The organism is Acinetobacter sp. GXMZU3951 (assembly GCF_054457875.1).
The window spans coordinates 634,387-678,858 of the sequence record NZ_JBTLFO010000001.1; the positions used below are offsets into that span (position 1 = coordinate 634,387).

Sequence of the window (44,472 nt, forward strand, 5' to 3'; positions counted from 1 at the left end):
ACGATTAGCGATCCAATATGCATTGCGATAGTCACCCCCCTTATAAACCAAGAGCAAATGACAATGATAGCCTTTGTCCTGTCCCTGTTCTAATGCCCATGCGGATGCAATCAATTTTTTAAAAACTGTATCCTGATCACGAAGTCGAGTGCGCAGTACATCCATATCATCCTTAAATTCAAAGATACCAATCTGATCTTGGAATTTAAGCGGATAAGCTAAATCAACACGAACCACTAAAATCCGTGAATATTTATCGCTGATTTCTTGCATACGATCAACAAGCGTCTTGGTATTTTCTGACTCACTATAACGATGATGACGTAATTGACGTTTATGTCTACGATAATGCCACTTGAAATCACGCTGAATATCTTCAAAAGAGATTTTTATTAAGCGCTCATATAAGCATTCAGGATCATATAAATACTCATCTAAATCCAACAACAGCTCGATCATGGCCTCTATTGCAGGTACATAAGAATAATCAGGATTATAAATTTGATTTAACGGAACAAGCAGTTCTGTTAACTGATTATAAAAATTACACGGCTTACGTTTCCTGATAGAGACATTTTCAACAAAATTTTCAATTTCAATCAAGATCTTTGATTCATTTACAGTATGACACATGAGTATCCCTTTTGATGGTTTAAAACATAAAAGGAACTCTTCTGTAATTATTTACCATTAAGGAAATAGATTAAATATAAATAATATTAATAACCCTAAAGAAAAATACAATATTCACCCAACAAAATATCACACCAACTCAAATTAAAACTTATAAAACCCAAATAAAGTAATGCAATACTTATCCAACATTTTTTATAATTTAAATTAATAAAATTACATTATTACAATAACCAAGTTTTAAAATTTTAAGAATAAAAATAGACATCAGTCATTCTAAATTTTAGCCAAGCCTCTATTCTAAGAAATCGTATGGTAATCCATAAATCAATTGATTTTGAAATTGCAATATTTTGATGTTCTTTTGTAGAGAAAGACTTCTCACAATAAGTAAAGAGACTTCCTGTATGACTATTTCATACAGCTATTGCCTTTTATTTTACTATAAAATCAGAAATTTCGATATATTGCCCTATTTTACTGCTTTAGCACTTCATAAAATCATATAAAATTCTTTAAAAAATTGTGTAAAATTAACTTGTAAATATTTCATAAAATACTACGTAGAATTCTACACTGAGATCTGTATGCCAAGATTCAAAGATATAAGACACGAAATTGAGAATGAGTTAAAGAAATACCATAAAGAAGATCTAATGTGGATCTATGAAATTTTATTAGGAGTAAATTCAAGAACTAATACTAGACTCAAATTCAGTGATATTGAAAACCTAAAAAATTTTGATGAGATTAAAGAATTAATTATTAAAGAATTAATAGACTATAATAATGAAAACGAAATAAGACGTAATTTTGAACTATTTTATCAACATAAAAAAAATTTCATTAAAAATGAAATATTTTCAGATTTTAAAAAGGATTTAAGATTATGTTTATTTTTCATATCATATTTAGAAAGCAAAAAAGAATATAAAAATGAAAGCCATCTTGACAATTTATTGATATCAGACAAAAAACCAAGATTTTATTTTTATTCAAAAAACTACATCTACATTAGATTTGTATATTATATTTTATCCAAAGATATAAAGATGAATGAATTGTTAGAGGCCAAAAAAGATTATAATGCTTTAATCAGAAAAAAAATAAATACATCTCTTAAATTTAAAGATGAAAATTTCATAATCTGGGCTATGGAGTACTTAAGACCTTATAGTTACTTTTTAGAAATAGATTTTAGAGAAATATTAAATAGCTCTGATACAGAGCTATTTATTACTTCTTATCTAGACTTCCTTTACCTTTGTAAACCTTTAGAATATGAACTTTTGACAATTAAGATGAATAAAGCATGGAGTCAAAAAAAATTTAGAGATTCAAACAAAGTTAAAAAAGACTATCACTTACCTTTAACTAAAAAATCTAAAGAAGAACTTGCAAAACTATCAGCTTTTAAAAAACTATCTGAATCTGATATTCTGGAGCAACTCATCCACCAAATGTATCTTAAGGAAATGTGTAACGAGAAAGAGAATAGTAAATATTAAGTGTATATTTGATTTTGTAAAATTTTCAAAATATGTAGAGACTTTTATACTCAAAGAGAGTCTCCACATGCATTTCATCCTTATTAAAAACACCAATTTCTTACTTGTTCCCCATACCACTCCATAATTTTTATACGTTCATCCCAGTATTGCGCACGGTTATAGGCTGATCGAATTCTGTTTTGAGGGACATGGGCAAGCTGGCGTTCAATGGCATCTGGGTTAAATAAATTGGACTCATTCACGACAGTACTAAATAATGATCTAAAACCATGTGTAGTCATTCGTCCTGCATAACCTGAACGCTTAATCACAGCTAAGATCGACTCACTACGCATAGGTTCTTTATTATTTAAACGATGTGGAAATAGTAGTTCCTGATTGTGAGTAAGTCTTAAAGCTTTCAGTTCCTCAATCATCATATCCGTCAATGGCACACGATGTGGCAGTCGGTTCTTCATGCGGTCTTCAGGAATATCCCACTTACGCCCTTCCAAATCAAACTCATCCCAACGTGCTTGTAGTAACTCACTGACTCGAACACCAGTCAACATAATTAAAATGATGGCATGATGTGTCTGAGCATCACTTGGATAAGCTCTAACTTTTCTTAGAAATTCAGGCATATCTGAAGCAGGTAATGATGCTAAATTTTTCACACGCTTATTTTTTAGTGCATAGACCAAATCGCCTGCAGGATTATCGTAGCGATAGCCGTGTGCAATAGCGTACTTCATGACCATGCCACAGCGGGATAAAGTCCGTTTTGCCACTTCAAGAGAGCCTCTTGCCTCAATCTTTTTGATGATCTGCAAAATCTCAGGTGCTTGAATTTGGTTAATAGGCTTGTTAGCAAGAGCAATGTAAAGCTCATCCAAAGAAGCTCGAACATTGCTAATGTGTTTAGGTGACCATGTTTCTTTTTGATTATTAAACCAATCTTCTGCAACCTCTTGAAAATGTGGCTGCATCACTTCCGCCTCGACCGTATTTTTGAGTTTATACTTTAAATCAAGAGCTATCTCTCTTGCGCGTTTCAGGCTCAGCTCGGGATATATACCTAATGCTTTTGACTTCCTTTGCCCATTTTCTGTATATCGAATAGACCAGTATTTTTTCCCATTCGGATCGATTCGCAAAGATAGACCATTAATATCAGAAAGACGATACTGTTTTTCTTGAGGCTGTGCTTTTTTACACATTACATCAGTTAGTGACATAGCTTTGTCCCACTTAATAAACTTATTTAGTGGGTCAAATTGTCCCAATATTGACCCACACAAAGCAAAAATAGGGTCAAATCGCTTAGGACAGTATCGGACAATACAGCCAATAAAAAAGCCCTTAAACATTGAGTTTAAAGGCTTTTTTATATTCCGATGGACTACTTCAGAAAGAATTTTGGTGGAGGTGGCGGGAGTTGAACCCGCGTCCGCCAGCACTACGCTCGAGAATACTACATGCTTAGATATCGTCTACTGTTTTAACTCTTTGTGACCCGACGAACAGGGTACAAATCGCGATCCTTTTAATTTAGTACGAAACCCCAAGGCTTGATTTCATACGGACTTGTGTGCGTGCGCTTCAGTCGGACTCTCTAACCACAAGTATTCGGAGAGGCGGACAAGCTGCCCTTAGGCAGCTAGAGCGTATGATTCGTCGTTTGCGACTATTAAAATGCAAATTTTATTTACGAGAGAAAATGCGCTCTCGGCATGCATCTATGAGTTTCATCACCAGCGTCGAAGCCAGAAACACCCCCAAAGTACGCCACAATCATAGCATAAATATCGAAAATTACGAGGTAATTTCACAGTATTTACAGAACTGACTGCGTTCTATTACATTATTGCGGTAATCTTTCATATTTCAAGAGTTAAAAAATAAAAACATGAGCTATTTACTTGCACTTGATCAAGGAACCACCTCCAGTCGGGCTATAATTTTTGACGAACATGGAAAAATTTACGCAATAGCTCAACGTGAAACACAAATTCGCACCCCACACTCAGGTTGGGTCGAACAAGATGCTCAAGAAATTTGGAGCACACAGATTGCCGTCGTGCAACAAGCGATTGCTTCTGCTCATTTGCTTGCCAAAGACATTCAAGCCATTGGCGTGACCAATCAACGTGAAACCACCGTCGTCTGGGATAAACGCACCGGTATTCCTCTAGCCCCTGCCATTGTCTGGCAAGACCGCCGTGCCATAGACTGGTGTGAACAACTGGCCAAACGGAACCTGTTAGCCACTATTCATAAAAAAACAGGGCTAAGAATCGACCCTTATTTTAGTGCAGGAAAACTGGTCTGGTTATTGGAAAATGTCGATGGTCTAAGGACCCTTGCCGAGCAAGGTCATGTGGCTTTTGGCACCATTGATAGCTGGTTGGTCTGGAACTTGACCCGTGGTGCCGAACATGTCATTGAAGCCAGTAATGCATCCCGTACCATGCTCATGAATTTGGCCACACAACAGTGGGATGACGAATTATTAGAATTATTTAATATTCCTGTCTCTGTACTGCCAACCATTATTTCCTCTGACCGCTATATTGCCAATACCGCTCCAGGCTTATTGGGTGCAGAAATCCCGATTGCAGGCATATTAGGAGATCAGCAATCTGCCCTGTTTGGTCAGTCTTGTTTTGAGGTGGGTACGGCCAAAAATACTTATGGCACAGGCTGTTTCATGCTGTTTAATACAGGCGATCAAATTCAATACAGCCAAAACCAACTGCTCACCACACTGGCTTGGCAATGCCAAGAACACAATACCTTTGCCCTCGAAGGCAGTGTATTTATGGCGGGAGCGATTGTGCAATGGCTACGAGATGGGCTGGGCATTATTCATCATAGCTCTGAGGTGGAAAAACTGGCTTGCCAAGTACAAGATTCGGATGGTGTAGTGTTAGTGCCTGCCTTTACTGGACTTGGTGCGCCACATTGGGACAGCAATGCCCGCGCCTTACTATGCGGTATGTCGCGAGGTACCAGCAAAGCCCATATAGCCCGTGCAGCCTTGGAGTCAATTGCCTTTCAGGTCTCTGATGTTTTAAATGCCATGCAAGCAGATATCACTCAACCGCTCAAAGAGTTAAGGGTAGATGGAGGGGCCAGTCAGAATGATATGCTGATGCAGTTCCAAGCCGACATGCTGAATGTCCCTGTATTACGTCCCAAAATGCTGGAATCAACTGCATGGGGTGCAGCGGCCATGGCTGGATTGAAGATGGGCGTATTTTCCAATGTTTCTGAAATTGCTGAATCTTGGCAACTGGATCGTATTTTTGAACCGCAAATGTCTGAAGATCAGCGCCAGCAGCATCTACAACAGTGGAAAACTGCACTGAAACGGGCCAAATCTGAAATCTAAATTAAAAAAACACCGCCCTTATAGCGGTGTTTTTTTAAACTTAATGGCTGGGTCCAGTCACTTTAGTTTTCGGTTTTGGTGCAAGCCAAATCATTAAACTGGCCACCACAAACACCAAGGTCAAAATCAGGAAGACATGATCGACAGACATGGTCATGGCTTCCTTATCCACCAGATTTGAAATTACACCCAAGCTGGTTTCATGGCTCATGCCATTTTGCAATAAAGTCGCCTGTACTTCTGTCGGATGTAAGTTAGAGACCATCTCACTTCGCGCCACTTTGGCATGATCATCCCAAATGGTCACGGCTATGGATGCCCCGATGGCGCCTGCCATGGTTCTTAAAAAGTTCATTAAGCCCGCAGCCGAAGCCATCTCTTGAGTTAAGACTGAGCCTAAGGCAATGTTCGACAAGGGAATAAAGAAAAATGGTACAGCAAAACCTTGTAAGATTTGTGGCATCGCCAAGGTCATAAAATCAGCATCGGTAATCCAGAAAGCCCGCATCAGGGTTACAACACCCATCAACATTAAGCCAAAACTGGCCAAAGCTCGCTGATCATATTTGGTCGACAGCTTTGCCACAACAGGCGACATGGTCAGACTACCAAAGCCCATGGTCGCGGTGAGATAACCCGCCCATGTCGCGGTATACGCCAGATTGACCTGTACCCATTGCGGAATCAATACAATACTGCTAAAGAAGCCGCCAAAGGCAAATGCCAGTGACAAGACCGCAATGGTAAAGCCCCGATATCGAAAAATCGCAATGTTGACGATGGGGTGCTCTTCGGTCAGTTCCCAAATAATAAACGCAATCAGACCGACAATGGTAATGACCGCCAACAGGCATATAAAGCTGCTATTGAACCAGTCATTTTCATGCCCTAGGTCAAGCATGAGTTGCAAGGCACCAATCCAAATCACCAGCAAGCCTAGACCAACCGCATCAATCGGAAGTCGGAATTTATCGGTTTCAGCGGGTTTCAAAAGTCGAATCGCCGCCAAGGCACACACAATCCCCACCGGAATATTGATAAAGAAAATCCAGTGCCATGACCAGTTGTCACTAATCGCCCCACCTAAAATTGGTCCTAAAATGGGGCCAACCACAGTGGTCATTGCCCACATGCCCATCGCTTGCGATTGTTTTTCTGGTGGGAAAATCCGCATCAGGAGCGTTTGGCTGAGTGGCATGATTGGACCGCCAAACAGTCCCTGTCCAATCCGGCAGAACACCAGCATTTCCAAACTGGTGGAAAGACCACACAACACAGAAAAGGTGGTAAAGCCAATTAAACTGATAATAAAAAGCCTGACCGTACCAAAACGCCCAGCCAACCAGCCTGTTAAGGGGACACAAATCGCTTCGGCCACAGCATAGGAGGTAATCACCCATGTGCCCTGTGAGCTGGAAACAGCCAAACTGCCTGTAATATGCGGTACCGAGACATTGGCGATGGTCATATCCAGCACCACCATAAAATTTGCCAATGCCAGTACAAAGGCAGCCAGCATCAAGCGGCCACCTTGTAAATCACCAAAAGGACGATATGGGTTCATGATAAATTACTTCACAGAACGTAAATCAATTTTGGCTTCCATCGACAGGCCGACACGTAACGGATGTTTTGCCAACTCTTGCGGATCTAGAGCAATACGAACAGGCAAACGCTGCACCACTTTAATCCAGTTCCCTGTGGCATTCTGGGCAGGAATCAACGCAAACGCTGCACCTGTACCACCAGAGAAACCCTGTACTGTGCCGTGAAATTCCACCGCATCGCCATATAAATCGGACGACAAGGTCACTTTTTGCCCTGCTCGAACTTTCTCTAGCTGGCTTTCTTTAAAGTTGGCATCCACATACAGTTGTGACACCGGCACCACCATCATCATGACTGTGCCTGGTGCAACGCGTTGTCCTACCTGAATATTACGGCGCGTGACCACGCCATCTAAGGGGGCTTTAATCTGGGTGCGTTCCAAATCAAGCAAAGCTTGCTTTAATTTGGTTTCTGCAATTAACACATCTGGAGTCGAATTCTCATCGCTGTCTTGAATTAGGGCTTCATTCGCAGCAAGGGTACTTTGTGCTGCCTTTTGATTGGAGATGGCCTGAGCCAAAGCCGCTTTGTTTACCGCAAGCCCCGCTTTGGCATTGTTGACGGCAATCTGTGCGGTGCTTAATTCCTCTTTGGAAATTGCTCCTGAAGCACTGAGCTGCTGACGACGCTGCAATTCTTTTTCTGCTTTGCCTAAATCGACCTGTGCTTTTTGCACTTGCGCTTCGGCACTATGAATCCCATCATCACTCACAAAGACTTGCGAATTTAAGGCGCTACTGTTGGCACGGGTTTGTTTGTATTGACGCTTGGCTTTGGCTAATTCGGCTTGTGCAGCGGCCACCGCAATTGTTGCATCTCGATCATCAATTTGTACCAGCACATCGCCCTGCTTGACCTGTTGAGTATCTTTCACCAAAACCTTTTGCACCTGCCCATTGACCATTGAGGTGATCGATGCCGTTTCGGCACCAACATAAGCATTTTCGGTACTGACATAGTGATTCAACAGAAGTGCCCAAATCGCATATACCACCGCAATAATCACAAGGATCAGTCCAAACACCGTGAAGGCTTTTTTACGTTTTGCCTGCATATTGGCATGCGTCGATTGTGATGGAGTTGTTGAGGCTTCTGTCATCGTTTATTCCTTACACCAGACAGACTTGGTCACCACAAAATCCACAAATCACCACATTTTTTTCAGTATTTTTAAAATGCAGGAGTTGTGTCGATGAGAAAGTCATTTCTTTAATTCATATTTGGCTAGGAATATTAAATAAAAAAAATCACATTATGAGAATTATTTTTTAGACTGATCGGTTTATTAATTGATTCAACCCGCCATATCATGACGGGTTCTCAATCATCTTGTATTCATGACATGCAAAGAAATATTTTACTTTTCAATTACTTTAAAAAGCATAAGACGCGATGGCTGTCGCAATGGCTTTATCTTCATCGTTAACCAAAGTCATACGCATGGTGCAGCCTTTACGACCTAAACGTAAAGTTTCTGCACGAGCAATAAAGAATTTGCCGCGACCTGGCGACAAATAATCTACTCGCATATCTACGGTGGCCAAGCGTGTCACTTTTTTAATGGTCTCAGGCAAATGCTCAGGTTCAGCACGTTTGTACAATTCACCCATCGCAACAATCCCGCCGACGCTATCCAGTAGCGTTGCTGCAACACCGCCATGCAAAATTTGAAAGGCCATATTACCAATCATGTTTGGCTGCATTTCGATATAGCCTTCAATCTGCTGATCCACCACGCGCATGGTCATACTATTATGAGAGAAAAAAGGAGAATGGTTAAAGGTATGACACAACTGTTCCAATACCAGATCAAGATCAACTTTTGCGCCCAAGTGAATGCCCCCCGTCCATTTCTTTTCCATATCGCTCATAATTTACTCGAACACCTTAAATTTATAAAAAACGACCGCATTTTGCCCCAAAAGTTACGGGATAGGTCTACAATACTGCCTAGTTTAATACTGATCAGTGAGATTGTTATGACTTATACGTTCAATCGTCCAGCATTTCCTGCCACTCGTATGCGTCGTATTCGAAAAAATGACCAACTACGCGCCATGGTTCGAGAAACTCAACTCACTACCGATCATTTGATTTATCCCGTATTTGTACTGCCAGGACAAAATCAAACCCAAGATATTCCGAGCATGCCGAATGTCCAACGTCTCTCGGCAGACCTGTTATTAAAAAAAGCAGAAACCTTACTCGAACTGGGTGTGTCTAAACTGGCATTGTTCCCTGTAACTCCACAAGAAGACAAAAGCTTAACGGCTGAAGCCGCATGGCGTGAAGATGGTTTAGTTCAGAACACAGTGCGCTTATTCAAAAAAGAATTGCCAGAAATGGTGTTGATTACCGATGGTGCCCTTGATCCTTATACTACGCATGGTCAGGATGGCATTATTGATGACACAGGCTATGTGCTGAATGATGAAACGGTAGAATGTTTAATTAAACAGGCACTCAGTCATGCTGAAGCGGGTGCCGATGTGGTCGCACCGAGTGACATGATGGACGGGCGTATTGGCGCCATCCGCCAAGCACTTGAAGCCAACGGTCATATTTATACCAATATCATGGCGTATTCAGCCAAATATGCTTCAAGTTTCTATGGTCCATTCCGTGATGCGGTGGGTTCTGCCAGCAACTTGAAAGGTGGCAATAAATATAATTACCAAATGGATATTGGCAACCGTGCCGAAGCTTTACATGAAATTGCACTGGATATTCAAGAAGGTGCAGATATGGTCATTGTCAAACCAGGGATGCCCTATTTAGACATCGTCCGTGAAGTTAAAGATACCTTTGGTATTCCTACTTTTGTGTATCAGGTCAGTGGTGAATATGCCATGTTGGCAGGTGCGATTCAAAATGGCTGGTTATCCGATCAGGTGATTATCGAATCCCTCATGAGCTGCCGCCGTGCAGGTGCTGATGGCATCTGGACCTACTTTGCCGAAGAGGCTGCACGCAAACTCAAAGCCATGAACTAATTCACATCGAATCCTTATGAATATCGTCATCATTGGTGCAGGCATCAGCGGTTTATTGTCTGCTTTGGAACTGGTCGAACAAGGTTGCCAAGTCAGCATTTATAACCAGACTTATGCCGGTCAAGCCTCTTGGGCCGGTGGCGGTATTCTCTCTCCGATGTATCCTTGGCGTTATCCACAAGCCGTGAATACCTTGGCCCAGCATGGCAAAGCCCTGTATCAAACTTGGAATGAAAAATTACAGCCGATTACCGGCATTGATTTTCAAATCCATGAAACTGGCATGCTGATTTTCGATGAAGCCGATTTTGAAGTCGGTCTGAATTATAAAACCCAGTTTCAAGAACCGATGCAGCATTGCGAATATTTGCAGCGTGAGCATTTGGAACAGGTCAATCCGCATATCGCCGAGCAATTCCAGCACGCCATCTATTTTCCTGAAATTGCCAATATCAGAAATCCGCGCCTGTTGCAGTCGATTCGACGCTACTTAGAACTGCATCCCAAGGTGAAATTTTGCGATCAAACCCCGATTGAAAAATTTCATGTTCAACATGACCAAGTGCAATATGTAGAAACCGCAGCTGGACAAAAAATCTATGCCGATCAATTTGTGCTTGCCACGGGCGCGTGGTCAGGTTTATGGTCGGAGCAACTCGGTTTAGAACTTCCTGTTCGTCCGATCCAAGGTCAAATGGCATTGATTCAAGCCCCTGCACACTGGTTGCCGACCATGTGTATGAATCAGGTGATGTATCTCATTCCGCGCATAGATGGTCATATTGTCTGTGGTTCTAGCATGCAGGATTGTGGCTTTAATGCCGAAACGTCCGAGCAGATTCAGCAAAATATTTTAGCGGCTGCTTACGAAATGGTGCCAGAGCTAGCCCAGTTCCCTGTGGTACAACAATGGGCAGGTTTGCGCCCAAGTTCACCTGAAGGTATTCCTTATATTGGTCAGTTGCCACATCTAAAAAATGTCTGGCTCAATCTGGGTCATTTTAGAAATGGCTTATGCATGGGACCAGCATCGGCACAATTATTACGTCAGCTGATGTTAAAACAGCCGACCTTCATTGATGCGCAGGCTTATACTCCTGCTCAATGCTTCAGGGTTGTGCCGCAACCGTGTTAAGCCCTTAAAGCAAATTTTGCAGGGCTTCTTTTAGCGTCGGGAATTCAAACTCGAATCCCGCCTGCTGCAAAGCTTGAGGTTGTACAAACTGTCCATTTAAAATCAATTGCGATTGCTCCCCCAGCAAGTTTTTAAATACCCAAGCCGGTAAACTTAACATAGGATGCCGCTTTAACAGTAAGGCCGCGGTTTGCGCAAATTGGCACTGCCTAACTTTTTCGGGTGCCACCACATTAAATATTTTTTGTTCAGTATTTTGGGTAAGAATAAATTCCATAGCACGAAGCACATCTTGCATATGCACCCAGACCACAGGTTGCCGACCATGACCAATTTTCCCGACCAAATTCCACTTAATGGGCAATAACATTTGCGGCAAAATTCCACCACCACGCCCAAATACCACACCTAAACGCATAATTTTGGTGTTTTGCGTCGAATCCGCGAGAGCCGCCTGTTCCCATTGCTGACACAACTGGGACATAAAGATCGATTGCCCCTGTGCGCTTTCAGTACATACTTGCTGCCATTGTTCCGCAGCATCAATGCCGTAATAGCCCACGGCTGAACCCGAAAGAATGCATTTAGGGAAAATTTGCTGACTGTGTAAATAGCGATAGAGTTTCTGCGTGGTTTGAACACGGCTTTGTATCAGCTTCTGTTTGCGCTGCTCGGTCCAGCGCCCCTGAGCAATGCTTTCACCCGCCAAATTAATCACATAATCAATCGACGGGTTTTGTAGTTCCTCGAATTGCTGGATCCAGCTTAAATCAGGATGGCTACGCGTTTGCGGTTTACGCGAAACCCCGATCACTTGATAATCGCGTGCCAATAAATAAGGCACCAGATTTGAGCCTATGAATCCTGAAGCCCCGGTAATCAACACCACTGGTTTGTACATAAAACAATCTCATGGTCAGATGTTTAATCTATAGAATAGAATCCGCACAAATACAAGCCATACTCGGTTAACCAAACATTTTTGTTGCCATCCGTTGTGCCTGTGCTCCATAAAACCAATAGGTCAGCACATACAGGGGGATCGCAATCAATAAGAACATGATGATGACCACGGCCATAAACTGCGGTTGTTGCAGATAGAGCAACAAGTCTTGCCAAATGGTTGGATTGCTGCGTGAAAAGAAATAAATTCCGCCCAGTAGGCCTAACAAATTATAGCCCCAAAAAATCAGGCTAAAGCCGAGCGTAAAACGCTTACGTTCGCTTTGCGTCGGAGCACGTTTTTGTTGTTTCAGGAATTTAAATAACACCCAAATCATTGCCACCAAATAAGGTACAGCGGTTAGGATTCCCCCCATGCCTCGCGGCATCAGCGCTGCGACTACACCGCAAATACAGGTAAACACAACGCACAGGACAAAAAACCAAATAAAATATCGACGGAGGGGTATCATCAACTCAGCTCTAAAAGGGGCAAAAAACCATTATAAAAAAAAAATCAGTTTTTTTTAATTTTCTTGTCAACCAATTCAAACTTGTTCGCGTTAATAAGAGTACAAGGTTTGAAACCGTCAATTTGTACCGGCATCCACAATATTTTCGGCGACCTTCTACCAAAAGCAACAAGCTTGGCGTTATGGTTCAATTTTTAAAACAGCAGCTTAAAAATTGAAAGCATACACCGTTTCTTGACCGACGATTTCATCATCACTCGAATCGTCGGTCTTTATTTTTCAGAAGAATAAAAATGGAATCACGACCATGCAAGCAATGGTTTATTTTGAAATCCAATCCTCTCATCCTGCACGTGATATTCAATTTTACCACGCGATCTTTGGCTGGAGCTTCACAAAAGTGGAAGGCCTGCCGATTGAATATTATCAAATCGAAACGGCAAATTTGCATGGCGGCTTATTAAAACGACCCGTCGCTGTTCCACCGACCCATTGCGGCACCAATGCCTTTACCTGTTCCATTCAAGTTGAGGACTTTGATACAACTGCTGCAAAAATCTTGGAATTAGGTGGACAAGTCGCCATGCCTAAATTTGCCATTCCCAATAAATGCTGGCAAGGCTATTTCCTCGACCCCGATCACAATACTTTTGGCTTGGTTCAACTCGATCCAAATGCTGCTTAAAATTGTATTTTCTTGCGACTGAAGCTGTCGCTTTGAATGTCTACAGCACATGTAGTGCTGCAAAATATGCTAAGTTATACGAGGCATTTTTATACTTTGAAATCACATGACTGTTCGCTTTTTTCATACATCAGACTGGCATTTGGGGCAATTCTTTTACAACCATTCCCGTCAGTACGAGCATGAACAATTCCTTGCGTGGCTCATCGATCAAATCAAAATGCAGCAACCGCATGCCTTGCTCATTGCAGGTGATATTTTTGATGTCATTAATCCTGCATCGAGCGCACAAAAGCAGCTCTACCAGTTTTTAGCCGATGCTCATGCGGTGGCTCCGCACATGCAAACGCTTATGATTGCCGGTAATCATGATTCGGGCTATCGCATTGAACAAGTCGAACCGCTGCTGTCGAAATACAATGCCAAAGCCGTTGGAGTCATTCACAAAAATGCCGAAGGTCAACTAGACCTCAATCGCCTGCTCATTCCGATTGTTGATGAACAGCAACAAATTGTCGCTTGGTGCTTGAGTCTGCCCTTTTTACGTCCTGCTGAAATTACAGGTATTAATGAACAGAGCAGTGACAGTCAAGAAGCCATTGCACATTTACATCAGCAGCTGATTGCAGCAGCCAAAGCCCGTAAAACACCTGATCAAGCCCTGATTCTGATGTCACATGCCCACATGCAAGGTGCTGAAACCTCAGATTCAGAACGCCCGATTATCATAGGCAATGAAGAAGCCCTTTCAACCGCATTATTTGATGAAGTGATTGATTACGTGGCTCTAGGACATTTGCATAAACCGCAAAAAGTTGGACAAGAACATATTCGCTATAGTGGCTCTCCTATTCCCCTGTCCTTTAGTGAAGTCAATTACAAGCATCAGGTATTAGAGATCACGATCGATCCTAAGCTTGAGGCTTCAGCCCGCCTACAACTGAAGGTATTGCCAATCCCGCGCAGTATTGCCTTACATCGTATTCGCGGTGAGATGAATGACGTCTTACAGCAACTTAAAAGTTTAGCCGCTGGTGAAATTGAAAATATTGACCAACGAGAATATGTCGATATTGAGTACCATAGCCTAACCCCTCCACCACCCAATTTACGTCAGCAGTTTGAGCAGGCTTTACCTGAGGGACGTTATCGTCTTGTGCGGATTTCCCGCCAATATTTAGCCTCAGAACAAGATGCTTCAAATGCACAGACCATACAGCTTGAGCCACCTACGCCAACACAACTGTTCCAAAAAGTCTGGGAAAAGCAAGGTTATAGCGCAGATGATGCTGTGTTCAGTGACTTTATGAGTTTGGTACAAGATGCGGAAAAAGCATTAGAAGAAGAACAAAACAGTTAAAGGTTTGCCATGAAAATTTTATCTATTCGCATTAAAAATCTAGCCTCTCTGGCTGGCGAACACCTGATCGATTTTGATGCGGAACCTTTAGCCAGTGCTGGCTTAATTGCCATTGTGGGTAAAACCGGCGCAGGAAAATCGACCATTCTAGATGCCATGTGCTTGGCTCTGTTTAACAAAATTCCGCGCCTAAAAGAAAGCGATGGTAAATTACTCGACAGCGATGGTTCTGAGTTACTGACCAATTCCCCCCTCACCGTATTACGTCGTGGTTCGGGACATGGTTTTGCCGAGCTATGTTTTATTGCCCAAGACCAGAAGCGTTATTTGGCACGTTGGGAAGTGAAACGCGCACGTGAAAGTGCCACAGGCAAACTGCAAAATGTACAACGCTATTTAAAATGTTTAAGCGATGATGTGGTAATCGCAGACAAAACCAAAGCGGTAGACAGCGCTATTCAACAAATTACCCAGCTGAGTTTTGAACAATTTACCCGTGCAGTCTTGTTGGCACAGTCTGAAGTGACGGCTTTTTTAAAAGCACGGGATAATGAGCGTGGCGAGTTATTGGAATACCTGACCAATTCCAGTATTTTTGGCAAGATTGGACAATTGGCTTATGAAAAAACCAAAACCATCGCGGCACAGCGCAAAGAACTGGAAAATGTGTTAGGGCATCTTGAACTGCTCTCTGAAGAAGAACTTGCAGAACTTCGTCGCCAATTCACCGTAGCACAACAAACGGTTCAACACCTCGAACAAGAAAAGCGTCAACACACTCAACAGCAGCAATGGTTTGAGCAACTGCATAAATTCGAGCACGAGATTGCACTTAAACAACAACAGCATCTGGCACAACAACAAGCCCATGCGGCTTTAGCACCAGACCGCCAACGTCTGACCCAACTTGAAACCTTCTCTGGCATACGTCCTGTGGTATTTCAGCAACAGCAAATACTCCATACGCTGCAACAGCTCACCCCCAAAATTCAACAGCAACAGCAGTACTTTACAGCTCTATCTAGTCAGTTCAACCAAGAGAAAAATCACTTTCAGCAAGCTGACACCGCACTTACTCAGTTCCAAACTTTTGAAGTAGAGCATCAACAAGAACTGGCTGAAGTACGTAAATACGTGCAAGAACGAGACTATATCGCTGATGAATATAAGAAAACCAAAGGTCGTCTACAGGAATTAGACGCTCAGCAACAGCCGTTACTCAAACAGCAACAGCAGTTAGAACAACAACTGCAACAATTGGATGCCCAGCAACAGGCCTATGCTGCACAATTGCACAACAGCCATCACTTTGCGCCCTTAGATAAGAGCTTAAACGCACATCTTCAGCAATTACATCAGTTTATTCAGCATTATCAAAAAGTCGAAAATACCCTAGGCAATCTGCAACAAGCTCAGCAACAGCGTGATCAAGACACCGTGCGGCTGCAAGAATTAATGGCGCAGTTTGGGACAACTGCTCAAATTGAAACGCAACAAGCGCAGTGTCAGAAAAATAAAGAGCAGCAACTACTTCGACTTAATCAACTCGATTTAGTTCAACAAAAACTACAGCAATGGTTTGATTTAAATCGTGAAATTATTGGTCTTAATGGCAAATTACACACCATTCAACAGCAGCAGCATCAAGCGGAACAGCAGGCTCAACAAGCAGAATTAAAATTCCAATCTGCTCAAAGTGAACGTGAAAAGTTGCAAACGTTCTTGCAACAACAACGCTTACTGCATGCCGATAATATTGAACATTTACGCGCTGAACTAAAATCAGGCGAAGCCTGCCTTGTTTGCGGCAGTACAGAGCATCCTTATCGCGAGGATGAAAATCTGGTGTCGAAAGCTTTGTATGAGTTGCAACAACAACAAGAACAGCAAGCCATGCAGCAGGAACAGCAATGCCTACAACTTTGGCAAACGGCTCAACAACAATTCATACAACTGAGCACTGAGCAGACGCAATTACAACAGTCCTTGCAGCAGGCGAATGTAAAAACTGAACTTCAGCGTAAAGAATTGCAGCAGCATGTATCACAATCGGAACTATGTTTAGATTTAAATCAAACTCAACCGCAAATCTTAGCCACACTTCAAGCGCAGATTGTAGAAACCACACAGCACAAACAGCAAGATGAGTTGAACTTAGAACAATTGAATCAGGCCCATAAAGATCAATTACATTTAACCCAGAAAGTTCAACATATTTCCCATCAACTGGAATCTGTACAGCAGTGGCAACAACACATTCAGCAGATTATGGATTGCCTATCTGCACATGAAAATGCCATGTGGCAGGAACAGCCACTGACCGCAGCACAAAAAACGTTGCAGCATTTGCAGCAACGTGCACAACAGCTTGAACAAGTTGACGCTTTAAGCAAACAACAAGAACATTCAGCGCAACAACTGCAAGTACTAAAAACCCATCTCAGCAACCTTCAGTCACAACTTCATGCGTTGCTACAGCAACTACAAGAAGTGGAAGCCAAAGGGAAACACAATACCGAAGCCGCCCATCAACTCATTGTACAAATGAACGGGGCTACCGAACTGAAAGCCACTGAATGGCTGCAGCAGCATGATCAGCAGCGTCAACAGTTACAACAACACTATCAGCAACTCAAGCAGAGCTTTGAACAGGCACGTCAAAATTTTGAACAGCAGAAAAATGCACTGGAACAACTGCAAGCACAACAACAGCAACAGCAACAAGCCCTTGATCAGGTCCAAACTGACATCAGCATATGGTTAACTCAGCACAGTGATTTTACAGAACCCCAATTAACCGAGCTTCTTGTGATTTCTTCAACACAAGAACAACAGTTGCGCCTGAGTGTACAACAGGCGGATCGTCTGTTAAATGAAGCCGCTTATGCCTTGACGACATTACAAAACCAATGGCAACAGCATCTACAACAGCAACCACAAATCACTTATGCACAATTGCTCCAGTTAATTTCAGCCAACGTAGAACAGTTACAGCAGCAGACTGAACAACGCGATCAATTGAAACTCAAACTGGAACTGCATCAGCAAAATTTAGCCAAGCAACAGCAATTCGCCACCCAAATTCAGCAAATTCAGCTGCAAGAACATCGCTGGGCGAAAATTTCAGACTTGATGGGCGATAAGACAGGGAAAAAATTCCGTGATTTGGCACAACAATATCATCTAGATATTTTAATTGAATATGCGAACCAGCAACTGGCACTGCTATCGCAACGCTATACTTTAAAGCGCTTGGACAATTCGCTCAGTTTAGCCATTATTGATCATGATATGGATGGTGAAACGCGTTCAGTGGCTTCGCTTTCGGGGGGAGAATCGTTCCTGACTTCACTTGCCCTGTCTTTGGCGATTGCCAATATGGCAGCAGGCTCCATGAAAATTGAATCGCTATTTATCGATGAAGGCTTTGGAACCCTAGATGCCTCTTCATTGCATATGGTGATGAATGCTTTTGACCAATTGCAAAATCAGGGACGTAAAGTGGTACTCATTTCGCATATCCAAGAAATGCACGAACGGATTCCAGTGCAGATTCAGGTTCAGCCAATGGGTTCAGGTGCAAGCCGTATTCAAATTGTGTCTTAAACAGGCGGCATAAATTGATGAGCAATCAACTTTAAACACACAATAAAAAAGGCTTCATTTTGAAGCCTTTTTCCATTCAAGAAGGTCATTAAGTTACATTACTTTTTACGTAATGCATCCTGACATTCTTGATCACTGCAGTAGCCATACAGATTGAGTGAGTGACCCGTTAAGGTAAAACCATGTTTTTCAGCTACGGTATGCTGTTCATGTTCAATAACTTCGTTAGTAAATTCAACAACTTTGTTACAGTTCTGGCAAACCAAGTGGTCGTGGTGATCTTCTTGCATAATTTCAAAAACAGAGTGATTGTTTTCAAAATGATGGCGCTGAATAATGCCAGCAGCTTCGAATTGTGTTAACACGCGATACACAGTTGCTAAACCGACATCTTCACCCTGTTCGAGTAAAGTCTTGTAAATATCTTCCGCACTTAAATGATGCTGTTTTGAATTTTCTAATAATTCTAATATTTTAATTCGTGGAAGTGTAACTTTAAGTCCAGCTTTGCGTAAGTCTTGGTTTGAAATAGGCATGAAAAAAGGTCTCTCTCAACAAATTTAAAGTTGGAATATGCAACAAAGTTAAGATGCAGTATGATCTATCCTTGGATCAAATGCATCAAAATTAATTTGGGATAGTGTAGCAAAATGCAAAAAATCATGTTGACGTTATTCGTCACTTCACTGCTCGCGGGCTGTTCGACCTTGGGCGTTTATAAAGTAGATATTCCTCAAGGAACACCATTAACCCAAGCCCAAGCGTCCAAAATCCAAGTCGGCATGAGTCACCAACAAGTGCGTTTTTTACTGGGTAGTCCAACCGTTGCAGATCCATTAAATCCATATCGATGGGACTACATCTACAATTATATCCCAGGAACTTATGCTAAAAAAGCCAAGATTCCGGCAGCACATGGTCAACATTTGAAAATTTACTTCGATCAAAATGGCATTGTGAACAAAATTGAAGGTTTAGAAACCATTCCAGAATCACAACCTGGTTTACCAGGATCGAAAGAAGCAATTTTAACTGCGCCCCCACTATAGACACTTTAAAATAAAAAGAAACCCCTCGATGAGGGGTTTTTTATATCATTTCAATTGTTTAAAGCGATTGCCTTTGGCAAAGCGTCCGACGGGATTTTGTGCTGCACGCTTACGGCGAATGTCTTTAGGGTTAATGGTGAGTGCCCGATAAATCTCAACCCGATCACCTGCTTGCAGTAAATGAGTCGGCTCAGATATATGAAGCCCAAAAATCCCCAACTGCAATACCTCAGGTAATTCTACCTGCTGGCGAAGACCACTTTGCTCAATCGCATCGAGTGCGGTCATCCCAGTTTGAAAAGGCACTTCCAAGTGAAATTGCTGTTCAGGTGTCGCATAGGCGACCCATACCTTTGCCTGCTCAGCCATTAGATCAATTGCCCTAAGACCGATACGATCGCAAGTAAAATGGATAATGGCAGGACAATACGAACAGCGATACGCCAGATATTGTAAAATAACTCATTGCTGAAATTCATGGCCTTGCGTAAATGGCTAATTTTCATAATCCAGCCTGCAAAAATGGCATAAATCAAGCAAATTACCAAGCCCCAAAGTACCAGAACAATATTGAATATCACGCTGATGCTCGGAATAGCCCAGACCAGCACAGCAGCAACAAGAACAGCCCATTGTACGGCAAGCATAATTTGACGTTGTGCCAACTGCTCACGTGCCAACTGCAATAACAATGCAGCCCCAGCCACCGTTGCCACCAATAAAGCCATAACTGAAAGCTGAGCCGCGACTGCAAAATAAGCAAATGCTAATACCGCAACCAATTGAGCAATCCAAATTGGTAATACCGTTTTAGTGGCAACCTCTTGCTGCTTAATTTGCGCCAGACTCGTTTGCCAATACACCCCTAAACCAAGACCACTCGCCACCAGTGCCAATACCGTAGCACTGCCCCACTCACCAAATTCAAGTGCAGTCATGTGCCATGCTGGTAATGCGGCTTCACTTAATTGTGAAAAAATCAACGCAGCAATCACCCCGAGTGCTGTAATGGCAGCAAGAATCTGACGCGGTAGCAGTGATAAAGCAATCGCGGCAATCGCGATGCCAAGAAAAATATAGGAAGCTTGAATGCCTTGCAGCAGCCATTGCGCACTGTATTGGCTGACATGAAATAACATTGCACCAGCAAGGAATGGCATAAACACCACCGCAAGCCAACCCACTAAACGCCATTTCGACGAGGCATCCGCATCACGGGTTAAGCTCGACAATGCATTCAGTGCTGTGCTTTTAGAGCGTTTTGCCAATGCGATTTCCAAATAACAAATCGGCAAGGCTAAAACCAACATTGTGCCTAACCAAAGCAACCAGAAATCGAGCTGACGTTCTGCCTGTATCCCAACAATTGGTGCCAATGTGGCAATAATGATGAATGACAAACAAAAAGCCATCAGCGGCGATAACCATCGTGACATAGCATTATCCTGCATGATGCATTCCTAAAAAAAATCTATCGCTATTTTGCCTTTCTCATGCGTGAAAATCAAAAAGAAAAGCAAACCACCGAACAGATGGTTTGCTGCGCCAATACTTTATTTTCTTTTTTTCAATTTTTTAATTCTTTTGCACAGCTTGTCCATGCTGAATCTCAGCCCTTGCTGTACTTAAGAGAAGAAACGTGCGAACCAGTTTTTACCCTTTTTCTGTTCTTTTTCTTTAATAATACCCATCATGTTTTCTTTGACCGCACCGACATAATCGGCATCATCGTGCTGAATATGGTTAATGAGCCATTTCGCTAAAACTTCATGCAATTCAGCTTCAATCGAATGCCCCATTTCAAAACGGTCACGATACGATTCAATTTTTTTAATAAATAAATCATGTACGCGTTTATGCGGCACTCGGTATTTATAACCCGCCTCTTCTTGTAAGGATTCTTCAAAGGTAAAATGGGATTGAGTGTAGTCAATAATATTATCAAGAATCTGTTTAATTCGCGCACGATCAGTATCCAGCGCAACATCATCAATTTCATTAATATAATCGAGAATACGCTTATGCTGATCATCAATTACATCGATACCGGTATTATATTCTGGAACCCATTTCATCTTCATACGCCCCCCATTTCACATTCATTATTCATTACTGGAAAAGGATAGTAACGATATTGAAAACAAATAAAAAACAAGTAAATTGCTCTGGATTCAATAATTTAGCTATATTTTAAAACTAAGCTCATGATATATATGCATTAATTAATTTATACCCGATCAAAAGAATAAGATATTTATTAACCAATCATAATATTTTTTCTTTAATTATTAAAACTTTAATTTTAACCTACTTCGGACTTTTAGTCGTTTAGCCCGCCTATGCTGCTCAATATTGATCAGCACGGGTTACACGTTTTAACGCTGGATTTTCTTGTTCACGGATCAAACGCTGCACATGGGTCAGTGCATGCTGAATCGGTTTCCCATGTTGAAATAAAATCATTTCACCAGGTTGAAATGCTTGCCAAGTTTCATTTTGCGTCAAAGGTTCGGTGGTAATCACCGCTACACGGTCTTCAGGTGTAGTGACCTGACTAAAATCGACCTCGACATCTAAATCGATCAACTGCGCGGGTTTAAACGGATATTCACGGACCAGCCAATGCAATTTGGTAATCGCATAGCTAAACAATGCCTGACCATTGGACAAACAAAAATTAAAAGTCCCATGCTCTGCAATTTTTGGGGAGATTTCTAACAATAATTCAAAAATTTGCTTGAGTGATGGTTCAACATAACCAAATCGTGCCACCAATTGATCCAATAAAAAACAGAATGCACGTTCGCTATCGGTATTGCCCACGGGTGTAAACCGCCCCGTTAGTGGTGGATCAAAATCATGTAAATCACCATTATGCGCAAAAATCCATTGTCTTCCCCAGAGTTCTCGCATAAAAGGATGCGAATTTTCGAGATTAATTTTACCTTGGGTGGCTTTACGAATATGCGCAATCACGTTGCGTGATTTAATCGGATAATTGCGAATTAATTCTGCAATCGGTGATTCCACTGCAGACTGGTTATCGACAAATAAACGGCAGGCTTTGTCTTCAAAAAATGCGATGCCAAAACCATCACAATGGTCGGAAGTAATGCCAGCGCGCTGCGAAAATCCACGGAAAGAAAAAGTAATATCCGTCGGGGTCGCACAATTCATTCCAAGCAACTGGCACATAAGCAACTACAAACACATTTATTAAGTATGGGTTTATTGTGCATGAGCCCAATAAGAATTGTAAATCTTATTCTGTGCTAGACCTCGTAATTTTCCTGCTTAAAGTTGAGTCCGCTTTGGCATGACAAAACTCTTGGCCATTTTATTGACTTCAAGCAAGACAAAGTAATCCAGACAATTAAATTCACGATCATAAAAGGCTTGTTGCGACAGCTTGGCATGCATCTTTAAATACACATCAAATAGCTTTGGAATTTTTTCATCCTGCGGGAAACTATATTCAGGATGTGTTGGCTCATAAGCTTCTTGCGGTTGAATGGCACAGGTCTGCGCTGGACTGAGCTGTTTTAAATACTGATGCGTATAGTAAGCACGTGCCTGATTGCCTTGTAAACGAATGCTGACGCAACCAATTAGGTATTTCGCCCGCATTTCCCAAAGGACTTTAGGCACAAGATTAAGCCATAAGACCGAGAGTGCACGCCCAGAGCGATAACGATGATGCACACAGGTTCGACCAATTTCGACAATATTCGATAAATGTCCCAACTCATCGACAATTTTAAATTCTTGAGCACTGTAGCTGTGGGCTAAATCCGAAGCTTGCAGTCGTTTTAAGCGGGTATATGCCACGATTTCATTGCTATATTTATCCCGCAGTACGGCATGCTCACAACCAAAATCATAGAGGTCCTGATCTAGCCCCTGCTCAAACTGAATCCCAAATTGTTGCGAAAACTGTTCTGCTCGAAATTTTTGTACTTCTTGTAATTGTTTTAAATCTTCTACCCATTCAAAGCGATATTGGGTTTGACTCGTATTTTTTTTAGGATGTGGAAAATTTAATTGTTGACGATATAGGTTCAGCTTTTCAAACATGGATCATGCTCTCCAGTGATTCTTCCCCTACACTAGAAAAACTAGATGACAGTAGCATGACCAAAGTTGAGGCAAAACTTAAATCCTGTCGCTCCTCCCTCAATAAAAATGCCAGCATTTCGCTGGCATTTTACAACTCACTTGAATCTCAGTGCTTAGCACGGTTGGTAATCAGTGTACCTACCCCATGATCAGTAAAGATTTCAAGTAACGTAGCATGTGGAACACGACCATCTACAATATGCGCACTGACCACACCACCTTTCACGGCATCCAATGCACAACCCACTTTAGGAATCATGCCCCCGTAAATCACACCTGTTTCAATCAGACGATCGACTTCTTGTGTAGTTAAGCCTGTAAGCAAGTTTTTGTTTTCATCCAATACACCGGTGATATTGGTGAGTAAAATCAGCTTTTCTGCACCTAGGGCTTCAGCGACTTTACCCGCCACCAAATCCGCATTGATATTATAGGTATTACCCTGATCATCGACGCCTAAAGGTGCAATTACAGGAATGAAATCACTTTGGGTGAACATTTCTAGCACATCTGTTTTAACCCCAGTCACTTCACCGACTAGGCCTAAATCAATCTGCTGCACAGAACCATCTTCTTGGTTTTTCTGCATTAAAAGTTTACGCGCGCGAATTAAATTGCCATCTTTACCGGTTAAACCAATGGCACGACCACCATGCTGGTTAATCAGGTTCACAATGGATTTATTCACACTACCGCCCAAGACCATTTCAACCACTTCCATGGTCGCCGCATCGGTCACGCGCATGCCATCAATACGGTCAGATTCACGCCCCAATTGCTTTAAGAAAGAGTCAACTTGTGGACCACCGCCATGCACCACAATCGGGTTTAAACCGACTGTTTTTAACAGCACAATATCCCGCGCAAAAGAGCTTTCTAGCTCTGGATCGGTCATTGCATTGCCGCCATATTTTACGACCAGCGTTTTACCTGAAAAACGTTGAATATACGGCAAAGCTTCAGTCAAAATTTGTGCTTTGTCGATGCCAGTCTGCTGATGTGGCATTCGCCTCTCTCCTCAATGAGCTTTTAAAATGTCGTGTGCGATTTTAGGGTATCGGTCACTTAACATGGAAACAAATGATTGCCGAATATCATTTAAACGAACAGGATTATCGGCATCAAAACGGACCGTGAAATATTCACCCGTATTGGATGCTCGAATAATGCCAAAACCGTCTTCAAAATCAAGCCTTACACCATCAATTTTACTTAATTGTGCTGCCAGATGGTGGCTGTTGACTTCAATATCCGCCAGTAATAATTTCGGATCTGTGCTGTAGGTACTGATATAAGTATCTTCAGTACCACAACGTTCCGGATATTTGGACAAGGCTTGGGACAGGGTTAAACCCGTGGTCTGGCTTAAAAATTCCAACACTCTTAATCCGGCATAGAGACCATCATCATAGCCAAAGCCACGACCATCATTAAATACATAATGTCCCGCATACTCACCGCCAAATACCGCACGGCCCTGAGATTGTAATAGGTATTTTTTCAGGAAGGTGCTGCCTGTACGAATCATTTTCGGCTGCCCGCCCAATTCACGAATCGTATTCCGCACCATGGTTGAGCATTTCACATCAAACACCACTTCATGCTGTGGATGTGTAGTCAGACACATTTGGGCAAATAAGGACAATAGGCGGTCTGCGCTAATAATTGTGCCGTTCTCATCCACCAGCACCAAACGATCTCCGTCACCATCAAGCGCAATACCCAGATCGGCCTGTTGCTCTTGAACGGTTGCGGTTAACGCAGTTAAATGGCATGCCTGTGAAGGATCAGGCGCATGATCTGGAAATTCACCATTCGATTCACAACGAAGTGCTGTGACCTGACAACCGAGTTTTTCTAAGATCAATACGGCACAACGTCCAGCAGAGCCATGCAAACCATCAAGCACCACATGGAAGGGCCGTTGCAGTTGAATGTCTTGCAACATGGCCTGCTGATACTGCAAGCAATAACTCACATCAAATTGATGCGGCAATGTAGGTACTGTAACTTTACGCTGCGGTGAAAATTGTAAACTCGCCACATAAGCCACTTGCTGAATCATATCGGGGCATGGCGGAATGCCTTGCATAATCCATTTAATGCCATTATCGCTTTTCGGATTATGACTAGCGGTGACCATAATGCCATTGCCTGAAAATTGACGTGCTGTGTAATACAGCATTGGGCTGGAACAACAGCCGACATTGGTGACCTGAAACCCATTTTTTTCAAAGATTGTTTGTATAATTTGGGCGTAAGCAGGACTACTCAAACGAGCATCATAACCAATTACCACTGAGTTTTGACCGGCTTGCTGATACTGGCAAACCAAACCATGCGCAATGGCTTCCATCAACTCAGGGCTTAAAAGTGTAAGTTTTCCACGGATATCATAGGCACGGAATACCTGCCATGGAAATAAAGGTTGTTGAATATTCATATCTTAGGAACTTCAGAATCGAGCAAACTGAATTCAGTTCACCGTATTCACACAACATAAATGTTTTAAAATATTTCTAGTTTATATCTGAATAGAATCGAACTGTTAATACTATTTAAGTTATCGTGAAGTGGTTTAAAAGTAATCTTAATAAAATCTTTTATATTTCAAAATGAAAGAACCCGAAGGTTCTTTCAGCATAACATCAGTTTTTACCCGTGTGTCCAAAACCACCTGCACCACGTTCAGTCGCGACAAATTCATCCACTTGTTCAAATTCTGCTTGTACAACCGGAACAAGGACATATTGCGCCAAACGCTCACCCGGCTCTAAAGTAAATGCCGTTTGACCACGGTTCCATACAGAAACCATTAATTCCCCTTGGTAATCCGAGTCAATTAACCCGACCAAGTTACCTAAAACGATACCGTGCTTATGGCCTAAGCCCGAACGTGGCAGAATCAGACCAGCAAAACCTGTATCTTCGATATAAATGGCGAGACCAGTTTTAACCAGCACGGTTTGACCCGGTTCAATTACGGTTGGCTCAGTTACACATGCACGCAAATCCAAACCTGCTGAACCTTGCGTTGCATAAGTGGGCATAGGCCACTCTTGTCCTAAACGTGCATCTAGAACTTTAACTTGAACCTTCATAATGTTTCCTATTGTTGCAAAAATAAATATTGGGATTAGCGTTTAATTAACGCACGTAAATTTTCAAGATAGTGCTGCGCTTGCTGCTTCGGATCGACATTGCCTGCCAGCTTTTTCTTGCGCCCTAACCATTCCAGTTCATCTTGGGGTAATTCATCTAAAAAGCGGCTTGGGGTCATTTGACGCATTTGTCCTCCGGCTTTACGCTGTTCTGCCAAGGTAATGGTCAGCCCTTGACGTGCACGAGTAATCCCTACATACATCAAACGGCGTTCTTCTTCCACAGTTTCCGCCACAATCGAGTTTTTATGTGGCAGCAACTCTTCTTCCAAACCAATCAAATAAACAAATGGAAATTCCAAGCCTTTCGATGCATGCAAAGTCAACAAGTTCACCTTGTCCGTATCTTCTTCTTCCTGTTGTTGCTCCAACATATCCAGCAACACCATTTTACGAATTACACTTTCAATATTGCGCTCATCCACATCTTCGGCACGGTTAATCAAACTTTGAATGCTGGTGTATAACACTTCAATATTGTCGAGTTTGGTTTTTTCCTGTGCTGGTGTAGCAGCAGACTCTTTGATGTAGTCGATATAACCCGCTTCGAGCATCATCTGGCGAATAATCGGCACAGGTTCATCATCTTCCAGCAACTCACGGGTAAAGTTACTAATAAACTCAGCAAATTCAGCCAACTGGGTGGTGGCCTTTTTCGGAATCGCCATGGTCAAACGCTGATCACCCGCTGCAGCTAAGAGTGACAAGTGATTTTCCTGTGCAAATAACCCGAGCTTTTCTAGAGTCACAGGGCCAATCGCACGTTTCGGTGTATTAATAATACGTAGGAAGGCACTGTCATCTTCAGGGTTAATGATCAGGCGCAAATAGCTCATAATGTCTTTGATTTCAGCACGCGCAAAGAATGACTGACCACCCGACAACTTATACGGGATCTGCATTTGACGTAGTTGAGTTTCTAAAATGCGTGCCTGGAAGTTACCCCGATATAAAATGGCATAGTCTTTCCAGTTTTTCCCATTCATCAATTTGTGGGTAATCAGATCTTTAACCACGCGTTCTGCTTCATCATCGTCATTACGGCAGGTAATCACGCGAATCACTTCGCCATGACCTTTGTCTGACCATAATTTTTTATCAAAAATATGCGGGTTATTGCCAATCACGGTATTGGCCGCTTTTAAAATACGGCTGGTAGAACGGTAATTCTGCTCGAGCTTAATCACTTTTAAATTGCGAAAATCTTCATTTAGCAATGCCATATTTTCTGGCTTTGCTCCACGCCATGCATAAATCGACTGGTCATCATCACCCACAGCCGTAAACTGACCCATTACACCAACCAGCAGCTTCACCAAAATATACTGGGCAGTATTGGTATCTTGATATTCATCGACCAATAAATAGCGAATACGATTTTGCCAACGATCACGCACTTCTTGATTTTCTTGTAACAAGCGCGTTGGCATCACAATCAGATCATCAAAATCTACAGCATTGTAAGCACGTAGATTGCGCTCATAGAGTTGGTATAAATGCGCCATTTGAATATCTTCAGGCGTTTCACAGGTCGTGTGGGCCTGTTCAGGTGGAATCAAGTCATTTTTCCAGTCTGAAATCATTCTCATCGCTTTGGCGATTAATTCTTTGCTTTCCGCACCCGACAAATTATCGCGATGCATCAAGTCCATCAGAATACGTTTACAGTCATCGGCATCCAAAATAGAGAAATTGGCTTTTAAGGGCGTATTTTTAAGCTCAATACGCAATAAATTTAGCCCAAAAGTATGGAAGGTCGAAACTGAAAGCCCTTTGGCTTCTTCACGCGACAGCAATTTCGTAACACGCTCTTTCATTTCACGTGCCGCTTTATTGGTGAAGGTCATTGCGGTAATACGATGTGCAGGAATACCACAATGCTTAACCAAATAAGCAATTTTACGAGTAATTACCGAAGTTTTACCCGAACCCGCCCCTGCAAGTACTAACAAGGGTCCTTGAGTATATTTCATGGCTTCAAGTTGCTTGTCGTTTAACTGACTTGCCAGTGACATAGTGTTTCCTCTTTTTTCTCCGAGCTAGATTATAGACATCAAACCAGCTATTGCCTAACCCAAAATGACGATTCTCTGTTCATAAAAAAAGCCACCTTAAGGTGGCTTTTCCGAAACTCAATGATTTCTAAGCAAACAAAATAATAATTATTTTGTTTCGTATACTGTAATTTCTACACGACGGTTTTGTTCACGACCCGCAGCAGTATCATTACTTGCAATTGGAGATGATGAACCATAACCACGAGCAGTCATGCGTGAGCTAGAAATACCTTGAGAAGATAAATAGCTCATTACAGAGTTGGCACGGTTTTGTGACAATGGATTATTAATCGCATCTGTACCAGTGTTGTCGGTATGACCATGAATAACCAGTGCAAGTTTGTTCGCAGTACCATCTTCACGTAACACACGTGCTACATCGTTCAACGCAGTTTGGAAACGTGGTTGAATGGTGTAAGAGTTGGTCGCAAAAGTCACACTTGGCATCACAAGGTTAATTGAACCGTCTTGATTACGGTCAACGTCTACACCTGTACCCGCAAGTTCTTCACGCAAGCGCTTCTCTTTCTTGTCGAGTAACAGACCAGCACCGCCACCGACAACTGCACCAATTGCAGCAGCTTGACCCATTTTGTCCTTGTCTGCATTTGAATAGGCTAAACCTGCACCCAATAATGCACCGAGACCTGCACCAATTGCTGCTTTGTCATATTCCATACCTGTGCCAGTAGATTGACAACCTGAAAGAACCAACGCCCCTGCTACTGCTGATGAAATTAATAGTGCACGCATGACATGCCTCCATTTGTGTGTTTTGTTGTTGCCTGAAATGGTCGCTGAAAAAACTAACTTAGACCATTGATTTTTTGTTAATAATAGCCGTTGTAGTTACATTTTGTAATAATTATTTTCAATTTCAAATGCGTAAAGACCACAATCTCTACATGATTAAGCAATCTTGCAGATTCATTTACTTAACTCAACGCTTGTTTTATTTTCAGAATTTGTAACTATATTCCACAGAGAGAATGGACGCATTTAACTTAGGATTATTTTTATATGTCATCTCAAGCAAACAAACAACCCATACTAAAAAAAATCACACGTGGACTCACTGTTGGCTCAATTATGACAGGCAGCACTTTTTTTCATGGCCCACCTGTTTTAGCCCTAGGTTTCACCAAGTTATTCAAACCATCTCGCAAAGTCGACGAAACCAATATTCAGATTACCAACAGTTGGTTAGGCGTCAATAACTGGTTGATCGATCATGTTTTACCGCATTTAAAATGGGAGATCAGCATTGATGAAAACTTAGATTTAAGTATGCAAGGTCGCTATTTAATGACCTGTAACCATCAAAGCTGGGTCGATACGACGGTCAATCAATATTTTGGTTTAACCCGTATGCCTTTAACCCGTTTTTTCACCAAATGGGAACTAATTTTTATTCCCTTTGTTGGGCAAGCCTTCAAAATTTTAGGCTTCCCGATGATGAAGCGTCATAGCAAAGAAGAAATTGCCAAAAATCCTGAACTCAAATCTCGAGATCTGGAAGAAGCCCGTAAAGCCTGTCAACAGCTTTTGAGCCAACCCTTCACCCTGCTGAATTATTTGGAAGGCACACGCTTTACCCCAGAAAAGCACAAACAGCAAAACTCACCTTATCAGCATCTACTGAAACCCAAAGCGGGGGGGTTAGCCCTCGCCCTGAATATTTTGGGGGATCAAATTGATGCGTTGGTGGATATGACCATTGTCTATCCTGATGGCGCACCAGGATATAGTGATTTTTGGCTTGGAGAGGTCAGTCATATTGCCGTGAATTTACGCAAAATTGACATACCAGACTGGGTTTTAGGAGGAAACTATGAAGAAGATGAAAACTATCGTGAACGCTTCCAAGACTGGGTTGATCAACTCTGGAAAGAAAAAGATCAGCTCATCAGCGAAATGAAAGCCAAATACGCGAAGCCTGTAGCCGAGAAGATATAAGCCCATGAAGCAGAACAGTTCTCCCCCGAAATCGAAATATCATCGTGTCGATCCTCAGAGTTGGTCGTTCAAACTCTATTTGATCTATGACACCTTCATGGTGTTTCTGATTATTTTTAACTTGTTCTGCTTAGCGGCTAATTTCTTCTTGATGAGCAATATTGGCGGCTGGTTTTTAAACGCCATTCATTTAGATGACCTACTGAATTTGTACCGCACACATCTGCATCCGTGGGTCATTATCACTGAAGCATGGTTTATTTTATTTTTAATCACAGAGTTACTAGTCCGTTGGGTGATTGCCGTGATTTATCGGCATCATCGCCGCTGGTTTTTCTTCCCCTTTATCCATTGGTATGAAGTACTGGCCATTATTCCGCACCTCCGTTTCCTACGATTATTTCGGGCCGGAATTATTGTGTTCCGTTTGCATGAACTGGGCTATAACGTTATTCCGCAATCGATTCAACAAAGAGCCAAATTCTATTACCGTGTGATCATGGAAGAACTCTCGGATCGCGTGGTCATTACCGTTCTTGATGGCGTCAAACACGAGTTAAATACCAGCTCAACCCATAAAAAAATTATTCATGATCTGGTCGATCATCATCGCACCTTATTCGCGCAAGCACTGGCGGAAATTTTGCAAGAATCATTGGCTGTGGAATTAAAAGAACGACAAACCATGATTGCACAAAACATCGGGGCTATTGTTAATCAAGCCATTGAAGACACGCCAGAGTTAACCCAGTTACTGCGTTTAATTCCAATTGTCGGGGGACGGATTGAACACCAGATTCAAAGTATCGGGCAACGTCTCGGAGAAAATATTACCTATGGAATCTTGGATCCGCTGATGTCTGGCAGCCCCGAACAGCCCAACCACACCTATAAACTAATTGCTGAAAAAGTCAGTGAGTTAAATATTGATAATCAGGCGCTGGAGCAGTTGGTTGAGTCCGCGGTCTATGAAAGTTTGGACGCCATTCGCAAGCAAGTGAAAGTAAAACAGTGGTTAGAAGACCTTGAAGCCCTCGATCAAGCTAAAGAATAGGCATTAAGATAAAAAAGTTACAAACTTGGCTAGAGAATTCATGGAATTTGTTCTAGGATTTGCTCTATTTACAACGTCACTTCGGCATAAAACCAATAGCTTCGAAGTCTTAAGGATAAAATATGGCTGATATTCGGATCACCGGTAGAATGGTTAACTTTAGTAGACTAACCTTCGACACAAATGACCATAATGCCATTCGTCAGCAACTGACCCATTTACTTCAAGACAGCAGCACGCATGGTGCACTGGTAATTTTAGACAGTACTGTTGAACAAGAGCTGATTGCCTTAATTCAGCTCTTGCTCGACTTAGATTTACAACCAATGGCCGTCATAGACGGCCTATTGGGTGATCAAGCCCGTGCCATTCAATTTCCTGTACTACCCGCTGACAATAAACCAATGCAACGGATTAAAGCGACACAGGAACAAGTGGTCGAAGCAGTGGTACCAGCCCCTGAAGCAACCGAGAATGCTCCCAAAACTTCACCATTTCCACGCAATATTGGACATATTACCTCGTATCACGATGAAATCTTACGTACAGGTCAATGCTTGGTCCAAGATCATGGCGATATTATCGTCAATGCTGGAATTAACAGCGGTTCAGAAGTGATTGCTTCAGGAAATATACATATTTATGGCAGTGCCCGTGGTAGAGTAATCGCAGGTGCAGGTGGAAACAGTGCTGCTCGCATTTTCTGTCACTCGCTTGAAGCTGAATTGGTTTCAATTGCGGGGACATATTGTGTTGCCGATGACATTCCACCCCATGTCGTAAAGAAGCCCGTACATATTTATTTAAATGCAAACCAAGAGCTTGAGTTTAAAGCACTTGAATTTTAATGTATAAATAAACACCAAAACCCCGCTATTTAAAGGGGGGATATACCATAACAGGAGTGGATTCGGTGGCGAAAATTGTTGTCGTAACATCAGGCAAAGGTGGCGTAGGCAAAACTACGACCAGTGCATCTTTTGCAACAGGTTTAGCCCTACGTGGTCACAAAACTGTTGTTATCGATTTTGACGTAGGTTTACGTAACCTTGACCTTATTATGGGCTGCGAACGACGTGTAGTTTATGATTTTGTGAATGTTTTAAATAACGAAGCACGATTACAACAGGCACTTATTCGTGATAAAGATATTGAAAATTTATATATTTTGCCTGCATCGCAAACGCGCGATAAAGATGCGTTAACCGATGAAGGTGTTGCTCGTGTAATGGACGAATTATCTCAGGAATTCGATTACATTATTTGTGACTCTCCAGCGGGAATCGAACGTGGCGCAATTTTAGCCATGTACCATGCCGATGAAGCGATTATTGTCACCAATCCTGAGATTTCATCAGTGCGTGACTCAGACCGCATTATTGGAATGTTGGACAGTAAAACTAAAAAAGTAGAACAGAACGAAGGACGTATACGCAAACATTTGTGTATCACTCGTTTTAATCCTGAGCGTGCTGACAAACAAGAAATGCTGACCATTGATGACATTTCTAAAGACATTTTACGCGTGCCTACTCTGGGTGTGGTTCCTGAATGTAAAAGTGTTTTACAAGCATCAAACGAAGGTAAACCGGTCATTCTGTTTCAAGAAGCAGAAGCTGGACAAGCTTATGATGACCTTGTTGCGCGCTTCTTAGGTGAAGAACGTCCTTACCGTCACATCACAGTCAAACCAAAAGGCTGGTTAGCACGATTATTTGGAGCGTAAATATGGCAGGATTCTGGAGTAAATTGTTCAGTAGTGATGATAAACCCTCAAGCGCGCAGATGGCGAAAGACCGTTTGAAAGTCATCGTTGCTTCTGAGCAAGGTTTAGGAAAACGTTTAAGCCAAGACAAAATTGACCAGATGAAAAAAGAAATCATGCAAGTGGTCAACCGCTATGTTCGCGGAGTCGATGAACAGCATATCCAAATGTCGGTTCGCTCTGAAGCGAATATTGAAATGCTCGAAATGAATATCAATTTGCCTGAAGAGCGATAATCTGAATTCTGATTAGTCAAGCAAATTGATTCAAGGCAAAATAGCATCAGCTATTTTGCCTTTTTAGTTTGAAAAGAATATACCAAGGAGTTTGCGATGGCATTATCTCAGCCTGCAACGTTTAATGAAGAATGGTCGGATGAGCGCGTTTTTGCCTATTTAAATCAGCTTCCTCCGACTGGAGTTAATGCCGACTTTCATGTTCTTTACCATGCATTTAAACACATGCGCCCAACAGATTATGCACGCTTGTTAACCCAATTTGTTGCCGATGGCCGTGATGTCAATGCAACCAATCCACAAGGGCAGCGTATTCATGATGTGATTGCTGAATACCCACGTCAACGTGATGAATTTTTAGAAGTCTTGGCAAAATTTGCTTAAGCTTTAAAGCCTACCTTGTGTAGGCTTTTTTATTTCGAATCTTGCCTGCTCAAGACGTTATTTACGGGCTTAAAACAACAACCACATTAAAAGCGGAAAACTACCGGCAAACAAAAGCGTTTGTAAGCTAATGATTGCGGCCATCAACTGACTATCGCCCTGAAAAAAGCGGGTTAAAATATACGAGGCCGATGCCGTCGGCAAAGCAAAAAAGACTACTAATACCGCAGTATGCTGTTGGCTTAAGCCGACTAACATTGCCATAGCATAAGTCAGTAAAGGCACCAGAACTAAACGAGAGGCACTGTTGACAAGCACGGGCCAAAAAGTGGGTTTGAGCTGAGCAAACTGTAAGGCGGCCCCAACTGAAATGAGCCCCAAAGGCAAACTGCTACTCGCCAATAGTTTCAGCCATTGTGCCATACCCTCCCACATGCCTAGACCTGAGTAATTAAAGAACAGACCGAGCACGCATGCTGTAATTAAGGGATTCTTTAAAATAGCCACGCAGGTCTGCCCGAGCTGTCCAGTTACATGCTGAGTAAATGACCATACAGAAATAATATTCACCAAGGGAATTGCCACTGCAATGATCATGGCAAATAAATGCATACCTGCTGAACCAAACATAAACCCCATGATGGACAACCCCATATACGTGTTAAAGCGAATATGGCTTTGCATATAAACACCAAAACGGCGCACAGGAATATTTAGAAGTTGTTTTAGCCCCCACAACACAGTGCTGACAATCAAAATCACACTCATGAGTGTGAAAAATACGGGCGCAATCGACAGCACATCCAACTGCACGGTGGCAAGATTGGTAAATAATAAGGCGGGAAATAGAATAAAATAATTTAGTTTTTCAGCATTCGCCCAAAATTCATCCTGTAAAAAACAGCTTCTCTTTAAGACATACCCCATCGCAATCAAACTTAGCAATGGAAATAACGTCAACATCATATTCATTTTACAGTTCCAGCCTTCTCATCGCGCCCTGTTTGACTCGACTCCGAAACAGAATATAATCCTTATTCTCCCTCATAATAAAATGAGTATTTACTCATACCCCGAATGACGTTTAGCCAGCTTGAAATCTTCTTATTGGTCGCAAAGCACCAGAGTTTTAGCAATGCGGCAAAACAACTGGGAATTTCTCAGTCTGCCGTTTCACATGCCATCAAAAGTCTGGAACATTTTTGGCGGGTGCAGCTGTTTAGTCGTGAACAGAACAATGTGATACTCACCGAGATTGGGCAGCAGCTGCGTATCCATGCACAGGAAATTTTAAATACGGCGCAAGTCATGCAACAGCAAGTTGCGGCCACCCATGGTCTACAACAAGGATCGCTTCGGATCGGTTCTTTTGGTGCATCCGCGTCCATTCATTTACTGCCTGAGCTGCTACAAGCGTTTCGTACAGCCTATCCGCAAATTGAAGTTTTTGTTGAAGAAGGCACGGATGATGAGGTCGCACAATGGATTCTAGATCAACACGTCGATGTTGGTTTTGCTGTATTACCCAATCATCAATTGGATACCTTCCCGCTGATTAAAGATATTTTTATTGCCTTAATTCCGAATTCCTATCCGATTGCTCACATGAGCCAAGTCGATATCCATCAGCTCAAGCATTATCCTTTTATTCTGACCAAAGCAGGTAGCCAAACGCATATTGAAAAACTGCTGAAACAATATGAAATCCAACCCAAAATTCAGTATCAACTGTCACAATTATTGACCATTCTGAATATGGTGAATCAGCATGAAGGCATCTCGATTGTGGCGGATATGGCCATGACGCCTGAATTACTCGCCTTGCATCCGAATGTGGTCAAAAGACCCTTACTGCCCAATACCCAACGTGAGATTGGCTTGGCGGTACGTAACCATAAACTCATCAGTCCAGCAACACGTGCTTTTATTGAGTTGGCACAAACCATGTTTTACGATTAAGCCTTCACTTCAAATAAAAAAACCTGCTAATTCAGCAGGTTTTTTTAATATCTAATGCTTAAACCAGAATATCGCGTTTACCATTGGCTCCCATGGCACTCACAATACCGTTTTCTTCCATTTGATCAATAATCCGTGCAGCACGGTTATATCCCAAACTAAATTTGCGCTGTAAGGATGATGTTGACGCTTTACGTGTTTCTAAAACAAAAGACACGCACTGATCATACAGTGCATCACGGTCAGAGCCTGCATCCCCTTCTTCAAAACCACGTGAAGTCGGCTCTTCATCATAAGGCGTCAAAATCTCATCAATATAATCAGGATCACCACGTTCACGCCAAGCATCACAAATACGGTTCACTTCGTCATCCGAAATAAACGCTCCATGCACCCGTTCAGGCTCAATTTTTCCGGGTCCTAAAAACAGCATATCACCATGCCCCAGCATGTCCTCAGCACCACCAGCATCCAAAATGGTTCTGGAGTCAATTTTACTGTTCACACGCAAAGCAACACGGGTTGGAATATTGGCTTTAATTAGACCTGTGATCACATCCACCGATGGACGCTGCGTTGCCAGCAGCAAATGGATGCCTGCAGCACGGGATTTTTGTGCCAGACGGGTAATCATTTCCTCTGCTTTCTTGCCCACCTGCATAATCATGTCGGCAAACTCATCCGCCACAATCACAATGGAAGGTAATGGCGTTAAGCGTGGCGCACGTTCCTGCGTAGCCGAATCACTGGGCTTCCATGTCGGATCAATCAAATCCTCACCATTGGCAATCGCTTCTTCAACCTTACGGTTATAATCGGCCAATTTACGAATTTTAAGGAAAGACATCAGTTTATAACGACGTTCCATTTCATTGACACACCAATTCAATGCATTCACCGCATCTTTCATGTCAGTGACAACTGGTGTAAGTAAATGAGGAATGTCATTATAGTTCGCAAGTTCCAACTGCTTAGGGTCAATTAAAATCAAACGCAATTGATCAGGAGTATATTTCAGCAGCATCGATAAAATCATCGAGTTTACGGCTACCGATTTACCTGAACCCGTGGTGCCTGCCACCAACATATGCGGTGCCTTACCTAAATCGGTAATCACTGGGTTGCCTGAAATATCTTTACCCATTGCCATCGACAATAAACCCGCAGGGTCTCGATAGGCGGGTGTTTCTAATAATTCAATCAGACGCACCATTTCACGTGCACTATTCGGAATTTCAATACCAATATAAGGTTTGCCCGGAATCACCTCGACCACACGTACCGATGCCATCGACATGGAGCGTGCCAAATCTTTGGAAATATTGGTAACTTTGGATGCTTTTACCCCCGGTGCTAAATCTAGTTCAAAGCGTGTTACCACAGGACCTGGCTGGGCTTCAATCACTTTGGCTTTAACATTAAACTCTTGCAGTTTAATTTCCAGCAGTTCTGAAAGGCGTGTCAACTGTTCTGCAGTAAAATTGACTTTCTTGTTTGGATCGACCCGATCCAGTAAATCCAAACTTGGTAAAGTTGATAAATCTCGGCGTTTCTGCGCTACTTGCATGGCACGCGACATTGGGCGTCCCGCTGCATCCGTCAATGGTGCATCAAAATCAAACTCTTCATCTTCGTCTTGTGGTTTCCCTGCGGTTTCTTGCCATGCCTCAATAAAGGCTTCTTTGGACAATTCCACTTTTTCTGGCGATGTAGACGGCACCGAAGGTTCAAGGGTGGTATGCTGAATAGGGGCTTGCACAAAGGCTGAAGATTGCGCATAAGAGCTGCTAGGCGACTCAACTACACGTGCGACCTGTTGCTCTTCGGCATCAAAATCATCCAGAAAACGATTCAGCTCATCATTCAGTAAGCGCGCCTTAACCGCTCCCTCTGCGACCCCCACTGCACCAGCTGTGGCTACCGTTGCAAGTGCTGCGGATTCCATCGCTGCTTGCGTGGCAAACTCAGTGCTTTGCAACACTTGAAGCTCAGGACGCTGAAATGGCGTATGGACATCCGTCGCAGTTTTTGCGTTTGGAACAGCAGCCAATAACTCATCAAAGATCTCATCATCATCCCAATCCAACCCATTTTTGGCTTGAACTGAGCTCATCTCGAATTGAGCTTCTTCATGCTGCTGACGTGCCACCACTGAACCAAAATCGTGCTTTGGTATAATGGTTTCATCTTCAGCGGCTTTCAATAAGGCTTCAATATCTTGCTTATGCTGATGATCATTATTCGTATTCAGCGCTCGCCAGACTTCACCTGAAGCGATCTTGCGCTGACTGTCCTGCTCTAATTGATGTGCTTTGGCTAAGGTTTTTTCAAACTCTTCATCATCGTCTAGATCTATCTGCGTAGATGATGTGGTGTTCGCTTCTTTCTGCACCATATCATCAAAGAGACGCTCTGCGGCTGCACTGGCCACAAATGGCTGCTCGGCAGCTTGAGTTTCTGTAGATGGAGTCACATCATCTTGGGCAAGGGCTTTTGCGGGTGCAACAGCCACCACCTGTTTTTTAACCTGTGGCGTTGTTCGATCAAAATCAGACTCGCTCTCAGGCACATTTTTATAAAATAAATCTTGTAAATAAGCCGGAGTCGCTTGGAGAGTTTGCCAAGTTTTATTCCACTTGACCCCGAAAGCCAAAGTGAAAAGTACCAGCCAAAATACCAGCAAGAAAAATGCAGCACCATAGACTGTCAGTAATTGGCTTAAGCTTTGTCCCAGCTCATAACCAATAATACCGCCTGATGCATTGGTCAGAGTATCTGCTGGTACTTCCCAAAACAGGAATAATAAAGTGGCTGATGCCAACAAAATAAAAAACTGCGCTGCATAGCGGAAAGGTCGGTTCAGAAAACTGCGAGGCCACCAGACTTGTACAGCTTCAATAAACAAAAAAATTGGGATGAGTAAGCTTGCCCAGCCTAAAAATCCGAACAATAAATCTGAAATCCACGCTCCAGCAACCCCACTCGCATTTGACACCTGTTGCGTATCACTGGAAATATGCATCCAACCGGGATCAAAAGGCGTATAAGTGACTGTTGCAAGGAACAGATAAATTCCAAACGAGACTAAAAATAATGTCAAAATTAAGCGCTGTGCATAAGCACCCGACACCGCAGTCATACTCTGTCCTGTAGGCATTTTTTCATTCATGTTTTTCTGGAAAACAACCTGAATTTGTTTCTTAATAAAACCTGATATTATGCACCTGTTCACGTAAAAAAGATGCAAGATTATGAGGGCTTGTTGTTAACTTTAATTCTATATAGCTCAAATCGATTTGCATGATCAATATTACCCACATTGATCACACACAACTGTTATACACTTTCACGTATAATTTCATAAATTTTGAAAGAAAAAAAGGATGTCGCGGATGAGCGTTCGTCACTCACGATTAATTATTTTAGGTTCTGGCCCTGCGGGTTATAGCGCTGCAGTGTATGCGGCACGTGCCAATTTAAAACCAACCCTGATTGCTGGTTTACAATTGGGTGGTCAATTAACCACAACCACCGAAGTGGATAACTGGCCTGGTGATCCTGAAGGTTTAACAGGTCCAGCCCTGATGGAGCGTATGCAAGCCCATGCAGAACGTTTTGGCACAGAAATCGTGTATGACCATATCAATGAAGTCGACCTCAGTGTTCGCCCATTTGTCCTTAAAGGTGATATGGAAGAGTTCACCTGTGATGCCTTAATTATTGCAACAGGCGCGACTGCACAGTATTTAGGTTTAGAGTCTGAAGCGAAATTCATGGGTCAAGGTGTGAGTGCCTGCGCAACCTGTGATGGTTTCTTCTATAAAAACCAAAAAGTCATGGTGGTCGGTGGCGGCAATACTGCCGTAGAAGAAGCGCTTTATTTGTCGAATATCGCTTCACATGTAACTCTTGTTCACCGTCGTGACAGCTTACGCTCTGAAAAAATTCTTCAAGATCATTTATTTGAAAAAGAAAAAGAAGGCAAAATCAGCATTCTTTGGAACAATCAAGTGGATGAAGTATTGGGTGACAATACAGGCGTAACTTCTGTACGTTTAAAATCAACCATAGATGAAAGCACTCAAGATGTAGACGTTCAAGGTTTATTCGTTGCGATTGGTCACAAACCGAATACTGGCATGTTTGAAGGTCAATTGAACTTACGTGATGGTTATATTCAAGTACAAAGTGGCACTTCAGGCAATGCCACAGCAACATCGGTTGCAGGTGTATTTGCAGCGGGTGACGTGGCTGACAGTATCTACCGTCAAGCGATTACTTCAGCAGGTTCAGGCTGTATGGCAGCACTGGATGCTGAAAAATATTTAGATGCACTCGGTTCATAATCTTTTGCATCAAAAAAGACCGCCCGATTTGGGCGGTTTTTTTATGTATGATAGAGCAAAGAATGACACTCCGAATAACATCATGCCACAAACTTTAGCCCCTTCTGAATATTTATTTCCTGATCCGATTGCCGCTGATCCTGAAGGACACGGACTGATTTGTATCGGTGCAGACCTCTCCCCTTCCACCTTATATGAGGCCTATACCCATGGTCTATTTCCATGGTTTTCCGCTGATGAACCGATTTGCTGGTGGTGCCCAGAACCACGCTGCATTATTCGACCTGAGCAGTATCATCCGAGTAAATCCTTACTGCGCACCATGAAAAAGCATGACTACAAAATTACCATCAACCATGCCTTTGAAACCGTGATTCGCTCCTGTGCCTTACCCCGTAGCTATGCCGATGAAACTTGGATTTCAGAAGACATTATTCAAGGCTATTTAAGCCTGTTTTCCGCTGGTTATGCCTATAGTGTAGAAGTCTGGGAACAAGAACAGCTGGTTGGGGGACTCTATGGGGTCAGTATTGGTCAAGGCTGCTTTGGTGAATCCATGTTTAGCCTGCGCACCGATGTCTCTAAGATGGCATTTTACACGCTCATGCTGCTCGCTAGAGAAAATAAACTGGCTTGGGTAGACTGCCAGCTAGTGAATGATCATTTACTCAGTCTAGGTGCCTGTACGATTTCTCGACAAGAGTACTTAAATTCGTTACAAGATATGATAAAACAACCCCCTATCGATTGGAAAAAGTATCAAGAGGGTGTATTTTCAAGTAAAAGAATAGCGTTATCTTCGCAGTTAATCGAATGAGAACAATAGAGGGATCTTTATGAATTCTTATCACCCGAAGTCCCTGTTAAATGATTTACAGTACTACATTACACCGCCACATGAATGCAGCTATCTTGAAAAAAAATCAGCACGGATGGTTTTTCTAGATCCAGCACATCGAATTGATGTGGTGACTTTATCTGAACTATCACGGGTCGGATTCCGTCGTAGTGGTGATTTTGTCTATCGTCCCGAATGTCATTTATGTCGCCAATGTCTGTCTTGCCGTGTTCCTGTACAAGACTTCCAGATGAACAGCAAGCAAAAAAAAGCATGGAAACGCAATCAGGATTTAACCGTTAAAATTACCCAACCCAAAGATGCTAGTGATGTGCACTACACCTTATATGAGCGTTATATTCATGCTCGCCATGCCGATGGCGATATGTTTCCGCCGAGCTATGATCAGTTCGAAAAATTCCTGATTCATACTTGTACCGAGAGTTTCTTTCTCGAGCTATGGAAAGAAGATCAGTTACTCTGTGTTTCAACCTGCGATCAACTAGATGACGGTCTGTCTGCGGTCTATACTTTTTTTGAGCCCGACGAAAACCGCCGCTCTTTAGGGGCATTTGCAATCATGAAACAAATTGAATATGCACAGCAACAAGATTTAGATTATGTCTATTTGGGCTATTGGGTGCCACATTCCAATAAAATGAATTACAAGTCGCAGTACACCCCTTTAGAAGTCTTGCTTGATGGTCAATGGCGTCGTATCAACCGTTCACTGAGTGCAGAGGAAATTCAACTGTTGGGAAACTCATTAATGACCACGTTGCCCTCAGGCTGGAACAATTCAATTATTAAATAACCAATAAGATAGAGTTCGTTGTACTCTATCGATTGATTACTTAAACAGTTGCGCAAAGTCATCGCTGCAGGCTTTAACCATAATAATGGCATGCTCGCGTCCACCCTTGGGGCATGGATAATAATTTTTACGCAGATCAATTTGGTGGAAGCCTGATTTTTCATACAAGGCAATGGCCGCCTGATTACTTTCGCGGACTTCCAAGAAAATTTGCACTGGCTGATTTTTTAGTAAAGTAATCGATTGTTCCAAGAGCTGATAGCCCAAACCTTTACCCTGCTGATTGGGATGAATCGCCATCAAGATTAAATTGGCTTCGTCCAAGACTGGCTGTAAAATACAAAAACCCACCACCTGCCCAGCTTGCTCAATCACCGTACATTGATAGCTATCCACTGCATCTTGAAATTGCTTCGTACTCCATGGGTGGCTTTGTACCAATTTCTCAATTTGTGCCACCGCATTGACATCGGCTTGCTGCATTAAACGAATCATGCTCGTTCATCTTACTAATCTATATGAACTGGCATTATAAAAATTTTTATGTGAGAGTCGAAGTAAAATAGGGATATTTTTACTATCCCTATGGCTGTTGAGCATAAAGTGCCGCCTAGAAGCCTAATTTTGCTTTCCAGTTGGCTAATAAATTCACCGTATCTAAATCATTGGGATGAAAGCCCGGTTTAAAATAGGCCAGCATTTCACGTCCCATACCCGCAATAATCCCCTTAGACGGGCTATAACCATAGATATAAATCTCTTTGAGGGCTTTGAAATTCAATTGTTGATCATCTTTTAATAAGCGGAAGACAAAATAACTTTGCACCACAAATAAAGTCATCATGGCGGTAATCAATGAACCACAACGAGCCAGATAAGCCTTAACCCCGGTTCCAAATACCCCTTCAAATACATCATAAGCCACAGCTTTATGTTCATTTTCTTCAATCGCATGCCAATACCACATGGTCGACATGGTTTCATCCGTCATCAGTGCTTGAATATGCTGATTTACTAATAACTGTGATGCAATGGTTGCGGTAAAATGCTCTAGCGCAGTTGTTCCCATTAAATCAATCATTTCTTGAGTAACGCCCACTGGCTTAAATAGCATTGCCGCAGTCTTACGAAAACCCTGAATTACACGACCGGTCTGTTTTTCTAAACGCGCAACATCATGCCCATACTTTTGCGCCGCAGCATTGAAACCGACATGTTCCTGTGTATGCATAGCCTCTTGCCCAATAAACGCGCTAATTTCTTTTTGTAAGGCTTCATTCTCTTTTATGCTTGGGTGATAACGTACCGCACGCACACTATCAATAAAGAACTGCTCACCCGCTGGAAAAAGTGCCGACAAGGCCGTCATAAAATGTGTGAGCCCTGCTGAGCCATTCATCCAATATTCAGGCACTTGTTCAAAATTAAAATTCATACGACGCACCGGAAAACTTGCTCCTGCACGGTTGGTAATTTTTACCTTAGCATTCATCCTGAGACTCCTACAGACATCATGGTCTGATCATATTTATGCTTGTTTTTCTTGATTCTAATATTACGGTTTTGCGGTAGAGTGATAAGCGCAGATAGGGTCAGGAAAGTATCAGTTAAGGACAGTTTAATGATGGAATTGTTTGACAATTTTCGTATTGATTTGAATACCAAGATGGGAGGAATGCAGCACAAGGCTTTATGACGTAAAGCTGAACGGATGTCATTATTTAGCCAGACTATGCTCAGAGGAATAAAACCTCACCAAACATTTTGTGCACAACCAATTGACGTTTTCCCCCTACACTTAAACTCAAGGGATATCCCACTTTACTCAAAGGGTCTAAACCTAAAAGTATGCTCAAGTGCAATGCGCTACTGGAAACAGCTCAAGGCTTAGGTCGGATTATCTGGAAAAATAGAGCAGAGGATCACCTTAAAATTTACTCAAAACCCAGATGCCTTGGATCAAATTAGCCGACAATCGAGACAATGCAGGCAGCTTTCCACATCTGGTTAATAATCTTTTCTACATATGTGGCAGACCGAATAAAATAGCCGAATTAGGCCAAACCCATAGCCAACATGTCACTTAAAACAGTTGGTTATTGGCACATACATCACTTATAAATCCATATGTAACCAAGTCTATGTTACAGACCATCCCATACTCATCAGCTATTTAAGCTGTCCAAGATAATTATCACTACGTCTTAGAAAGAGTAGATTGCGCGTTACTGATGAAACCTACAATTACTGGATTATAGAAGCAAAAAAAAGCGCCCCAAAGGAGCGCTTTTTTCACACAATAGAGTGATTATGCAGTTACTTTCGCAACAACACCAGCACCTACTGTACGACCACCTTCACGGATCGCAAAACGTAGACCTGGGTCCATTGCGATTGGGTGGATTAATTCTACTGACA

The 44,472-nt window shown here is 42.4% G+C and carries 41 protein-coding genes and 1 other RNA gene (1 of these 42 only partly in view); 18 read left to right on the top strand and 24 right to left on the bottom strand.

Translation table 11 applies throughout. From position 1 onward, the window contains the following. Positions 1-633 carry the 5' portion of a YagK/YfjJ domain-containing protein gene (locus ACX17N_RS02950; RefSeq protein WP_458891062.1) on the bottom strand. It extends 237 nt beyond the left edge of the window, so the window shows 633 of its 870 coding nt (coding positions 1-633); its start codon is at positions 631-633; its stop codon lies off the left edge, out of view. A 587-nt stretch (positions 634-1,220) separates the two neighbouring features. Between ACX17N_RS02950 and ACX17N_RS02955 the strand changes: the two genes are divergently transcribed. Further along, positions 1,221-2,141, top strand: a complete 921-nt coding sequence (locus tag ACX17N_RS02955; protein WP_458891063.1) for a hypothetical protein — start codon at positions 1,221-1,223, stop codon at positions 2,139-2,141. An 83-nt stretch (positions 2,142-2,224) separates the two neighbouring features. Here the strand turns inward: ACX17N_RS02955 and ACX17N_RS02960 are convergent, their stop codons facing one another. Together ACX17N_RS02960 and ssrA are read right to left on the bottom strand one after the other, a co-directional pair. Then, positions 2,225-3,361, bottom strand: coding sequence for a tyrosine-type recombinase/integrase (locus tag ACX17N_RS02960; protein ID WP_458891064.1), 1,137 nt, complete (start codon positions 3,359-3,361; stop codon positions 2,225-2,227). 182 nt (positions 3,362-3,543) lie between these two features. Then, positions 3,544-3,903, bottom strand: a transfer-messenger RNA (tmRNA) gene (ssrA, locus tag ACX17N_RS02965). 129 nt (positions 3,904-4,032) lie between these two features. On the opposite strand from ssrA, the gene glpK reads away from it, so the two are divergent. Then, a complete protein-coding gene (glpK, locus tag ACX17N_RS02970; protein ID WP_458891065.1) occupies positions 4,033-5,517 on the top strand; it encodes a glycerol kinase GlpK in 1,485 nt (494 codons plus the stop codon). A gap of 40 nt (positions 5,518-5,557) precedes the next feature. Here the strand turns inward: glpK and ACX17N_RS02975 are convergent, their stop codons facing one another. The 3 genes from ACX17N_RS02975 to ACX17N_RS02985 all read right to left on the bottom strand — a co-directional run bounded on the left by ACX17N_RS02975 (position 5,558) and on the right by ACX17N_RS02985 (position 8,996). Continuing rightward, a complete protein-coding gene (locus ACX17N_RS02975) occupies positions 5,558-7,081 on the bottom strand; it encodes a DHA2 family efflux MFS transporter permease subunit (protein WP_458891066.1) in 1,524 nt (507 codons plus the stop codon). A 6-nt stretch (positions 7,082-7,087) separates the two neighbouring features. Further along, positions 7,088-8,224: an HlyD family secretion protein gene (locus ACX17N_RS02980; protein WP_458891067.1), complete on the bottom strand. Its 1,137-nt coding sequence runs from the start codon at positions 8,222-8,224 to the stop codon at positions 7,088-7,090. Between the two features lie 274 nt (positions 8,225-8,498). Next, on the bottom strand, positions 8,499-8,996 hold the full coding sequence (locus ACX17N_RS02985) for a thioesterase family protein (protein WP_458891068.1): 498 nt from the start codon (positions 8,994-8,996) through the stop codon (positions 8,499-8,501). 108 nt (positions 8,997-9,104) lie between these two features. On the opposite strand from ACX17N_RS02985, the gene hemB reads away from it, so the two are divergent. Further along, a complete protein-coding gene (hemB, locus tag ACX17N_RS02990) occupies positions 9,105-10,118 on the top strand; it encodes a porphobilinogen synthase (RefSeq protein WP_458891069.1) in 1,014 nt (337 codons plus the stop codon). Positions 10,119-10,134: 16 nt separating this feature from the next. Next, on the top strand, positions 10,135-11,253 hold the full coding sequence (locus tag ACX17N_RS02995) for an NAD(P)/FAD-dependent oxidoreductase (RefSeq protein ID WP_458891070.1): 1,119 nt from the start codon (positions 10,135-10,137) through the stop codon (positions 11,251-11,253). 4 nt (positions 11,254-11,257) lie between these two features. Here ACX17N_RS02995 and ACX17N_RS03000 read toward each other — a convergent pair whose 3' ends face one another. Continuing rightward, the gene (locus ACX17N_RS03000; protein WP_458891071.1) at positions 11,258-12,154 is read right to left on the bottom strand and encodes a TIGR01777 family oxidoreductase; all 897 of its coding nucleotides are present in this window, start codon (positions 12,152-12,154) and stop codon (positions 11,258-11,260) included. A 67-nt stretch (positions 12,155-12,221) separates the two neighbouring features. Continuing rightward, a complete protein-coding gene (locus ACX17N_RS03005) occupies positions 12,222-12,668 on the bottom strand; it encodes an ABZJ_00895 family protein (RefSeq protein ID WP_458891129.1) in 447 nt (148 codons plus the stop codon). 307 nt (positions 12,669-12,975) lie between these two features. Between ACX17N_RS03005 and ACX17N_RS03010 the strand changes: the two genes are divergently transcribed. The 3 genes from ACX17N_RS03010 (at position 12,976) to ACX17N_RS03020 (ending at position 18,319) form a co-directional block, all read left to right on the top strand. Then, positions 12,976-13,353, top strand: coding sequence for a VOC family protein (locus tag ACX17N_RS03010; protein ID WP_458891072.1), 378 nt, complete (start codon positions 12,976-12,978; stop codon positions 13,351-13,353). A gap of 106 nt (positions 13,354-13,459) precedes the next feature. Further along, positions 13,460-14,713 carry an exonuclease SbcCD subunit D C-terminal domain-containing protein gene (locus tag ACX17N_RS03015; protein ID WP_458891073.1) on the top strand — a complete coding sequence of 418 codons (1,254 nt, stop codon included), beginning with the start codon at positions 13,460-13,462 and terminating at the stop codon, positions 14,711-14,713. A gap of 9 nt (positions 14,714-14,722) precedes the next feature. Then, positions 14,723-18,319 carry an AAA family ATPase gene (locus ACX17N_RS03020; protein WP_458891074.1) on the top strand — a complete coding sequence of 1,199 codons (3,597 nt, stop codon included), beginning with the start codon at positions 14,723-14,725 and terminating at the stop codon, positions 18,317-18,319. A 98-nt stretch (positions 18,320-18,417) separates the two neighbouring features. Here the strand turns inward: ACX17N_RS03020 and fur are convergent, their stop codons facing one another. Beyond that, on the bottom strand, positions 18,418-18,855 hold the full coding sequence (gene fur, locus ACX17N_RS03025; RefSeq protein ID WP_458891075.1) for a ferric iron uptake transcriptional regulator: 438 nt from the start codon (positions 18,853-18,855) through the stop codon (positions 18,418-18,420). 114 nt (positions 18,856-18,969) lie between these two features. Here fur and ACX17N_RS03030 point away from each other — a divergent pair, with 114 nt between their 5' ends. Continuing rightward, positions 18,970-19,368, top strand: coding sequence for an outer membrane protein assembly factor BamE (locus tag ACX17N_RS03030; RefSeq protein WP_458891076.1), 399 nt, complete (start codon positions 18,970-18,972; stop codon positions 19,366-19,368). Positions 19,369-19,413: 45 nt separating this feature from the next. Here the strand turns inward: ACX17N_RS03030 and ACX17N_RS03035 are convergent, their stop codons facing one another. The 10 genes from ACX17N_RS03035 to ACX17N_RS03080 all read right to left on the bottom strand — a co-directional run bounded on the left by ACX17N_RS03035 (position 19,414) and on the right by ACX17N_RS03080 (position 29,455). Next, positions 19,414-19,737 carry an RnfH family protein gene (locus ACX17N_RS03035; RefSeq protein WP_458891077.1) on the bottom strand — a complete coding sequence of 108 codons (324 nt, stop codon included), beginning with the start codon at positions 19,735-19,737 and terminating at the stop codon, positions 19,414-19,416. Further along, a complete protein-coding gene (locus ACX17N_RS03040; protein WP_458891078.1) occupies positions 19,737-20,819 on the bottom strand; it encodes a hypothetical protein in 1,083 nt (360 codons plus the stop codon). The genes ACX17N_RS03035 and ACX17N_RS03040 overlap by 1 nt, the downstream gene beginning before the upstream one ends. Positions 20,820-20,993: 174 nt before the next feature. Beyond that, the gene (locus ACX17N_RS03045; RefSeq protein WP_458891079.1) at positions 20,994-21,449 is read right to left on the bottom strand and encodes a bacteriohemerythrin; all 456 of its coding nucleotides are present in this window, start codon (positions 21,447-21,449) and stop codon (positions 20,994-20,996) included. A gap of 265 nt (positions 21,450-21,714) precedes the next feature. Next, on the bottom strand, positions 21,715-22,563 hold the full coding sequence (locus ACX17N_RS03050; RefSeq protein ID WP_458891080.1) for a class II glutamine amidotransferase: 849 nt from the start codon (positions 22,561-22,563) through the stop codon (positions 21,715-21,717). A gap of 99 nt (positions 22,564-22,662) precedes the next feature. After that, positions 22,663-23,442 (bottom strand): GNAT family N-acetyltransferase, encoded by a 780-nt coding sequence (locus tag ACX17N_RS03055; protein ID WP_458891081.1) that lies wholly within the window; start codon positions 23,440-23,442, stop codon positions 22,663-22,665. A gap of 148 nt (positions 23,443-23,590) precedes the next feature. Continuing rightward, positions 23,591-24,490, bottom strand: a complete 900-nt coding sequence (argB, locus tag ACX17N_RS03060) for an acetylglutamate kinase (RefSeq protein ID WP_458891082.1) — start codon at positions 24,488-24,490, stop codon at positions 23,591-23,593. 12 nt (positions 24,491-24,502) lie between these two features. Next, positions 24,503-25,927 carry a phosphomannomutase/phosphoglucomutase gene (locus tag ACX17N_RS03065; RefSeq protein ID WP_458891083.1) on the bottom strand — a complete coding sequence of 475 codons (1,425 nt, stop codon included), beginning with the start codon at positions 25,925-25,927 and terminating at the stop codon, positions 24,503-24,505. 205 nt (positions 25,928-26,132) lie between these two features. Further along, positions 26,133-26,585 (bottom strand): dUTP diphosphatase, encoded by a 453-nt coding sequence (gene dut, locus ACX17N_RS03070; protein ID WP_458891085.1) that lies wholly within the window; start codon positions 26,583-26,585, stop codon positions 26,133-26,135. Between the two features lie 35 nt (positions 26,586-26,620). After that, a complete protein-coding gene (locus tag ACX17N_RS03075) occupies positions 26,621-28,660 on the bottom strand; it encodes a UvrD-helicase domain-containing protein (RefSeq protein WP_458891086.1) in 2,040 nt (679 codons plus the stop codon). 147 nt (positions 28,661-28,807) lie between these two features. Beyond that, positions 28,808-29,455 (bottom strand): OmpA family protein, encoded by a 648-nt coding sequence (locus ACX17N_RS03080; protein WP_458891087.1) that lies wholly within the window; start codon positions 29,453-29,455, stop codon positions 28,808-28,810. Positions 29,456-29,722: 267 nt separating this feature from the next. Here ACX17N_RS03080 and ACX17N_RS03085 point away from each other — a divergent pair, with 267 nt between their 5' ends. The 6 genes from ACX17N_RS03085 (at position 29,723) to ACX17N_RS03110 (ending at position 34,097) form a co-directional block, all read left to right on the top strand. Continuing rightward, a complete protein-coding gene (locus ACX17N_RS03085; RefSeq protein WP_458891088.1) occupies positions 29,723-30,658 on the top strand; it encodes an acyltransferase in 936 nt (311 codons plus the stop codon). 4 nt (positions 30,659-30,662) lie between these two features. Beyond that, the gene (locus ACX17N_RS03090; RefSeq protein WP_458891089.1) at positions 30,663-31,712 is read left to right on the top strand and encodes a preprotein translocase subunit SecA; all 1,050 of its coding nucleotides are present in this window, start codon (positions 30,663-30,665) and stop codon (positions 31,710-31,712) included. A gap of 122 nt (positions 31,713-31,834) precedes the next feature. Further along, complete coding sequence (gene minC / locus ACX17N_RS03095) at positions 31,835-32,560, top strand: septum site-determining protein MinC (protein WP_458891090.1); 726 nt, start codon at positions 31,835-31,837, stop codon at positions 32,558-32,560. A gap of 65 nt (positions 32,561-32,625) precedes the next feature. Further along, entirely contained in the window at positions 32,626-33,438 is an 813-nt protein-coding gene (minD, locus tag ACX17N_RS03100; protein ID WP_458891091.1) for a septum site-determining protein MinD, read from the top strand. Between the two features lie 2 nt (positions 33,439-33,440). Continuing rightward, entirely contained in the window at positions 33,441-33,713 is a 273-nt protein-coding gene (gene minE / locus ACX17N_RS03105) for a cell division topological specificity factor MinE (RefSeq protein ID WP_100243031.1), read from the top strand. A gap of 96 nt (positions 33,714-33,809) precedes the next feature. Beyond that, positions 33,810-34,097, top strand: coding sequence for a PA4642 family protein (locus ACX17N_RS03110; RefSeq protein WP_458891092.1), 288 nt, complete (start codon positions 33,810-33,812; stop codon positions 34,095-34,097). Between the two features lie 69 nt (positions 34,098-34,166). Here the strand turns inward: ACX17N_RS03110 and ACX17N_RS03115 are convergent, their stop codons facing one another. After that, entirely contained in the window at positions 34,167-35,069 is a 903-nt protein-coding gene (locus tag ACX17N_RS03115; RefSeq protein ID WP_458891093.1) for an AEC family transporter, read from the bottom strand. A 105-nt stretch (positions 35,070-35,174) separates the two neighbouring features. On the opposite strand from ACX17N_RS03115, the gene ACX17N_RS03120 reads away from it, so the two are divergent. Beyond that, positions 35,175-36,056: a LysR family transcriptional regulator gene (locus ACX17N_RS03120; protein ID WP_458891094.1), complete on the top strand. Its 882-nt coding sequence runs from the start codon at positions 35,175-35,177 to the stop codon at positions 36,054-36,056. A 58-nt stretch (positions 36,057-36,114) separates the two neighbouring features. Here ACX17N_RS03120 and ACX17N_RS03125 read toward each other — a convergent pair whose 3' ends face one another. After that, positions 36,115-39,195, bottom strand: a complete 3,081-nt coding sequence (locus ACX17N_RS03125; protein ID WP_458891130.1) for a DNA translocase FtsK — start codon at positions 39,193-39,195, stop codon at positions 36,115-36,117. A 253-nt stretch (positions 39,196-39,448) separates the two neighbouring features. Here ACX17N_RS03125 and trxB point away from each other — a divergent pair, with 253 nt between their 5' ends. From trxB to ACX17N_RS03140, 3 genes are all read left to right on the top strand, one after another. Next, a complete protein-coding gene (gene trxB / locus ACX17N_RS03130) occupies positions 39,449-40,402 on the top strand; it encodes a thioredoxin-disulfide reductase (protein ID WP_458891095.1) in 954 nt (317 codons plus the stop codon). 82 nt (positions 40,403-40,484) lie between these two features. Beyond that, entirely contained in the window at positions 40,485-41,219 is a 735-nt protein-coding gene (gene aat / locus ACX17N_RS03135; protein WP_458891131.1) for a leucyl/phenylalanyl-tRNA--protein transferase, read from the top strand. A gap of 19 nt (positions 41,220-41,238) precedes the next feature. Continuing rightward, positions 41,239-42,054 (top strand): arginyltransferase, encoded by an 816-nt coding sequence (locus ACX17N_RS03140; RefSeq protein WP_458891096.1) that lies wholly within the window; start codon positions 41,239-41,241, stop codon positions 42,052-42,054. Positions 42,055-42,090: 36 nt separating this feature from the next. On the opposite strand, the gene rimI is transcribed toward ACX17N_RS03140, so the two are convergent. The 3 genes from rimI to ACX17N_RS03155 all read right to left on the bottom strand — a co-directional run. Then, complete coding sequence (rimI, locus tag ACX17N_RS03145; RefSeq protein ID WP_458891097.1) at positions 42,091-42,549, bottom strand: ribosomal protein S18-alanine N-acetyltransferase; 459 nt, start codon at positions 42,547-42,549, stop codon at positions 42,091-42,093. A gap of 115 nt (positions 42,550-42,664) precedes the next feature. Further along, the gene (locus tag ACX17N_RS03150) at positions 42,665-43,546 is read right to left on the bottom strand and encodes a metal-dependent hydrolase (protein ID WP_458891098.1); all 882 of its coding nucleotides are present in this window, start codon (positions 43,544-43,546) and stop codon (positions 42,665-42,667) included. A gap of 816 nt (positions 43,547-44,362) precedes the next feature. Then, on the bottom strand, positions 44,363-44,472 hold a 110-nt coding region (locus ACX17N_RS03155), incomplete at its 5' end, for an EF-Tu C-terminal domain-related protein (RefSeq protein WP_079275949.1).

Bases quoted from the DNA above. Each gene is read 5' to 3' on its own strand.
- ACX17N_RS02955 (WP_458891063.1), top strand. From the start codon at position 1,221: ATGCCAAGATTCAAAGATATAAGACACGAAATTGAGAATGAGTTAAAG.
- ACX17N_RS02960 (WP_458891064.1), bottom strand. From the start codon at position 3,361: ATGTCACTAACTGATGTAATGTGTAAAAAAGCACAGCCTCAAGAAAAA.
- glpK (WP_458891065.1), top strand. From the start codon at position 4,033: ATGAGCTATTTACTTGCACTTGATCAAGGAACCACCTCCAGTCGGGCT.
- ACX17N_RS02975 (WP_458891066.1), bottom strand. From the start codon at position 7,081: ATGAACCCATATCGTCCTTTTGGTGATTTACAAGGTGGCCGCTTGATG.
- ACX17N_RS02980 (WP_458891067.1), bottom strand. From the start codon at position 8,224: ATGACAGAAGCCTCAACAACTCCATCACAATCGACGCATGCCAATATG.
- ACX17N_RS02985 (WP_458891068.1), bottom strand. From the start codon at position 8,996: ATGAGCGATATGGAAAAGAAATGGACGGGGGGCATTCACTTGGGCGCA.
- hemB (WP_458891069.1), top strand. From the start codon at position 9,105: ATGACTTATACGTTCAATCGTCCAGCATTTCCTGCCACTCGTATGCGT.
- ACX17N_RS02995 (WP_458891070.1), top strand. From the start codon at position 10,135: ATGAATATCGTCATCATTGGTGCAGGCATCAGCGGTTTATTGTCTGCT.
- ACX17N_RS03000 (WP_458891071.1), bottom strand. From the start codon at position 12,154: ATGTACAAACCAGTGGTGTTGATTACCGGGGCTTCAGGATTCATAGGC.
- ACX17N_RS03005 (WP_458891129.1), bottom strand. From the start codon at position 12,668: ATGATACCCCTCCGTCGATATTTTATTTGGTTTTTTGTCCTGTGCGTT.
- ACX17N_RS03010 (WP_458891072.1), top strand. From the start codon at position 12,976: ATGCAAGCAATGGTTTATTTTGAAATCCAATCCTCTCATCCTGCACGT.
- ACX17N_RS03015 (WP_458891073.1), top strand. From the start codon at position 13,460: ATGACTGTTCGCTTTTTTCATACATCAGACTGGCATTTGGGGCAATTC.
- ACX17N_RS03020 (WP_458891074.1), top strand. From the start codon at position 14,723: ATGAAAATTTTATCTATTCGCATTAAAAATCTAGCCTCTCTGGCTGGC.
- fur (WP_458891075.1), bottom strand. From the start codon at position 18,855: ATGCCTATTTCAAACCAAGACTTACGCAAAGCTGGACTTAAAGTTACA.
- ACX17N_RS03030 (WP_458891076.1), top strand. From the start codon at position 18,970: ATGCAAAAAATCATGTTGACGTTATTCGTCACTTCACTGCTCGCGGGC.
- ACX17N_RS03035 (WP_458891077.1), bottom strand. From the start codon at position 19,737: ATGGCTGAGCAGGCAAAGGTATGGGTCGCCTATGCGACACCTGAACAG.
- ACX17N_RS03040 (WP_458891078.1), bottom strand. From the start codon at position 20,819: ATGCAGGATAATGCTATGTCACGATGGTTATCGCCGCTGATGGCTTTT.
- ACX17N_RS03045 (WP_458891079.1), bottom strand. From the start codon at position 21,449: ATGAAGATGAAATGGGTTCCAGAATATAATACCGGTATCGATGTAATT.
- ACX17N_RS03050 (WP_458891080.1), bottom strand. From the start codon at position 22,563: ATGTGCCAGTTGCTTGGAATGAATTGTGCGACCCCGACGGATATTACT.
- ACX17N_RS03055 (WP_458891081.1), bottom strand. From the start codon at position 23,442: ATGTTTGAAAAGCTGAACCTATATCGTCAACAATTAAATTTTCCACAT.
- argB (WP_458891082.1), bottom strand. From the start codon at position 24,490: ATGCCACATCAGCAGACTGGCATCGACAAAGCACAAATTTTGACTGAA.
- ACX17N_RS03065 (WP_458891083.1), bottom strand. From the start codon at position 25,927: ATGAATATTCAACAACCTTTATTTCCATGGCAGGTATTCCGTGCCTAT.
- dut (WP_458891085.1), bottom strand. From the start codon at position 26,585: ATGAAGGTTCAAGTTAAAGTTCTAGATGCACGTTTAGGACAAGAGTGG.
- ACX17N_RS03075 (WP_458891086.1), bottom strand. From the start codon at position 28,660: ATGTCACTGGCAAGTCAGTTAAACGACAAGCAACTTGAAGCCATGAAA.
- ACX17N_RS03080 (WP_458891087.1), bottom strand. From the start codon at position 29,455: ATGCGTGCACTATTAATTTCATCAGCAGTAGCAGGGGCGTTGGTTCTT.
- ACX17N_RS03085 (WP_458891088.1), top strand. From the start codon at position 29,723: ATGTCATCTCAAGCAAACAAACAACCCATACTAAAAAAAATCACACGT.
- ACX17N_RS03090 (WP_458891089.1), top strand. From the start codon at position 30,663: ATGAAGCAGAACAGTTCTCCCCCGAAATCGAAATATCATCGTGTCGAT.
- minC (WP_458891090.1), top strand. From the start codon at position 31,835: ATGGCTGATATTCGGATCACCGGTAGAATGGTTAACTTTAGTAGACTA.
- minE (WP_100243031.1), top strand. From the start codon at position 33,441: ATGGCAGGATTCTGGAGTAAATTGTTCAGTAGTGATGATAAACCCTCA.
- ACX17N_RS03110 (WP_458891092.1), top strand. From the start codon at position 33,810: ATGGCATTATCTCAGCCTGCAACGTTTAATGAAGAATGGTCGGATGAG.
- ACX17N_RS03115 (WP_458891093.1), bottom strand. From the start codon at position 35,069: ATGAATATGATGTTGACGTTATTTCCATTGCTAAGTTTGATTGCGATG.
- ACX17N_RS03120 (WP_458891094.1), top strand. From the start codon at position 35,175: ATGACGTTTAGCCAGCTTGAAATCTTCTTATTGGTCGCAAAGCACCAG.
- ACX17N_RS03125 (WP_458891130.1), bottom strand. From the start codon at position 39,195: ATGACTGCGGTGTCGGGTGCTTATGCACAGCGCTTAATTTTGACATTA.
- trxB (WP_458891095.1), top strand. From the start codon at position 39,449: ATGAGCGTTCGTCACTCACGATTAATTATTTTAGGTTCTGGCCCTGCG.
- aat (WP_458891131.1), top strand. From the start codon at position 40,485: ATGCCACAAACTTTAGCCCCTTCTGAATATTTATTTCCTGATCCGATT.
- ACX17N_RS03140 (WP_458891096.1), top strand. From the start codon at position 41,239: ATGAATTCTTATCACCCGAAGTCCCTGTTAAATGATTTACAGTACTAC.
- rimI (WP_458891097.1), bottom strand. From the start codon at position 42,549: ATGATTCGTTTAATGCAGCAAGCCGATGTCAATGCGGTGGCACAAATT.
- ACX17N_RS03150 (WP_458891098.1), bottom strand. From the start codon at position 43,546: ATGAATGCTAAGGTAAAAATTACCAACCGTGCAGGAGCAAGTTTTCCG.